This is a genomic window from Arthrobacter sp. UCD-GKA (genome assembly GCF_001863355.1).
In the GTDB taxonomy this organism is placed as follows: domain Bacteria; phylum Actinomycetota; class Actinomycetes; order Actinomycetales; family Micrococcaceae; genus Paeniglutamicibacter.
In genome coordinates this window covers 1-56220 of the sequence record NZ_MOLR01000004.1, presented here as the reverse complement: position 1 = coordinate 56220, position 56220 = coordinate 1, and the positions used below count along the sequence as shown (strand labels likewise).

The window sequence follows — 56220 nt, the reverse complement described above, 5'->3', positions numbered from 1 at the left end:
GTTGTCGTCCGGAGCGATGAAGCCGAAGCCCTTTTCGGCGTTGAACCACTTAACGGTACCTGTTGCCATGATGGGTGTGTCCTTTCGAGACTGTCCTGAAATGGGACGTAGGGGAGTGAAATCCACTATGGAATTCACTTGCAGCTACGTGATTCAACGCGGTTCAGAAAGGTACTCGCCCCGGCAACGGGGTATTTGCACTGCTTTACTGCGAGAAAAACTAGAACTACAAGCTCAACGGTACGCTACTTGGCGCCCAGTTACTACCATCGGGGTACTTTCGAGGCAAAGTTAGCCCGAAATACCCCGTTTGTTTACCTTGCGGAGGACTGGTGATACCGGGTGACAACGATATCCACCAGCTCTTTCGGAGGGCGTTGTGTGGAATTCAAAGGGGGACCGCTCAGCACGTCGGTGGCGCATTTGGCCGCCAATCGGGCGAAGCATCCCGGTGCCAGCCGGCAGATGGCCACCACCGTGCGCCGCCCCGGACTGTGTGATCGGGCATAGGCGAGCGCATCGTCCAGGAGGGGATCCTCCGCTGAGACGCAGGCAACAGCCACCTGCACCTGCAAACGGCCCGCAGGCAGCAGCGCCATGGTGCGGCGGTCGTTGACCCCCACCGGATCCGAGGTTCCGGCGCAGGCCATGATCACCGCTTCCCCGGGAACCCAGCCCGCCTGCGGCGGCCTCCGGGGCAGGCCGCCGCAAGGGAAGCATCGGGCCCAAGGGCGCGCACCGTGCGTCTAGGCCTCCGGCTGCTCCTTGACCGAACGCAGCGCGATCGCCACGATCACCGCGGAGGCCAGGGCCAGCACCATGGCGATTGCCGAGGTGTAGACCACGCCCTTGTCGAAGGCGTGCGCGGCGGATTCCAGCAGCCTGCCGGCCGCAGGCTCGCCCAGGGACCTGGCCACCTCGTGCGCGCCGCCCAGGGTCTGCCGGGCCGTCTCGGCCGCGTCCTCGCCCAGCCGCCCGGGGACCTGGATGTTGTTGCGGTACGCGGCATTGAGGATCGAGCCCAGCACTGCCGTGCCGAGCACCGACCCGACCTCGTAGGCGGTTTCGGAGATCGCCGAGGCCGCACCGGCCTGGGCCGGGGGCACCGCGGAAAGCGCCATGTCGTTGGACAGGGTCTCGCTCATGCCCACGCCCGCCCCGAGCACGCCGAAGGCCACCATGAGCATCAGCACCGAGCCGGACTGGCCGGTGAGCATCACGATGCCGTAGGCCAGCGCGTTCAGGCCCAGACCCCACACCATCACGTGCTTCACGGCGAAGCGGCTGGTCAGTCGCACGGCCAGCAGACCGAAGCCAACCGTCAGCGCCAGGCCCGGCAGCATCAGCACCCCGGCCATCATCGGGGTGTAGCCGGCGACCAGCTGCAGGTGCTGGGAGATGAAGTAGATGAAGCCGACCAGCGCAAAGATGCTCAGCAGGTTCACCACCAGGGCCGCGGAGAAGGACGGGTTGGCAAACAGGCGCACATCCAGCATCGGGTTGGCGCGCCCCAGCTGGCGCCGGGTGAAGGTCACCCCGGCGGCGATGCCCACGGCAATGGCCAGGCACGGGAGCACCGGGGATCCGGCGGCGGTCAGTTCCTTGATGCCGTAGACGATCGGCAGCAGGGTCATGATGGCCAGCCCGATCGAGATCGGGTCGATGGCACCGGGGTTCGGGTCGCGGGATTCGGGGACCAGGGCCGGGGCCAGCACCAGCAGCGGCAACAACATCGGCACGGCCAGCAGGAAGACCGACCCCCACCAGTAATGCTCGAGCAGGAAGCCGCCGACAATCGGGCCCAGGGCGGCGCCGCCGGAGAACCCGGCGGCCCAGACGGCGATGGCCTTGCGGCGCTCGAGCGGGTCGGTGAAGATGTTGCGGATCAGCGAGAGCGTGGCGGGCATCAGCATGGCCCCGAAGATGCCCAGCAGCGCGCGGGCGGCAATGAGCTGCTCGGCGCTGGTGGCAAAGGCGGCGGCCGCGGAAACGGCGGCGAATCCGCTGGAGCCGACCAGCAGCAGCCTGCGGCGGCCGAAGCGGTCGCCGAGCGACCCCATGGGAACCAACAGTCCGGCGAGCACCAACGGGTAGATGTCGATGATCCACAGCAACTGGTTTCCGCTGGGGGCCAGCGCCTCCGAGAGTGCGGGAACGGCGAAGCTGAGCACCGTGTTGTCCACCGAGATCAGCAGGACCGGGAACATGAGCACGGCAAGGGCCGCCCAGCGTCGGCGGTGCATGGAACCGGTGTTCGTCTGCGGGGTTTGGCGGCTCAGGCGGGGAGTGCTCATGGGGATCTGTTTCCTGAATGGGTATGTGCGTGCTGACAACAGTAACTGTACCGTCCAGACGGTACAGTTACAATGTGACGATGCCTACGTGAAAGGGATAGGGTTCACTACATGTCTCGACCGCCATTAGCCAAGGAAAAGATCGTCGACGCCTACGCCTCGATGCTCTGCGACGAGGGCGAACGCGCGGCGACCATCGAGGCCACCGCCGCACGCGCCGGCGTCTCCAAGGGCGGGTTGCTGTACCACTTTGCCTCCAAGGAGGCCCTGGCCCAGGCCGTCATCGAGGGGCTGCTCCAGGCACACGCCGATGACCTGGAGCGCATGTCCGCATCCCCGGAGGGCGCTTCGCGCTACTTCGTGCGCACCTCCACCGTCATCGGCAGCGACCTGGACAGGTACTTCCTGGCCGTGCTGCGCCTGGCCCAGTCCGGGCACGAGCCCTCCATCGAGGCGCTGGAACAGGTGCACGCCGGATGGCTCGACCTGATCCACGTCGAGGTGAAGGATAAGTACGTGGCCGAGACCATCATGCTCATCGGCGAGGGGCTGTACTACCAGACCTCCATGCCCGGGCCCTGGTCCAAGGGAACCTTCGCCAAGGACCTGGAGCACCTGCTGATCCAGGTGGAACGACTCAAGAACGGTAACTAAGCCCCATGGCACTGACCCCACCCCGACAAAAGCTGGCCGGCCGGATCGGTGCGTTGCTGGGCATCATCCTGATGGCCCTGTCCCTGCGTGCGGCCGTGGTCTCGGTGCCCCCGCTGCTGGGAAGCATCGGTCCGGAGCTGGGATTCGACTCCTTTTCCACCGGCCTGCTGGCCATGCTGGCCCCCGTTGTCTTTGCCGGGTTCGGGCTGCTGACCCCGCGCCTGATCCGCTGGTGGGGGTTGGAGAAGGTGCTGGTGGGCGCGGTCCTGCTGGCCGTGGCCGGGCAGCTGCTGCGCGCCGCGGTGGGGGACGTGGCAAGCTTCCTGCTGCTCTCGACCATCACCCTGGCCGGGTACGGCATGGGCAACGTGGTGCTTCCGCCGCTGGTGAAGAAGTATTTCCCGGACCGCCTGGCGATCGTCACCTCGGGCTATGTCACGATGCTGGCGGTGGGCACCTGGATGGCCCCGCAATTCTCCGTACCGCTGTCCAACGCCACCGGCAACTGGCGCACCTCCATCGCCGCCTGGGCGCTGCTTTCGGCCGTGGTCCTGGTGCCCTGGGGCATCCAGATCTTCCGGGACCGCAAGACCCCGCGCCCGGACACCCCGCTGGTCAACGGGTTGGTGGCAGCGCCCCCGGCACGGATCAACCCGTGGAAGTCCCCGGTCGCCTGGGGGCTGGCGATCTTCCTGGCCGGAAACTCGGCCCAGACCTACGTCTACTTCACCTGGATGCCGCCCTACCTCTCCGAGCAGGGGCTGGACACCATGGCCGCCGGTTCGATGCTGGCCCTGTTCGCGATCCTGGGCCTTCCGGTGAGCCTGCTGGTGCCCTTGTGGGTGCCGCGCCTGCGCCACCCAATCCTTGCGGTGCTGGTCTTCACGGCCTTCTGGATCACCGGCCACCTGGGCCTGTATCTCTCGCCGACCGAGCACACCGTGCTGTGGGTCGTCTCCGCCGGGCTGGGACAGGGCACCTTCGCCATTGCCCTGCTGATGATGAACCTGCGCTCGCGCAGCACCTACGGCTCCGGCGTGCTGGCCGGCTTCAGCCAGGGGCTGGGATATGCCGGTGCGGCGATCGCCCCGCTGCTCTTTGGCATCGTCAAGGACGCCACCGGCGGCTGGAGCGCCTCGTTCGCGATGCTCGGGGTCTGCCTGATCGTGATGCTCACCGGTGCGGTGATGATCAACGGCCCGCGCAAGATCGAGGACGCCAAGGACGAGCCGGAGCACTACGCCGAGCTCGAGCGCGTCACCTGACCAGCCCGTTCCGCTATTGCAGTTCGATGTCGCGGTGCCAGTGCCCGACGGCCTTGGGCACGTGCCAGCGGAACTTCAGCGAGAGCAGGCGCAGGAGGAAGACGACGGCCGCGACGGCCAGCTCCCACACCCAGCCCCTCACGCCCATGACCCACAGCCCGGCCATGAGTCCGGCACCCAGCATGGCCGGGACCGCATAGATGTCTCGCGGGTCGAAGATCGAGGGGGTCTTGTTGGCAACCACGTCGCGCAGCAACCCGCCGCCCACCGCGGTGGTGACGCCCAGCAGCGTGGCGGCAAAGGGATTCATTCCCGCCTCCAGCGCCTTGATCGTGCCGGAGGTGCAGAACAGGGCCAGGCCGGCGGCATCAAAGACCAGCAGCGGGCGCATGAGCCGTTGCACGCCCGGGGCCACGAAGTAGACCAGCAACGCCGCCAGGGTCGGCGGAATGAAGTAGTACGGGTTCTGGAACGCGGTGGGCACCACGCCCAGGACCAGGTCGCGCACGATGCCGCCGCCGATCCCGGTCAGCCCGGCCAGCAGCAGGGATCCGATGATGTCGAAACCGCGCCGTGCGGCCAGCAGCGACCCGGAGACGCCAAAGAAGAAGACGCCCAGGAGGTCGAAGAGCAGGGGCATGGTCAACGGGTCGTGTCCTCGGGTCTCATGTTCGCGGGCGGTGCGGCACTGGAAGTTCCATTACAACATGGGCGGTGCGGCGGTTTCACCGCCCCAGGGCGCGAAGCGCAACCAGGACCTTGTCGATGGTGTTCATGTTCCGGGTGGTCACCAGCGTGGAGGAAGCGGCCTTGGCGAAGTGCTTGGCCAGGGGCGAGCCCAGGGAATCCCCGCGTGGAACCTCCCAGCAGATGCACGCGCCCAGCTGCGCCACGCGCTCGGAATCCCCGAGGTCCGGGGCGCTGCCCAGGATGGCGGCGGCCTCTTTCTCGCCGGGCGTGAGCACCAGGTAGCGGTGCCGTTGCACACCGTCCTCGGGAGAATCGAAGGGGTAGTGCTCCGTGATCGACTCCAGCTGGTCCCCGTCCTGGACGATCACCCCGATGTCCCGGCCGTAGCGGTCCCGCAGGGCTTGCTCGACGGCGTCCTTCACGCGCGAGGGGGTGGCTTCGGCGGCTCCGACCACCACGTTGCCGCTGGCCAGCAGGGTCTTCACCGGGGCGAAGCCGGACTCCTGCAGCAACGTGGCGAGGTCCTTCATCAGGATCTTGACCCCGCCGACGTTGACCCCGCGCAGGAAGACAGCATAGAAGTTCATGGGGCCAAGTCTGCGCCGAGCGCGCCGGGGTTGTCCATTGCCACCCGGATGCACGAACGGGGCCGCACCCGCGAAAAGCGGATACGGCCCCGTGGGGTTTGGTGCGTTGCACCGAAAGGGAAGTGCTAGCCCTCCCAGAGCGGCGAGACGGCCTTGTACAGCTGTTGGACACCCAGGGAAATGAACAGGGCTGCGGTGATGGCCAGCAGGACGTTGGTGTGGACCTTGTTCGCCCAGACCTTGGGGATCCGCTTGCCGTTGAGCAGGCCCAGCAGGGTCACGGCGAGGAACGGCATGAACAGCGAGCCAAGCACGCCGTAGGCAAGGATCAGGGCGATCGGCTTGTCCAGCAGGAACAGCACCATCGGCGGGAAGGTCAGCCACAGGACGTAGAACTTGAAGTACTTGCCACCCACACGGGTGTCCGGGTGCCCGGATTCCTTGCCGCGGATGTTGCCCCAGAAGTCGGCGAACATCAGCGAGACGCCGTTCCACACCCCGATGATCGAGGAGAAGGACGCGGCCCAGAAACCCACCAGGAACCCGGTGCCGACCACGTTGCCGTACTTCTCGTTCAGCACCGTGGTCAGGTCCAGCAGGCCGGCATCGCCGGCGCTCAGCGAGACGCCTGCGGCGCGCACGACCTCGGCGCCGACGATCAGCATGGCGATCACGAAGATGCCGGTGAGAACGTAGGCCATGGAGTTGTCGATCCGCATGACCTTCATCCACTTGGGCGTGTACCAGCCCTTCTCGCGCAGCCAGTAGCCGTAGGCGGCCAGTGTGATGGTGCCGCCCACGCCGCCGGCGAGCGCCAGGGTGTAGACCACGCCGCCGGAGGGGATCATCGGGATCAGGCCCTTGAACATCTCGGGGATGTTCGGTGCGGCAATCACTGCCAGGCCCACGACGGTGACGAACATGATGCCCACCAGCACCGCGGTGATCTTCTCGAAGAAGGAGTAGCGGCCGAACCAGACCATGGCGAAGCCGGCCAGGCCCATGGCCACGGCGAAGACCTTCAGGTCGACGGCCGGGAACATGGCTGCCAGCGGCATCGCGGCCGAGGACATCGCGGTGGCCCCGTAGACGAAGCCCCAGATCATGATGTAGGGGCCGAAGTACCAGGTGGTCCACTTGCCCAGGGACTTCCAGCCCTCGAAGATGGTCTTGCCGGTGGCCAGGGTGAAGCGCCCGGCGCCCTCGACGAGGATGATCTTCAGTGCGACACCGACGATCACGGCCCAGAGAAGGGCGTAGCCGTAGCGGGATCCTGCCACCAGGGTGGCGACCATGTCGGCGGCGCCGACGCCGGTGGCCGCTACTACCAGGCCGGGGCCGACGATCTTCCATTTGGCGGCCTTGCCGCCGTCGTCGTCGATGCGGTCGGCGTGCAACGCCTTGACCGTCGGGAGGTGTTCTTCTGTTGGCATGGGCCTGTGCTTCCTGATCCTTGTGGTTGCCGTGGGTGCCTGGGATGTCTCCCGCGGGGCGGCACATCCGGCACGATACTTCGCGTCCTGTGGGCCGGCATGCTACCCGTCGGACGTCCTGCGGCGGAAGTCGTCCGCCGGCGGCGCAGGGGGCCGGCCCGATGCCGGAGCGCAACGCTGCGGTTCCATGTGGGCCAAGTCCCGTGCGAGAGTCTTGTCACAGACAAACGTATAGGTGATCGCCCGCACACCGGTGCTTGTCCGCCCATTCCTAACACTTTCTTAGGGAACCGGCCGGTGAGCCGTTTTGGCGTTTCCGCCACCGGGCTGCCTCGCAGCCGCACCGCGGAAGGGTTCAGCCGAGCGTGCGGGAAGGCTAGGATCGCAGCATGACTACGCGTTTGCCCTACGGCTCCTGGCCCTCGCCCATTTCCGCCGCGCAGGTGGCCGCCGGCACCACGCCGGTGGGCGGCGGCGGTTTTGTCGGGGAGGAATTGTGGTGGCTCGAGGGCCGCCCGGCCGAGGGCGGGCGGCTGACCGTCCTGGCCCGGGCCGCCGCATCCGACGCTCCGGCGCGCGAACTCGTGGCCGCCCCCTTCAATGTCCGCAGCCGGGTCAATGAATACGGCGGCGCGTCCTGGGCCGCCATCGGTTCCGGGGACGGGCAGAAGCTGGTGTTCGCGAACTTCCGCGACCAGCGCCTCTACCTCGTCGATGCCCACGGCGGCACCCCGGTTCCCCTGACCCCGGAGTCCTCCGGCGCCGACGGGGATCCGGCCCTGTGCTTCGCCGAGATCATCCAGGGCCCCGCCGGGCACGTGCTGGCCATCTGCGAGGACCACCGCACCGATCTGCGCCGCTACATCGCCGCGATCCCGCTTGATGGCTCCGCCGCACAGGACCCCGGCGCGCTTCTCGAGGTCACGGCGTCCTCGCGCTTTGTCGCGGCCCCGCGGCTGAATCCCTCGGGCACCCGGATCAGCTGGATTTCCTGGGAACACCCGCAGATGCCCTGGGACGGGACCGAACTCCACGTGGCCGACCTGGGGGACCTGGCGGCCGCGAACGACACGGTGCTGGCCGGTTCCACCAGCGAATCGGTGCTGCAGCCCGAATGGCTCGACGATGACCGGCTCGTGTTCATCTCCGACCGCAGCGGCTGGTGGAACCCCTACCTGCACGATGTGCCCTCCTCGACCCAGCGCCCGCTGTGCGAAAGGGAGGAGGAGTTCGCCGGACCGCTGTGGACCGTGGGCCAAACCTGGTACAAGGTCATCGACGCCAACACCCTGCTGGTGACGCACGGCACCCACGGGAGCTCGCTGGCCACGCTGGATGTTGCCAGCGGCAAGCTGCAGCAACTCGTGCTGCCCTTCACCCGCATCTCGCCCACCGGGCTGCGCGGAAGCCTGCTGCTGGCCACCGCCACCTCGCTGGTTCAGGGCGACGGGCTGCGGCTGATCGACCTGGACACGCTGGCGGTACAGAACATCTCCCTGGCCCTGAAGGACCTGCCCGACCCCGAGGCGCTGCCCGGTGCCGAGGCCATTGAATTCACCACGGCCGACGGCTCGCGCGTCTACGCCCACGTGTACGAGCCGAAGCTCGGAATGCTCACCGGGGCCGCGGACGAGCTGCCGCCCTACGTGGCCTTCGTGCACGGCGGGCCCACGTCCCAGGCCTTTGCCCAGCTCTCCTTGTCCATCGCCTACTACACCTCGCGCGGCATCGGGGTGGTGGACGTGAACTACGGGGGATCCACCGGGTTCGGCCGGGCCTACCGCCAGCGGCTGAACGGGCAATGGGGAGTGGTCGATGTCCAGGACACCGTCGCGGTGCTCGAGGGCCTGGCGGCCGCCGGCATGGCCGACCCCAAGCGCCTGGCCATCGAGGGCGGGTCCGCCGGCGGCTGGACCGTGCTGTCTGCGCTGACCACCACCAAGACCTTCTCCGCGGGCATTTCCCGCTACGGGGTCTCGGACCTGGTCGGCCTGGTGCGCGACACCCACGACTTCGAATCCCGCTACATGGATTCGCTGGTCGGCCCCTACCCCGAGGCCGCCGAGCTCTACGCGCAGCGTGCGCCGATCAACCACGTGGCGGACATCAGCTGCCCGGTGCTGTTGCTGCAGGGGGACCAGGACAAGGTGGTGCCCCCGGCCCAGTCCCAGGTGGTCGCCGATGCGCTGGCCGCCAACGGGATCCCGCACGCCTATGTGCTCTACGAAGGTGAGCAGCACGGCTTCCGCCGCGCCGAGACCATCGTCAACGCGCTGGAAACCTCCCTCGGCTTCTATGCCGCGGTGTTCGGCTTCGAATCCGATGTCCCGGTGCTCAAGCTCAGCTAGCGGCCACGCAGCCTTCCGCCCGCACACCCGACCAACGCAAGGACAATCCGTAGAATGACCACCAACGGGAACGTGTCGTTTTGGTATGCCGAAGACGGGCTGCCGGCCCCGCGCCCGGCGCTCGCCGGGGACCTGGAGGTCGATGTCGCGATCGTCGGTGCCGGGTACACCGGGCTGTGGAGCGCCTACTACCTGGCCCGGGCCGACCCGTCGCTGCGCATCGCGGTGCTCGAGTCCCGCTTCGCCGGGTTCGGCGCCTCGGGGCGCAACGGCGGTTGGCTGGCCAACACCATCACCGGCGGACGCGACGGGTACGTCAAAAGCCACGGCCGGGCCTTGGTGGGCGACTTCCAGCGGATGCTCAACGAGACCATCGACGAGGTCATCTCCGTGGCCGCGGCCGAGGGCATCGACGCGCACGTGCACAAGGGCGGGGAACTGCTGGTGGCCCGCAACCGGGCGCAACTTGGCCGGCTCGAGGCCATGGCCGCGGAGCAGCTGAAGTGGCCGGAGGACGATGCGGTGCGGCTCTCGGCCGCCGCGACACGCGAGCGGATCAACGTGGCCGGTGCCCTGGGTTCGATGCACATCCCGCACTGCGCCCGCATCCACCCGGCGAAACTGGTGCGCGGGCTGGCCGCGGCGGTCGAACGCCGCAGCGTCACCATCTACGAGAACACCCTGGTCACCGAGATCAACGCCGGGGCCCACGGGGCACCTGCACACGCGGTGACCGAACGCGGAACCGTGCGTGCCGCGCACATCCTGCGGGCCACCGAGGGGTTCACCGCCAACCTTCCGCAGGCGCACCGCGACTGGCTGCCGATGAATTCCTCGATGATCGTGACCGAGCCGTTGGATGCCGGCGCCTGGGAGGACATCGGCTGGGAGGGGTGCGAGACCCTGGAGGATTTCGCCCACGCGTATGTGTACCTGCAGCGCACGCGGGACGGCCGCATCGCCATCGGCGGTCGCGGGGTGCCCTACCGCTACGGCTCGCGCACCGACATGGACGGGGCCACCGGGCCCAAGACCGTCAAGTCGTTGACCGGGATCCTGCACGAGATGTTCCCGGCAGCGGCGGGGGCCCGGATCGAGCATGCCTGGTCCGGGGTCCTGGGTGTGCCGCGCGACTGGCGGGCGAGCGTGAACTACGACCCGGCCACGGGCCTGGGCTTTGCCGGGGGATACGTCGGCACCGGGGTCACCGCGACCAACCTGGCCGGCCGGACGCTCACGGACCTGGTGCTGGGGCGGGACACCAAGGCCACCGCCATGCCGTGGGTCAACCGCACGGTGCGCCGCTGGGAACCCGAGCCGGTGCGCTGGCTCGCGGTGCAGGGCATGTATGCCATGTACCACCGGGCCGATGCCCAGGAGCGGGGCGGCCGGGCCGCCACCGCCCCGATCGCGCGGTTCGCCGACCTGGTCTCCGGGCGGTAGCCGGACTCAGCCGCCGGAGGCGATGGCCTGCAGCGCGGCCAGATGCCGGGCCCAGGTCTCCCGGCCGGCCTTGGTCAGCGAGAGCCAGGTGCGCGGACGCTTGCCGATGTAGCCCTTGCGGATGCGCACGATGCCGGCGGCCTCCAGGGCGGAGGCCTGGCGGCTGAGCACCGAGTCGCTGACCTGCAGGTGGTCGCGGAGCACCGCGAACTCCGTCTCGTCGGTGGCCGCCAGCGCCGCGGCCATCGAGAAGCGCACCGGGTGCGCGAGGTCCTCGGCCAGCCGGTGGCGGGGGTGCGAGGGGGTCTCCGGCGCGCTCATTTGGAGGCCTCGGTCCAGGCGCCGGCCACGGTGGCGATCGTGATGGCGGCCGCGGTGGCGGCGAAGAACCACAGCTCGCCGGCGAAGAAGTTGAGCCCGACGACGCACCCGATGCCCCACAGCACGGCCCAGATTCCGATGCAGATGCCCCAGCGGGCGGTGAAGCCCTGCTTCGTGGACCTGCCGAAGTACAGCATCACGGCCATGAAGATGCCCAACCAGGCGAGCATCCCGACCATGGGGATCCAGATGAGGGACTCGTCGACCTGGCCGACGAGCCAAAACGCGAGCAGCGACAGCGAAGAGATGGCGCCCATGCCCAGCAGCATCGTGATGTGCGGCCAGCCGGCACCGGAGCGCGAGGCGGCACCGAGCCGGCCCGCCTCGTTGAGCAGGTCCTGTGCCGCTGACGGTGAAAGCTTGTTGTTGTCCATGTCGGTCTCCTTGCGGATGTTGCCGGGGATCTGGCGTTTAACCCATCGTACGCAAGTACTTTCCATATTAGCAAGTACTTTTCACCATGGTTTGTGCGCGTCGGGATGGAGCGCGCGGGGTACAGGCCCTCCCATAGGATGGATCGAGTGTCAGACAGAATCATGCTCGGAGCCGTCGCCATCGTGATTGGCGTCGTCGCGGCGGTGGCCCTCCTCATTCCGTTCATTGCCATCAGCTATCGTCGGCGCGGGCACATCAGCGCGATGTGGCTGCTGGGGTGGATCGCCCTGGCCGTTTACGCCATGTCCCTGTGGACCTATACCCTGATGCCGCTGCCGCAGGACGGCTACCGCTGCGTCGGGATCCAGCTGACGCCGTTCGCCTCGGTGGCCGATGCGCGCGCCTTCCCGCATTCCACACCCGGCCAGATTCTGCGCAACCCCTCGGTCCAGCAGGTCGCGTTCAACATCATGCTTTTCATGCCCCTGGGTTTCCTGCTGCGGACCATGTTCCGGCGCGGGCTGGTTGTCGCCGCATTGGCCGGGGCCGGCATCTCGTTGTTCATCGAGGCCACCCAGCGCACCGGCGTGTGGGGCTTGTTTCCGTGTGCCTACCGCCTGTTCGACGTCGATGACCTGATGGCCAACACCCTCGGGGCAATCGCCGGTTCCGTGGTGGCGGTGCTCTTCGTGCGCCGCCGCGGATCCAGCATCGATCCGTCGCAGCCGCGGGCGGTGACGGCCGGGCGGCGACTGCTGGGAATGCTCTGCGACGTGCTCTTCCTGGCGCTCCTGGGCGGAATGCTCGCCATCGGTTGGCGGGCCTGGCAGATGTATGTCGAGCACATTCCCTTTGAACTGCTCGACCAGGACGTGCAGAGCCTGTTCGCGGTGTGGGTGCCGCTGGCGGTGCAATTGGTGTGGATCCTGGCCAGTGGGCAGAGCATCGGCGAAAGTGCGACACTGCTGCGCGGACACCCGACCCGGATGCCCGCCGTGCTGGCCCGTCCGCTGCGTTTTGTTGCAGGCATCGGCGGGTACGGAATCCTGGCGGCCCTCAGCTTCCCGTTCAGCGGGCTCCTGCTTGCGGTCCTCGTTCTGCTGAGCCTGGTGACGGTGTGGACAAGCCGAAACCATCGCGGATTCGCGGCCATGGTGGCGGGCATGGAACTGGAGGATGCCCGCGTGCGGCACGGGGTGCGGGCCGCAGCCCGCACCTGAAACCACGTTGCGGCTCCGCGCCGATCCCCATGCCCGGATGGCTGCCCGACGTCAAGCGGCAGCTGCGCGGGCATGGGAACCACCCCTATCGAACCGGCCCAGGGGATCTAGTCCAGCACCGCCTCGCGTTCAACGGCTGGCGTTTCGGCGGGTGGCTCGACGACCCGCTTCGGGATCAATGACACCGCGATGGCTGCCACCACGCCGACAATGGCGAAGAAAACAAAGTTGAATTCAAAGCTCAGCCCGGTCGAGGCAATCCACCCACCGATGATCGGTCCGGAGATGGCGCCGATGCGGGCAAAGGACAGCGCCCAGCCTGTGGCTGTGCCGCGCTGTGCCGCGGGGTAGTAGTCGGCGATGTATCCGGTCAGGACCAGTGAGGTCGAAATGGACCCGATGCCGGCGAATGCCACGAAGCACAGGTTCACGAACATGGTGTTGGGGAACATCAGCAACAGGATGCCGCCGGCACCGAGCAGGTAGAAGAGCACCAGGATGGTCTTCTGCCCGTATTTGTCGGCGAGGAAGCCCAGAACCAGGCCGCCGATGGCGGAGGCCAGCGAGAACACGAGCAGGAAGGCCAGGGAAGAGCCCAGGTCGTAGCCCGCCTTGCGCATGATCTGCGGCAGCCACGTGTTCAGGCCATAGACCAGCACCATCCCGCAGAACAGCGAGATCCAGAAGAACACCGTGGAGCGCAGGTACTTGCCCGAGAACATGGCGGCCATGACCTCGCGCCAAGGGATCCTCCGGCCCGGGTTCGCCGGGGCCACCGGCCGGTAGTCGCGCACGTTCAGCTTCTTGGCCAGGGCCTTGGCCTCGGCGATCCTGCCCTTGGCCACCAGGTATTCGAGTGATTCCGGAACGAGCCAGGCGACCACCGGAAGGATCAGGATCGGAAGCGTGCCCACGGCAATCACCCAACGCCAACCTAGCGTTGGCAGCAATGCCATGGCCACCATGGCCGCGGCGACGATGCCCAGCGAATATCCCGAGTACATGATTCCGTAGTTCAGCGACCGCTTCCTGGGTGCCGAGTATTCGATCGTCAGTGCCGCGGCGACCGGGATGATCCCGCCCATGCCCAGGCCGCCCAGGAAGCGGAACAAGCCAAAGATCTCAGGGGTCGGGGCCAGGGCAGCCCCGGCCTGGGTGATGGTGAAGATTGCCATCGATAGCAGGAGCATCCTGCGCCGGCCGATGATGTCGCTGAGGGTTCCGATGAAGAGGGCCCCGAAGAGCATGCCGACCAGCGCATAGGCGCCCAGTCCGCCAAGCTGCAACGGGGTCAGCGACCATTCCTGGTACTCGGCCAACGCCGGCAGGACGGCGCCAAGGACCCCAACGTCGTAGCCCTCCGCCAGGATCGCCAGCCAGCAGGCGAAGAGGACCACCGAGGTGGTGCGTTTGGGGATGTTCCAGTCGGTGCTGGTTTGTGTTGCCGCCATGCTTAGGGCTCCTCATGTGAAGGGGTCAAGTCTTGATGGAGGTGGAACAGCGAATGCTTGTATTATGTCGTTAAAGTGACGTGCGTAACAATGGATGGATGGAGAAAACTTTACGATGATCGGAAAATCGAGTGACAATGGTGGAGTGAAAGCCGCTGCCGTTGCGGATGCGGCAGGGGAATTTCTCGCGTCGGGAGTGGCCGGCAGCGTGTTGGAGCGCCACATCGAATGGATCGACACCGATGCGGCAGGACACCAACACAACTCCGTGGTCATGCGGTTTGTCGAGGCCGCCGAAGCCAGGCTCTTTCGGGAGCTCGGCGTCGTTTCCTACTTCGGAAATGCACCTCGGGTACGACATGAAATCGACTACCGCGCAAAACTCTACTTCGGGCAACGGGTGACCACCGCAGTGGTCATTGAACATGTCGGATCCTCCTCCATGTCCTTTGCCTTCAAGGTCTGGGGACATCCACACGAAGGACGCGATTCCGTGCTCGCGGCCGAAGGCCGCTTTGTAACGGTTTGCGTGCCGGAAGGCGCCGAAAAATCGTCACCCTGGCCGGAGACGGTGCTTGCCGCGCTGAAACAACGATCCACCATCTGAGAAGGGCATGCAGGCGACCACGGTTCGCTGCTAGCCTGACCGGAATCTGCACTCTGGCCACCAACAACATTGGAGACCCATTATGAGCCCCGTCCACAGCTTCCTTTCCTCTCTTGCGGCCGGCACGGTCGAGCTCTTCGACCTGACCGCGCCGCTTTCGGCGCAGACGCCCACGTTGGTGCTGCCCGAGCCGTTCGCCAACCTGATCGATTTCAGCATCGAGGAGGTCTCCGGGTACAACGAGCCCGGCCCGTTCTGGAAGCACCACAATATCCACACCGGCGAACACATCGGCACCCACATCGACGCGCCGATCCACTGGGTCTCCGGGCGCGAGGGCAAGGATGTCTCCCAGCTCGATCCCGAACGCCTCGTCGGCCCCGCGGTGGTCCTGGATTTCAGCGAGCAATCAGCCGCGGACCCCGACTTCCTGATCGACGTCGAGCACCTGGTTGCCTGGCAGGAGGAACACGGGCCCTTCCCGGCCAATTCGTGGTTGCTTTTCCGCACCGGCTGGGATCGTTTTGACCATGACAAGCAGGCATTCCTGAACCTGGATGAGCACGGCTCCCACACCCCGGGCTTCACCGCGGAGTGTGCCAAGTGGATCGCCGAGGAGCTGGACATCTCCGGCGTCGGTGTGGAAACCGTGGGCATCGATGCCGGGAACGCCGGGGCGCTGAACCCGCCGTTCCCGATGCACCACTTCCTGCTGGGTGCCGACAAATACGGCATCACCTCGCTGAAAAACCTTGACAAGCTGCCCACGCACGGAGCCTTGGTCGTGGTGGCCCCGCTGCCGATCGTCGGTGGCACCGGCGCCCCGACGCGCGTGCTGGCCATGGTCGGAAGGAACCGACCATGAACGTTGCACAACTCGTCGGCAAGACCCTGGCCGAGCTCGGCGTCGGCCACTGCTTCGGGGTGGTGGGCTCGGGCAACTTCATGATCACCAACACCCTGGTCGAGCACGGGGTTCCCTTCACCGCCGCCCGGCACGAGGGCGGGGCCGCCACCATGGCCGATGCCTACTCCCGGGCCAGCGGGCAGGTGGCCCTGCTCTCGGTGCACCAGGGCTGCGGGCTGACCAACGCGGCAACCGGGATCGGGGAGGCGGCCAAGTCCCGCACCCCGATGATCGTGCTGGCCGCCGAGGCGGCGCCGTCGGCGGTCTACTCGAACTTCGCCATGGACCAGGACGGCTTCGCCGCCTCGGTCTACGCCATCCCGGAACGGGTCCACAGCGCAGCCAGCGCGGTGGCGGACACGGTGCGTGCCTACCGGCGAGCGGTGAACGACCGCCGCACGGTCGTGTTGAACCTGCCGCTGAACGTCCAGGCGCAAGAAGCCCCGGCCGAGCAGACCCAAGCGACAGCTACCGTGGCCCCGGCAGAACCAATCCGGCCTTCGCGCGCCTCGGTGGAGGCCCTCGCGGAGCTGATCGGCAAGGCCACGCGCCCGGTGTTCGTCGCCGGCCGCGGAGGGCGCGGCGCCAGGGACGAGATCCTGGACCTGGCCCGGCACACGGGTGCCTTGGTGGCGACCTCCGCGGTGGCCAAGGGCCTGTTCAACGAGGACGAATTCAACCTCGGCATCTCCGGCGGGTTCTCCTCGCCGCTGGCGGCCGAGCTGATCACCGACGCGGACCTCATCATCGGCTTCGGCTGCGCGCTGAACATGTGGACCATGCGCCACGGGCACCTGATCGGCACCGGCACCAGGGTCGTCCAGGTCGATGTGGAGGAACAGGCGCTGGGTGCCAACCGGCCCATCGACCTGGGCATCGTGGGGGACTCGGCGCAGTGCGCCGCCGACGTGCTCGAAGAACTTCTTGGCCGAAGCGCCGAAGCCCGCGAGGGCTACCGCACCGCCGCGGTCGCCGCGCGCATCAAGGAATCCATCGACTGGAACCAGGTCGACTTCGATGACCTCTCGGATGCTCGGCTGATCGACCCGCGCGCGCTGACCAAGCGGCTCGACGAGCTCCTGCCGGCCGAACGCATCGTCAGCGTGGATTCCGGGAACTTCATGGGCTACCCCAGCCAGTACCTCTCGGTGCCCGACGAATTTGGCTTCTGCTTCACCCAGGCGTTCCAGTCCATCGGGCTGGGCCTGTACACGGCCATCGGTGCGGGTCTGGCGCAGCCCGGACGCATGCCGGTGCTGGGTACCGGCGACGGCGGTTTCCACATGGCGATCGCCGAGCTGGACACCGCGGTGCGGCTGGGCATGCCGCTGGTTTGCATCGTGTACAACGACGCGGCCTACGGCGCCGAGGTGCACCACTTTGGGACCGGGAACCCGGAAGCGGACATGGGCATCGTGCAATTCCCGGACACCGACTTCGCCGCCATCGGCCGCGGATTCGGCGCCGACGGGATCACTGTGCGCACGCTCGCGGACCTGGACGCGGTGCAGACCTGGCTGGATTCAAGCCCGGGCAGGCCGCTGGTCATCGACGCGAAGATCGCCTCGGACTCGGGTGCCTGGTGGCTCGCGGAGGCCTTCAAGGGGCACTGAGGCACTCGCCCGGAATCACCGGCGCGGAGTGCCGGGTGGGAAACGTCCCCCGCCGGCACTCCGCGCATCTCTGCGTCTTCTGCGTGGCGCCGCTCCGGATCTTGGCGGGAATGCACAGAGGGAGCGGCTCGACCCGCTTCACGCGAATCGAGCCACTCCCTCCCTGCTTCCGATGCTAGACGCTGGGCACCAGGTTCTTGGCTGCCGTGGCCTTGGCCGGGGTCCAACGCAGGTGGACCTTCTCGCCGAGCTCGTCCTCTTTCAGCAGCGACAGGCGCGGGCGGACGGCGTCGGTGCGGGCGCTGGGCGGCTTGCGGCGCCCGGCCTTGAACGGCAGCGGCCAGGTGGCGCCGTCTCCGACGTAGTCCTGCTCGGCGGCCGCCTGCAGCGTCCAGGCCGGGTTGTACAGGTGCGTGCGGCCCAGGGCGACCAGGTCGGCACGTCCCGCCAGCAGGATCGAGTTCACGTCGTCGTAGGAGGAGATCGCACCGACCGCGATGACCGCGACGCCGGCAGCGGCGGCGACCTGGTTCCGGATCTTGTCCGCGAACGGCGTCTGGTAGCTGCGCCCGAACGCCGGGCGCTCGTTGCGCACGATCTGCCCGGAGGACACGTCGATGGACTTGACCCCGTGGTCGATGAACGCGGCGGCGATGGCCAACGCATCGTCCTCGGTGTTCCCGCCCTCGGTCCAGTCGGTGGCGGAGATGCGCACGCCGATCGGCTTGTGGGCCGGCCACGCCGCGCGCACCGCATCGAGCACCTCCAGCGGGTAGCGCAGGCGGTTTTCCAGCGATCCGCCGTACTCGTCGCTGCGCTGGTTGGACAGCGGGGAGAGGAAGGAGGAGAGCAGGTAGCCGTGGGCGGCGTGCAGCTCCAGCAGGTCGAAGCCCGCCGCATCGGCGCGGCGGGCCGCGGCGACAAACTCGTCGCGGACCGTATCCATCGCGGCGCGGTCCATTTCCACCGGCACGTGGCAGCTTTCGCCGTAGGGGATCGCGCTGGGGGCCAGCACCTCCCAGTTTCCCGATTCCAGCGGCTCGTCGATGCCCTCCCACATGAGCCTGGTGGAACCCTTGCGGCCGGAGTGGCCGATCTGCGCGCCGATCTTGGCGTTGGAATTGGAATGTACGTATTCGGTGATGCGCTTCCAGGCGATTGCCTGTTCGTCGTTGTACAGGCCGGTGCAACCGGGGGTGATGCGCCCGTTCTCCGAGACGCAGACCATCTCGGTCATCACCAGTCCGGCCCCGCCCATGGCCTTGGACCCCAGGTGGACCAGGTGGAAGTCGCCCGGCACGCCGTCGACCGCGGAGTACATGTCCATGGGGGAGACCACCACGCGGTTCACCAATTCCAGCTCGCCGATCTTGTAGGGCTGGAACATGGCCGGGGCGGATTCCGCGGAGCCGGACAGTCGGGCGAAGTCGGCGTCGACCTTGGCCGCGAACTCGGTGTCGCGCAGCTTCAGGTTTTCATAGGTGATGCGGCGGGAGCGGGTGAGCAGGTTGAAGCAGAACTGCACCGGGTCCTGGTCCTTGTACTGCCCGATGTTCTCGAACCATTCCAGCGAGGCCTGGGCGGCACGCTGGGTCGAGGCCACCACCGGGCGGCGCTCGGTCTCGTAGGCTTCCAAAGCCGCATCGACGGAGGGGTGTTCGTGCAGGCAGGCGGCCAGGGCCAGGGAGTCCTCCATGGCCAACTTGGTGCCCGAGCCGATGGAGAAGTGCGCGGTGTGCGCGGCGTCACCCAGCAGCACGATATTCCCGTGGCGCCAGTTCTCGTTGCGCACGGTGGTGAAGTTGATCCACTTCGAGTTGTTGGTCAGCACGTTGTAGCCGGCCAGTTCCTCGGCGAAGATCTCCTTCACCTTGGCCACGGCCTTCTCGTCGCTCACCCCGGGGGCGAAGACCTCGTCCTGCGTCTCGTCGAAGCCGGCGGCCCGCCAGACGTCCTCGTGCATTTCCACGATGAAGGTCGAGCCCTCGTCCGAGTACGGGTAGCCGTGGATCTGCATGGTCCCGGCGTCGGTCTCCTTGACGAAGAACTTGAAGGCCTCAAAGACCTGGTCGGTGCCCAGCCACATGTACTTGGAGGTGCGTGCATCCAGGGACGGCTTGAACGAGCCCGCGTAGCGGGTGCGGATCGCGGAGTTCAACCCGTCCGCGGCCAGCACCAGGTCGTAGTTTGCCGACAGCTCTTCCACATCCGGGGCGATGGTGGAGAAGCGCACGTCGACGCCGAGTTCAATGGCGCGGCGCTGCAGCAGTTGCAGCAGTTCCTTGCGGCTCATGGCGGCAAAGCCTTGGCCGCCCACGGTGTGCATCTGCCCGCGGAAGTGGATGTCGATGTCGCTCCAGCGGGCGAAGCGCCGGGACATGTAATCGGCGATGACGGTGTCGGCGTTGCCGATGCCGCCGAGGGTCTCGTCTGAGAAGACCACGCCGAAGCCGAAGGTGTCCGAGGCCGCGTTGCGCTCCCAGACGGTGACCTCGTGGGCCGGGTCGAGCTGCTTCATCAGGGCCGCGAAGTACAGGCCGCCGGGGCCGCCGCCAACAACTGCAATTTTCATGTCTGGGTCCTTATCTGGGGTCGGCAGGGCTGCGGCGGCCGGGGCTGATTCCGGTTCCGTGCGGTGCCGACGGGGGGAAAACTATGGGAAGTGTGGCTAGTGGGCCGGGGATTGGGCCAATGCCTCGCGCAGCTTGAAGTGCTGGAGCTTGCCGCTGGGGTTCCGCGGCAGCTCGTCGACGAAGCGGACCTCGCGCGGGTACTTGTAGGGTGCGATGACGGTCTTGACGAAGTCCTGGATCTCCTTGGCCTTCTCGGCCGAAGCGGTGACCCCGTCCACGAGCACCACGAAGGCACAGACCACCGAGCCGCGGTGTTCGTCGGGGCGTGCGACGACGGCGGTTTCCAAAACGTCGGGGTGCTGGATGATGGCTTCCTCGACCTCGGGCCCGCCGATGTTGTAGCCGGAGGAAATGATCATGTTGTCGCTGCGTGCCTGGTAGGTGAAGTAGCCGTCGGCGTCGCGCACGAAGGTGTCACCGGTGACGTTCCAGCCATTGGAGACGTAGGCGTGCTGGCGCTCGTCATCGAGGTACCGGCAGCCGGTGGGGCCGATGACCGCGAGCCGGCCGACCTCGTCGGGCCCAAGCTCGTTGCCGTCAAGGTCAAGAATGGTTGCGCGGTAGCCGGGGACCGCGGTTCCGGTGGTGCCGGGGCGGATGTCCGCCCCGGCGGCCGAGATGAACACGTGCAGCAGCTCGGTCGAGCCGATTCCGTCGATCAAGTCCAGGCCGGTGGCGTCCTTGACGGCTTCCCAGGTGGCCGCCGGGAGGTGCTCGCCGGCCGAGACGGCGATGCGCAGCGGGCGAAGCAGCTCCGCCTTGCCCTCCTTGAGGATGGCGCGGTAGGCGGTGGGTGCCGTGAAGAGGATCGTGGCACCGGCGTCATGGGAGAACTGCGCCAGCTCCACCGGGGTGGTGCGCTCGGTGAGCAGGGTGCTGGCGCCAAAGCGCAGCGGGAAGACGACCAGTCCGCCCAGCCCAAAGGTGAAGGCCAGCGGAGGGGAGCCGGCGAAGACATCGGAGGCGGTCGGCCGCAGGATGTGCCGGGCGAAGGTGTCCGCGTTGGCCAGGATGTCGCGGTGGAAGTGCATGGTGATCTTCGGGACCCCGGTGGTCCCGGAGGTTGGGCCGAGCAGGGCCACGTCGTCGGCCGCGGTGTCGACGTTGGTGAACTCGCCGGACCTGGCGCCGGCGAGCGCCACCAGATCCGCCGGGTCCTGGGAACCGACTGCCACGACCGGGTAGGAGGAACCAGCAGCGTCGCGGGCGTCATCCAGGAAGCGGTGGTCGCACAGCATCAGGGCGGGCTTGGTCAGCTGGGCCAGCTTGGCGATTTCCGGGGCGCGCAGGGCCGGCATGGTGGTGACTACGACGGCGCCGGCCTTCAGGACCCCGAGCCAGCAGGCCACGAGCCAGGCGTTGTTGGGGGCCCGGAGCATGACCCGGTTTCCGGGGACGATCCCGAAGTCCTCGACCAGCACCTGGGCGACCTGGTTGGAGCGGGTGAGCAGCTCCCCGTAGCTTTGCACCGTTCCGTCGGGGGCCAGCAGGGCCGGGGAACCGGCCCCGAACTTTGCCACGGCGTCGTCGATCAGCACCGTCGCGGCGTTGAGCCTTTCGGGGTACTGCAGCTCGGGCAGCGTGAATTCCAGGGTTGGCCACAACTCGTGCGGCGGCAGGTGGTCGCGCGTGAAGGTGTCTTGATGGGCCGAAAGCGATAATTCCATGAACTTGCCGTCTCTTTCCAGGAGTCGATTTTCAAGATTGCAATGGTGCTTGTGGTGCCTTAGCCGAGCGGTCCGCGGATCATGCCCTCCTGGGCGACGGTGGCCAGCAACTGGCCGCCGCGGGTGTAGAAGCGGCCCAGCGCCAAGCCGCGGTTGTTTTGGCTGGAGATGGCTTCCTGGACGTAGAGCACCCAGTCATCCACGCGACCGCTGCGGTGGAACCACATGGAGTGGTCAAGGCTCGCGGTGACGAGTCCTTCGGTGCTCCAGGACAGGTTCTGGGTCCGCAACAGCGGCTCCAGGATGGTGTAGTCGCACACGTAGGCGAGGGCCGCGCGCTGGGTGATCTGGTCATCGGGGAGTTCGGTGAACGCCTTGACCCAGACCGCCTGGTGGGCCGAGGGCTTCCCGTCGACCTCGAGGTACAGGGCCCCGGGAACGTGGCGCATGTCGAAAGACCGGCCGGTGGACCAGTACTCGGCGGCAGGGCCCTCGGCAGAGGCCAGGACGCTGGCCGCGCTGGCCAGGGTTTCGGGATCCAGGTCCAGGAATTCGGCCGGTGCCGCGGAGGACTGTTCGGGACCGGACTCAGGCACGTGGAAGGATCCCAGGGCGGTGTAGACGGCCTTGCCGTTTTGGAAGCCGCGCACCTGGCGGGTGGAGTAGCCGCGGCCATCGCGCATCAGCTCGACCTCGTAGCGGACCGGAACGTGCATGTCCACGGGGCGCAGGAAGTATGAATGCATCGAGTGCAGTTCCCTGTCCCCGTCCACCGAGCGCATCATGGCCGAGGCGCCCTGGGCCACCATGTCCCCGCCGTAGGCCTTGGGCCACGGAACATATTGGGGGATGGCGGTGAAAGCCGTGTCAAAGACCTCGGCCTCGCAGGCGGTCAAATCGATGGCGTCAAGGAAGATTTGTGAGCTCATGCCCGGCGGTATCCTTCCAGGGTTTCGTCGGCGACTTCTTCGAGGTTCACCACGATGTTTTCCGGGGTGCGGGCGGTGAGCCAGACGAGGTCCTCGGTGATCGACATGTTGGCCTCGACATGCGGCATGAACGGCGGGACAAAGACCCAGTCGCCGGCGGTCATGTCCAGGAACTGCTCGTAGTTCTCGCCGAAGTAGATCCGTCCGTGGCCGCGCAGCACGTAGCCGCCGGTTTCGGCCTCGCCGTGGTGGTGGGGGAGGGACCGGTATCCGGGGGTGTTGGAGACCTGCCCGAACCAGAGCTTGGTGGCCGGGGTGTGCTGAATGCTGACCCCGGAGACGCGGATGCAGTCGCCGGATTGCGCGGTGTTGGTGTCTTCGGCGCCCTTGCGGGTGACCACGGGGACGACGACTCCGTCGGAGTTGGCGTAGACGGTGTTCTCACCCTCGGTGCGGTAGATGGTGGGGGTCGGGTTGTTCATGGGCTTGGCTCCTTGGTCTGTGGCTGGATGCGTGGATGGGGTGGTTAGAGGGAAGCGTTGATTCGCAGGTTGATGCGGTTGGACAGGGTTCCGATTCCGGGGATCTCGGTGACCAGCTCGTCCCCGTCCTTCAAGAAGCGCGGCGGGACCATGCCCATGCCGACCCCGCCGGGGGTTCCGGTGAGGACGACGTCGCCAGGGCGCAGCACGGTGAAGGTGGAGATGTAGGAAAGGAGCTTGGCGGCGGAGAAGACCAGCGTTTTGGTGTTCCCGCGCTGGACCTCTTCGCCATTGAGTGTGCAGATGACCTCGAGGCCGGCCTCCGGATCCAGCGCATCGGCGGTGACCAGCACGGGTCCCAGCGGCGTGGTGCGGTCAAAGGCCTTGCCCTGGAACCACTGCAGGGTGCGGCGCTGCCAGTCGCGCATGGAAATGTCGTTGGCCACGGTGTAGCCGGCGATGGCGCCTGCCGCCTCGTCCTCGGAGGCGTCCTTCAGGGTGGAGCCGACCACCACGGCCAGCTCGGCTTCCCAGTCCAGGTCCACCGATTCGTCGGCGACGATCGGTGCTTCGGGGTCGGTGAGGGTGTCGGCGAACTTGGCGAAGAGCGTGGGGAATGCGGGGAGCTCGCGTCCCATTTCCAGGATGTGCTCGGAGTAGTTCAGGCCGCAGCAAATGACCTTCGCCGGGCTCGGCACCGGATTCAACACTTCGACCTCGGCTGCGGGCAGGACATCCGGACCGCAATGGCCGGAAGCGGCATCCTTGAGGATCGCCTTCCACTCGGGAAGGGCCAGCAGCTCGCTGAGATTGCGTGCCGGCAGCGGCTGGTAGCCGCCTGCCACCACGAGGGCGGCGGTGGTGCGCCCACCATGTCGAACCGTTGCGAGTTTCATTCTGTTGGCTCCTTCGCCATCCATCAAATCTACTGTGTCGACTTTTTGACCGCCGTCACGTATCCTCAATGTAACACGCATCACTAGTCCGGCGCCAGAGCGGAAGACCCGCAACCGCGGCAGAAACCCACAGGAGAGCATGATGACCGAAACCACCCTCATCCAGAACCTCACCATCAACCCCGATTCACTGGGCAAGCCCTCCGGGTTCGCGCACGGCGTGCTCGCGGGAACGACCGTGTACCTGGGCGGGCAGACCGCACTGGACAAGGACATGAAGATCGTTCCGGGCAACATCGTGGACCAGTTCAAGCAGGCGTTCTCCAACGTCCTGGCAACACTCGTCGAGGCCGGCGGAAAGCCCGAGGATCTGGTGTCGGTGACCATCTACCTCACAGACGTTGACGACTACCTGGCCAACGGCCGCGAGATCGGCCGGCTGTGGCGCGAAATGGCAGGCAGCAAGTACCCGGCACTCGCCGGCATCGGGGTCAGCCGCTTGTGGCAGCCCGAGGCGCTCATCGAGATCCAGGGCATTGCGGTGATCCAGGACCGCGCCTAGTTATCCGAGCCGGCAAGAAGGGCAAGAAACCAAGGAAGCCGTGTCGTGCTACCGCATACCCCGCAAGGGAGGGCGGTTGCACGGCACGGCTTCCTGTTGATGTGGGGGAGCGGCTATCCGGTGACGGCGTGGCCGTCGATGGCTCGGTCGGCATGGCGCTGTGCGCGCGGGGCCAGCAAGGTGTGGAGCTGCTGGAAGAGGTGCTCGGCCTCCAGTGCGTTCCAGTTCCGGGGCAGGAACTCGGTGGGCAGCCCCGGGTCGAGGTAGGGCAGGCGTCGCCACTGGGTGACCAGGACCAGGTAGTCGGCAAAGGCCCGGGTGTCGGAGTCTGGATCTGCGTTGAACCCGTCGCGCTGGTCCCATGACTCAAGCAGCCCCCGGTTTTGCTCGAGGAAGTCCGAGTACAGTGCATCAAGCGCCGGCAGGTCCCACCAAGCATCGATGTTCTTGTGCAGGTCGGCGCCGCCGACGTGGTCGGCCATGAAGAACTCGAGGTATTCGTTCAGCCCGCGGGTGTCGAAATAGGCCAACACCGCGTCGCGCAGATGGCCCGGGGCGATCCACAGCCCCGGGGTCACCGAACCGAAGCCCATGCGCACCAGCGAAGAACGGATCTTGTGCCGGATGTTGCGCTGCGACTCGGGAACGGTGAAGGTTGCCAGGAGCCACTGCTCGCCGATCTTGGCCCGCCGGGGGTGGAAGATGCGTTCGTCGCCCTCGATGAAAGTTTCGATGACCGAGGGTGCCAATGCGTACCCGTTGCGGCCGTTGACCTGCACGCTGTCGATGACGCCGCGTTTTTTCAGGCGCGAGATTGAGGATCTGGTTCCAGTGGACTCGACCCCGATGTCACGCATCAAGTCGATGATGGTGGCCACGGCCAGGGCGCCGCCGTGCTGGCGTGCGTACAGGCCAAACAGCGAGACGATGAGCTGGTGGTGCCGCGGGACCGGGGTCTCTCTGGGGCCCTTGTTGTCGCCTACGAGTGTGGTCATGCGCTCACCTTATCGAACCACTCGAGGTAGCCTGTCCGAAGGGGCCCGGTTTTTTGTCGTGTCGTTCTCGTGACGCTGGGAAAAACTACAGATGAGCCGCCCCCCTTTTGTCCCGCCACCCAACGATAGAGGTTCCTCAGTTCCATGCGCCCACAGGTTTTGATTTGCTCGTATCTCCAGGAGGAGCTGGTTGGCCGGCTGATCGATGCCACTCCCGAGGTCGATGTCATCTACCGGCCCGAGTTGCTGCCCGTCCCACAGTTCGGGGCGGACCATTGGGGCAAGCCCCGTGAGCTCACCGGGGGACAACTGGCGGAGTGGCAGGGCCATCTGGGCAATGCGACCATCATGTTTGATTTCGACTGGTGGCAGCCGCGTGATTGGCGGGAACACAGCCCACGGCTTGAATGGATCCAGGCCTCGCAGGCCGGGGTGGGCGCGCGGGCCGAGGCGATGGGGCACATTGATAACAAGGTTCGCATCACCACCGCTGCCGGCGTGCACGCCAAGCCACTGGCGGAATTTGCCCTGGCCGGGCTGCTGCATTTCATCCGCGAAATCCCACGCCTCGAATCCCAGAGAAAGGCACACCGTTGGACAAACGGTGCATCGAAGACCCTGTACGGACTGCGCGCATTGATCATCGGGGCGGGCAGCATCGGGAGCGAAGTTGCCAGGACCTTGAGCTTCATGGGAGTCAGCTGTGACGGGACTACCCGAGCGGGCAGACTGCTGGACAGTCCGTTTGAACGATCCGTCAGCCTGCAGGAATGTCGGCTGGGGGAGTACGACATCGTGGTCCTTGCCTGCCCGCTGACCGATGAAACCGCGGGGCTCATGGACCAGCGGCGACTGTCCGAAATGAAGCAGGGGGCATTTCTCGTAAATCTGGCGCGCGGCCCGGTCATAGACCAGAAGGCCCTTATCGATGCGCTCGCCGGAGGACATCTTGGTGGGGCCGTTCTTGACGTGGCAAATCCGGAGCCGCTACCCGACGGGCACCCCTTGTGGGACGCCCCGAACCTGATTCTCTCCCCTCATACCGCCGCAAACGTGGACGCGGAGAATTCACGTTTGGTGGAACTCTTCACGAAAAACCTGCGCCGCTACTTGGACGGCGAAGCGCTGATCAATGCCTATGACCCGTTCCTGGGGTATTAGTTCAGACCAAAAAATTCAGGCACGGGGTGTTGCATGGCGCATGCGACCGACACCCAGCGGCACAGTCGTGCGCGACTCTTCCAGGAGCCCGGCTTGAACGGCCAAGACCGCGAGCTGGACACGGTTGCTGACGCCCAGCGGTTCCATGATTTTTGCCAGTTGCGCCTTGACCGTGCCTTCACTGACATGCAGCAATGAGGCGATTTGGACGTTGGTAAGGCCTTCTGACAGTGCTTGCAGTATGCGTCGATCGCGAGGTCCGGCCTGACGCAACAGTTGCGATTTCAAGTCATACTTGCTCGCGGAGTGGGGCGGGAACTGGTCCGCATCCGCGGGCTTGGAGAAGATCATGTTTCCCGAGTGGATCATCCGAAGTGCGGCACCCAGGTCGGTTGAAATCGAATTCTTGGCCAGGTAGCTACAGGCACCCGCCGAATGGGCCCTGGCCATGGTCTCGATATCGTGGGTCGCCGAAAGCATCACTACCTTCGTCTCCGGGGCCGCCGACACGATTCGCCGGGTTGCTTCCATGCTGCATATGTTGCTGAGACTGGTTTCCATGAGCACCAAGTCAGGCCTCTTCTCGAGTGCCGCGTCAACGGCGTCGTTGCCGGTGCCGGTAACTTGTTCAAGTTGGACATCCGGGCTTGAGGCCAAGAGGCTCTCCAGACCAAGCCGAAGAAAGTAATCGCCATCAGCAAGATGGACTCGAATTTGGGGCTGCATCGGGGGCTCCTTTAACTTCTGCGAATGCTCGTGAAAGCGCAATAATTCATGCACAGCAACAACGATCAAAGCCCCAAAACTCTATTTCTCGATGTAATTAGATCTCATCGTAGCCAATGTAAATAGCCGATTGGCGATCCCGAGGTCCGAAAGCGTGCACATTACGGTATGAGGTGCCGAACTGTAGCCAAGCGGCCACTTCGTCATGGTGAAGCAGCGCCACCCGTTGGATTTAAGCCTCCTGCTCGATAGCCGTAGGTTCGGCGGAATCTGTCCGTAAAGGGCAATGAAGCATCCGATCGCTTTCCTAAGGTCAATCTCGGGTCACGTTTATTTTTTGGCCCATGATCATTCCACTTTCGCCATGGAGGATGCATTGACAAGGGATATTTCACCACCGGGGAATGGGAAGCGACGCTTCCCAATTGCTCGCAGACTTTTGGCTGGCGCTGTAGCGTCCAGCCTCTTTATCGTTCCGACGACGTCGGCATTTGCCGCGCCCACGGATTCCTCGGAAGCCGAAGGCCGTGTTCTTAGTGGCGGTGGGGCAATCAACCTCAATGGGATTGCGGCCCTAGCCCCGGCATATAGTGCGGATCCCTCGGTACCTGGAGCTAAGAACAGCACGCTGGACCTTTCGGTTCTCAGCGCACTTGGTATTGATTTGGGTGGTGGCATACAGCTCTTCGGTCCCAATGGTGTCGTTGGTGTTGGTGCTCTCGGCCAGTTCGCCGAGTCCACCGCCGGAAACGCATATGCGGCATCCGGCGCAGTAACCGACACCGGTGCAATTTCAGTGGGCGGCAACGGGCAGCAAGACAACGCCTACGTCGACGCAACCGCACTGCTTAACAATGCGGGACTCGGCGGCATTACGGACGGTCTTATTTCCGCGCTTCGCGTCGAGCTTGGTGCAATATCGGCGACAGCATCCAAAGCCGGCGTAATCGAAGCCGAAGGCGAATACCAAGTCGCCGATGGCAATCTGCTCCTAACGAGCCCAGTGGTTGGGGGACTTTCAACGACGTTGACGACAACTCTCGACACACTCAGCGACGACGTCAATGCAATTACGGGCGCTAATGGCGCTTTGAACACGTTGCTCGGAGGCGTCGCGAATGACCTAGTGGGTCCCCTGACTAGCGGACTAGGTGCGGTATCTGGAGGACTCGTTGACGTCAGCAACGTGAAGCTTGCTGCTACGATTGATGCCGATTTGAAGACGGCACTTTCCGCCGTTTTGGAAGAGCCATTGACCAATGCCGAAGAGTCCGTCGTCATTGATCTGAGCACCGGCGAAATCGTTATTGATATCGCTAGGCTCGTGAAGGAAGAGCAAGGCAAGAGCCCGGATGGCTCCTTGAATGACTTGGATCCAAACACCGTCCTTCTATCAAAGCCGGTGTTGGACGCAGCTATTGCCGGAGTCACCGACTTGCTCGATACGCTGCCGGCCACGCTGGTGACTGTTGTGACAGACACTCTGAATTCCACCGAGCTAAATATCGATCTCACCGCGGCTGCAGGCCTCCAGCTGCCATTGGTTCCACGGGTGGACCTTGTGGACATTGACGTCAAGATAAATGGAACTGTTGGTGCTTTCCTCGATGGAGACACTTCGGCGCTTAACATCGATACCTCGGGAACGAGAGCACTCGGGGCCATCCAGATTGGGACGCTCTTGAACCCGATTCTCAGCGTCGTCACAGGCACTCTGATCCCAGCGATAGGCGTGCCACTGCAGACTGCAATCACCGGGGTAGGAATCACTTCGACCGTGTTCGAGCCAGTTCTTAACGTGGCCACCACGGCGCTTTCTCCGCTAATGGAGACTGTGGCGAAGATCGTTTCCATCACAGTGAACGTCCAAGAACGCGACGGATCGTTCACCACGGTCGGTGCGGAGAACGTGGGTTCGTTTACGGAACGGGCAGTAGCAATTTCGCTTTTGCCGGTTCTGTCTACCCCATTGGCTGAGGTTAACCTGGCTTCAGCCACAGTACGTGCCAATGTGGTCCCTGCGACGGTTGTGGTGAATCCGACCTCGGTCGAGGCCGGTAACTCGACCGAGGTGACCGGTGAGAACTGGACCCCGGGCGAGGTAGTTACTGTTCAGCTTGTTGACGCCGAGGGCGCCAACGTGGGCGATCCGGTGACGGCGACTCCTGGCGCTGACGGTTTGTTGACTGTTGAGCTGCCGGTGGGTGCCGGGACTCCTGCTGCCGGTTACACGGTGAAGGCGTCGAACGGGACCCAGTCTGCCGAGACCGCGCTGACGGTGACCGAAGCTGCTGCATCTGAGGCTGATACCGAAGCTGCTATCGATGCGGACGCCGCGACGGACGCTGCTACGGATGCGGACGCTGCGACCGATGCTGACGCCGCGACGGACGCTGCTACGGATGCTGACGCTGCGACGGATGCTGCTACGGATGCTGACGCTGCGACGGACGCTGCGACGGATGCTGCTACGGATGCTGACACTGCGACGGATGCTGCTACGGATGCTGACGCTGCGACGGACGCTGCGACGGATGCTGCTACGGATGCTGACGCTGCGACGGATGCTGACGCTGCTACCGATGCTGCTGCGGATGCTGCTGCGGATGCGGACGCTGCGACCGATGCTGACGCCGCGACGGACGCTGCTACGGATGCTGACGCTGCTACCGATGCTGCTACGGATGCTGCTACGGATGCTGACGCTGCGACGGATGCTGCTACGGATGCTGACGCTGCGACGGACGCTGCGACGGATGCTGCTACGGATGCTGACACTGCGACGGATGCTGCTACGGATGCTGACGCTGCGACGGACGCTGCGACGGATGCTGCTACGGATGCTGACGCTGCGACGGATGCTGACGCTGCTGCGGATGCTGCTGCGGATGCTGCGACGGACGCCGCGACGGACGCTGCGACGGACGCTGCGACGGACGCCGCGACGGACGCTGCGACGGATGCTGCTACGGATGCTGACGCTGCTACCGATGCTGCTGCGGATGCTGCGACCGATGCGGATGCTGCGACGGACGCCGCGACGGACGCTGCGACCGATGCTGACGCTGCTCCCGACGCTGGAGACGAAGACGGCGACGGCCAGGAATCGACTGTGACTGTCGATCCGAAATCGGTTGAGGCCGGAAACTCGACGACGGTGACCGGTGAGAACTGGACTCCGAACGAAGAAGTTACGGTTCAGCTCAAGGATGCTGAAGGCAACAACGTGGGTGATCCGGTAACGGTGACTCCAAATGCCGAAGGTAAGTTCACAGTTGAGCTCCCGGTGGGCGCCAACACTCCTGCCGGCGGTTACGTTGTAGAAGCAACTAACAGCACACAGACCGGTCAAGCTGACCTGACCGTGACGGAAGCCAGTGCTGCTGATGCAGACGCCGCAACCGATTCTGCTGCTGATGCAGACGCCGCAACCGATTCTGCTGCTGATGCAGACGCCGGCTCTGCTGCCGACGCCGATGGATCCAAGTCTGATTCGGGCAAGACCCCGAATGGCGACCTGGCCAACACGGGCTCGAGTGCACTGATCCTGGGTGGCTCAGCATTGCTGCTGCTGCTGGCTGGTGCCGGTGCCTTCCTGTTCTCGCGTAAGCGCTCCATGCGCTAACGCTTGAATTTACGGTGAATGGGCTGGCCGGGACCTTTTGGTCCCGGCTTGCCCTTTCGCCCGATCCAGGGCAACCGGTTGTTGGAGTTCCAACGGCCAGCTGAGCCCAGGCTTGTGGTTTGAAAATCGATCGCGGCCGTTGCCTTTACGGAGATTTGATGAAACGTCCTCTGAACAAACCCCGGATCATGGGGATGCTGTCGGCCCTGGCCGTGGTCACCTATGTATTTGTGAGCCTCGTGCTGGTCTCGCCCAATACGCCTGTGCGCGCTGCGGTATTCTCGGTCGCTTCACCGTATTACACGCAGAAGTGGAACGTCTTTGCTCCCAGCATCATGAAAGTCAATACGGATTTCTCCTTCCAAGCTCAGTGGCGGGATGCCAACGGATCGCTGGTCAAATCGGAATGGGTCAACATCACCGATATCGAGCAAGGCAACTCCCTGGGCAATTGGGCTACATCCAGGATCCATAAACAGTCGTTGAACGCCATGGGTGCCTATCAAGGTAGATACAACAAGCTGACCGCGGCTCAGAAGAAGATCGCCCGGGATACCTTCATTGAACGATCAGGCAACGGCTTTCAGCCGATCGGGAACTCCGAGTTGATTCAAAAACTGGTCGACGCCGGCAATAACCGCAGCTCCGTCATCAGTTTCCTGCGGTTTGATGCTGAACAGCAATTCAAACTTTCAGATCTGGTGTTCGGATGGCGTCAATCGAACGTCACGATCGATGGTGCGGTCGTCAACGAATACGCAGGGGTCATCGAGCGGAATGGCGGAAAGCAATGACCGTGAAGAAGTACTTGGCCACGAGCATCAACTCCGCCGCACAAGGATCGTCGACGTCATCGGATTCGTCGTGGGCGTCACGGCAGATCGATCGATTTGTAGCATGGGCTACCGGGGCTTACCGTGCCACCCGCAGCTTCTCCCTGCTGAGAATCATCTACGCCGTCGGCATGTTGCTGTTTCTCATTCCCAGCTATGGGGACCGCGCCTACCTCTGGGGCTTTGCCTCGACGTGGCTCGAACCGGAAATCAAGCGCCGGGGCTACCCATTCTTTATTGAAAAAATGTTCCCCAAAGACAATACTTTCGTCTTTGACCTGTCCTACTGGAGCCTGATCGTTCTGGTCCTGTTGTTTCTTGTAGGGTACAAGACACGGTTCGTCACCCCGGTGATGCTGCTGTTCTGGATTGGTTTGCAGTCGAACAGCATGCTGGTGACCAACGGTGGCGACACCATTTTCCGCATCACCCTTTCATTCTTGATTTTTGCGAATCTGAGCAAGCATTGGTCGGTCGATGCCTGGCTGCAGAAGCGGCGTGGCCACCGAAAGTCCTATACACAGAAGCACTTCCCGGTTCCCCTGTGGCTGGGGGCGGGCCTCCACAACACCGCCTTGATGCTGTGCTGCTACCAAATCATGCTGGTCTATGTGAACTCGGGCATCTTCAAGCTGATGGGCAAGGAATGGCTCGAGGGCAGTGCCTTGTACTACTCCCTGAACCTGGATGCCTTCCAGGTTGTTCCGCTTCTGAGCGAGCTTGCCTGGCAGATCACGCCGGCCGTGTTGGTGGCAACGTGGGTATCCATCTACTTCCAGCTGCTCTTCCCGGTGCTGCTGCTGTGGAAGTACACCCGCTATCTTTCCCTCGTCCTGCTCCTGGGCATGCACGTCGGGATCGGATTCTTCATGGGGCTTTGGTCGTTCTCCTTGGCGATGATCGCCCTGGACATGCTCTTTGTGCGCGACAGTTCCTGGGAAAAGGCCGGAAATTGGGTCCGTCGCACCAACACCAAGGCCAAACAGATTCTCCGGTCCGAGATTGGCCTGCCCCCTGTGCCAAGGAGCATTCCGCCCAGGCCGGAACAGTTCGCCAACGCGGGCAGCAGCAGCACGGCTTCCGAGTGAACCCAGGGAATTCATCGCCCGTGGTTCTGCAGATTCGTGGGGAATTCGACCGGTGTTGGCAATCGGTAAAGATTGATGCCCGACTTCATTGAGCAATATTGGGCCCGGTTGGAGCAATGATCCTGGAACTTCCCTGCCACCGGTTCTCCGTTGGGAGGCGTGTCCCGGCGAAAAGTATCGTCTGCTGGACATTGCCGTGCTAGGACCGAATTCGATTTTCAAGCCTGGCCGGGCCTTGGCGATCCCCAGATCCCGCCCGCGTCGGAATTGTGGCTACTTGACCCGACGCGTCCGTCCGAATGCCAGATACGCGATGGGCCCGAGGAAATTGATGAACGAGGCCGCGGCCCACGCGCCCTTTGCCCCACGGACCTCGGCCGCCGGACGTTTGACGAGATCGCGCAAGGCAACGAACTGGAGTGCCAACTGCGTGATGCCCAGGATGGCGACGCGCCAGCGTGATACGACAGAAAGTTCGTTCCAGGACTTGTTCCGGCTCATGGTTCTCCTCTGTTGCGACAACGGCTGTGACAGCTTCACTACCGCGTTATTGGCTATCCATTCCCATCGTAGTCGCCGTCTAATGGAACTGGTCCCGGAGTCTTTCCATCTCACGCCGATCTTTCTTCGTGGGCCGGCCTGCGCCCCTGTCCCTCACGGGAACCTGGGGGATGACTTCCTTGGGTCGGACAGGCGTGTGGTCGATGTAGCAACGGGTAGCGATGTCCGCTCCCACCCTTTTGGCGATCACAGCGGTCACTTCCAGGGTGCGGTCGAATCCCGATTGCCTGACCCTGATGGTGTCACCGGGTACAACGATCTGGGCGGCCTTGGCGGGCTTGTCGTTCAACCGCACATGACCGGCACGGCACGCGGTGGTTGCCGCGGAACGGGTCTTGTAGATCCGGATCGACCATAGCCAGGCGTCGATTCTGACAGCCTTTGTTTCCTGCTTCATGCCGCCAGTCTAGTCAGCGCGGGGACTTCGCCGCGGTTGTTGCAACACACCTGTGCCGGCTCAGGCAAGTGCGTTGTCGCAGGCGGTGACGAGCCTGGCCTGGACATCGGCGGGAACCTTGTCGCCTGAGGCCGCCACATCATCGAGTGCACTGACGATTTCCTGGGGCAGGCCACCCTCGCGGACCGCGTCCACCATGGACGAGACGACCTTGAGGTCGGAGGCGTTGATGCTGCCGTCCTTGATCGGTGCACACACCTTCTTGATGAGCTCCTTCTTTGCCCCATCGGCCAGCTGGGTTGCTGCCGAGGACGCCGCGGAGGAAGCGGTGTCGGCGATGGTCGCGCAACCGCTCACGGAGAGCAGCAGGACGGCAGCGGAAAGGAGCAAGGCATTTTTGGAACGTGAAAATCTCATGCGTTCCATCGTAGTGGCTCGAAGGTGGGAGAACGCCGGGAACTCCGAGGCCTCCCACCTGCGGGCACGGGCGATCAGCCCGAAACCGGTACGTTCTCCAGACGTGCAGGCCTGGACAGGCCCAGGGTTTCGCGCAGGGTCCTGCCCGGGTATGACGTGCGGAAAAGGCCACGTGCCTGCAAGATCGGCACCACGAGTGCCACGAAGTCATCTAGCCCCGCCGGGAAGCTGGGGCACATGAGATTGAAGCCGTCGCAGGCACCTGTGGTGAACCACTCCTCGATTTCGTCGGCGACCTCGGTGGGCGTGCCGATCATGGTGGCATGGCCGCCGCCGGCCGCCAGGAATCCCAGCAACTCGCGAAGCGTGGGCTGCTTCGTTTCGATGATGCGTTGCACCGTGAGGTAGCGGCCCTGCGGTCCGGAGAACCCTTCGGCCGGCGGCAGCCCAGGCACCGGCCCATCCAAAGGATGCGAGGTGTAGTCCTGGCCCGTGAACATGTTCAGTTGGGTGATGGCCGAGTCGAGATCCAGGTAGGAATCCAAAGCGGCCTTCTTTTCCCGGGCTTCCTCCCGGCTCGCCCCGATGTAGGTGACCAGCCCGGGAAGGATAGGCACCGAATTCCCGGCCCGCCCCACAAGTTCCAACCGCCTCCGCATGTCCGCGGCATATTCCAGGGCCGATTCCCGGTCCCAGGAAACCGAGTAGATCGCTTCGGCGTACCGGGCGGCAAAGGAACGCCCGGCCTCCGAGGATCCGGCCTGGAAAAGCACCGGACGCCCCTGCGGGCACCGCGGGACGGTCAGCGGGCCGGCAACCGTGAAATGGTTGCCGCGGTGGTTGATCGGGCGGATCTGGGAGGGATCGAGGTATTGGCCGGCCTCACGGTCGACCACCAGTGCCGAATCCGACCACGAATCCCACAGTCCCTGCACCGCGTCCATGAACTCCTCGGCACGTTCGTAGCGTTGTGCGTGCCCCGGCAAGGCATCCATCCCGTGGTTGCGGGCCTCGGCGTCGAACATGGAGGTCACCACGTTGATGCCCGAGCGGCCCGCACTGATGTGGTCGAGGGACGCCAGCAGCCGGGCGACATGGAACGGGGTGTAGAAGCTCGCAGAGATCGTGGTGACCAGACCAATATGCTCGGTGGCCCGCGCCATGGCGCTCAGCGCGGTCACCGGTTCGAGGAACCAGGGGATTCCCGCCGCGTACTCGTGGTTGACGCTTTGCCCGTCGGCAAAGAACACCGCATCCAGGCAACCACGTTCGGCCAGCCGGGCCAGTTCCTCGTAGTAGGCGATGTCGCCGACGCGGTCGGCGCTGGAGTCGGGGTGGCGCCACCCCATGGTGTGGTGGCCGGCACCGTAGATGAAGGCGTTCAGGTGCAGTTGGCGTGTCGAATCCATGGTTTTGCCCTCCTCCTAATTCATCACCAGGCCGCCGTCGACCACCAGGTTCTGCCCGGTCACCGCCCGCGACCAGGGCGAGGCAAAGAGCAGGGCGGCATCGGCGAACTCCGCCGGGGAGGTGACCCGGCGCAGGGGAGTGGAACCGGCAATCAGGTCAAAGACCTCCTCCGGGGTGGCCGCCGAGGCATCGGTGGTGCGCAGCAGGCCTCCGGAGATCATGTTGACGCGGATGTTCTCGGGGCCCAGGTCCGACGCGAACGTGCGGGTCAGCGACAGCAGTGCCGCCTTGGCCGCGGTGTAGTCGTGGTACGGGACCACGGGGTTCTGGAAGAGGTTCGTTCCGATGTTGACGATGTTGCCGAAGCCTGCGGATTTCATGCCCGGCAAGGTCGCCTGGATGGTGTTCAATGCTCCGCCGATGATGCCGGTGAATTGCGCCCCGAATTCCGTGTACCCGATCCCGTCCGCCTTGGAGCGGGCATCGCCGTTGAAGGAAAAGTCCGGCAGGGCATTGTTGATCACCGTGGTGATAGGGGCGCCAAAGTGTTCCTGCGCAGTGGCGACCAGCTCGGCGACCTGTTCGGGTTCCGAGACGTCGGCTCGTATCGCAATCGCGCGATCCTCCCCGAACTCTGCGGCCAGTTCCTGGGCCCCGGCCTCACTGGAGCGGTAGTTCAGCACGAGCCGTGCGCCCTCGCGGGCGAAGGCGCGGGCCAGGTCGGTGCCCAGGCCGCGGCCGGCACCGGTGACAAGTACGATTTGGTCCTTGATGAGCATTCTCTTGCACCTTTCGTTGGAGCGAAAGGATGCCATGGAACTGCCACGAGGTACCCAAAAGCGGGGCGCCACCATGCGTCATGCCGGACCGGCATCCCTTCGCTCGGATTATCGAGATCAGGTTCAACGGGTCTATCTCTCAGCCGCCAGGCGGCACCCCGTGTCGAGTCCTACGGCCAACCTAGCACCGCCCCAAGCCAATCCCCAATCAGCGACGCCGTGCCGGTCGTACTGCTGGTGTTCGCCCCGGTCATGAAGCCGAATGCATGCGCCCGCCCTGGATGATCGTGCGCGGCCGGGACTCGTCATAGAGCACCGAGGCATCCTCGAAGGGATTTCCGTCCAGCAGCAGCGCATCCCCGGCCATGCCCGGGGCCAGGCGTCCAAGTGTCGGTTCCTGCAGCAGCGCGGCGTTCACGCTCGTGGCCGAGCGCAGCGTCTCAAAGACCCCCACGGCCTCGATCTGCAGGGCCAAGCCGTTGAGCTGCTCATCCGCAAGGTCTCCCATCAGGTCCGAGCCGAAGCCCACCGGGATGCCGGCGGCCAGCGCAAGCTTGATGGCCTCGCCGCCGGCGGTGAGGACCTCCAGGTTCTTGGCCTTGGAGACCTCCGACAGGCCGACCTCGTCCCCGCGGCGGTCCATGGCCGCGTAGGCGGCCAGCGTGGGCACCAGATAGGCACCGTGCTCGGCCATCAACGCTGCGGTGCGCGCATCGAGCAGGTTGCCGTGCTCGATCGAACGCACGCCGTTGCGCACCGAGTGGGCAATGGCCGCTGGCGAGTAGGCGTGGGCCGCGACGTAGGAACCCCGGCGGGTTGCCTCGGCGACCACCACGGCGATTTCCTCGTCCGAGTACTGCGGGATGGCCAGCGGGTCTGTCAGCGAGACCACGCCGCCGCTGGCCATCATCTTGATGGCGTGGGCGCCGGTGCGCAGGCGTTCGCGCACGGCCACGCGCAGCGGCTCGATCCCGTCGACGACCTCGCACATGTGGCCGTGGCCGAAGCAGACATCCACGTCCGCCTCGCGCGGGTCGCCGTGCCCGCCGGTCTGGCTCAGCGCCGGGCCGGTGTAGAAGTAGCGCGGGGAGTCCAGCAACCCGGCTTTGATGGCGCTGGACAGGCCGATGTCCCCGCCTGCGACGTCACGCACGGTGGTGAAGCCGCGGGACAGGGCCTCGCCCAGGCGCTTGGCCCCGGCCAGGGCCGCGAAGGAGAGCGGGCCGCGCTCGTTGCGGAATCCGTCAAGGGAGATTGCATAGGCGTGGAAGTGGGCATCGATGAGCCCGGGGACCAGGACCTTGCCGGCGGCGTCGAGCAGCTCACCTTCTTCCTGGGCGCCGATGGCCGTGATAAGTCCATCCTTGAAGGTCACGTTGCCGCGGACGAGCTCAGGATTTTCGCCGTCAAAGACCAGCGCATCGGTGACGGTCAGGACAGATGCGGGGCTCATGCCTTGGCCCCTGCCTGTGCTGCCATCCAGGCTTCGATGCCGTTGGCATCGATCGGCAGCGGGTCCGAAAGGTTCTCGTGGCCGGTGGCGGTGACCAACAGGTCGTCCTCCAGGCGCACGCCCATGCCGCGCAGTTCCGGCGGGACCATTTCGTCGTGCTGGTGGAAATAGAGGCCGGGTTCCACGGTGAGCACCATGTTTTCCTGTAGCACCGCACCTTGGTATTCCTCGTAGGAAGCGGAGGAGCAGTCGTGCACGTCCAGGCCCAGGTGGTGGCCCACCCCGCAGACCAGCCAGCGGCGGTGGTGCTGGCCGGCAGGGGAGAGCGCCTCGTCGACGGAAACCGGGAGCATGTCCCAGTCGCTCAGGCCGTTGGCGATGACCTCCATGATGGAGGTGTGGAAGGCGGTGAAGTCCTTGCCGGGGGTGATCTGGGCCAGGCCGGCGCGGTGCGCCTTTTCCACCAGGTCGTGGACCTCGCGCTGGGCGGTGGTGAAGCGGCCGTTGGCCGGGAAGGTGCGGGTGACATCCGCGGTGTAGAAGCTGTTCTCCTCCACTCCCATGTCCAGCAGCAGCATCTCGGATTCGACGACCGGTCCGTCGCAGCGAACCCAGTGAAGCGTCGGTGCATGGTGGGCGGAACCCACGATGGTGGCATAGCCCGGGCCGTGTCCGTGGTGGCGGGCGACCCGGTCGAAGGTGCCCTGCAACCAGCGTTCCCCGCCGCCGGCGATGGCGGTGGGGATCTGGTTGATGACCTGGGAGAAGCCCTCGATGGTGTGGGTGACGGAGTTGCGCAGCTCGGTGATCTCCCATGCGTCCTTCAGCAGCCGCAGCTCGGCCAGTGTGCGGCGAAGCACCGCCGACGGCTTCAGGGAATGCGTCGCCACCATGGAGGATCCAAGGTTGCCGGCGGCCTCGGCGCCGGAAAGCCGGGCCAGCGCCTCGTCCAGCGCACCGAGCGGGGAGGTTGGAAGGCCCAGGGCCGCTTCCCAGTGGGTGGGACCGTGGGCGGCACCGACCCAGAGTTCGCCGTGCGCGGCGCTGGTGAAGAACGCAGGGTCCCCTGGCAGTGCCGGGGCCGGGACGAAGAGTCGGTAATCGTGGCCGCCGGCTCGCGGGGTGCCCACCAGCACCGCGCCCTCGGCATGGCAGTTGGTCAGCCACAGGAAGTCCGAGTGCGGCCGGTAGTCGTAGAAGCAGTCGTTGCTGCGCACCGGTGCCCATCCCGCAGCGACCACGAAGGCCACCCCGGGCAGCGCGGCCGAAAGCCTGGTGCGGTGGTCCGCTGCGGCGGCCGCGGCATCGGGTGTGGCGGCGGGGGTGCGTTCGGGCTCGGCCCATCCCTGGGACATCCATTGCGTGAAGGCCGGCACCTCGGCCAGCCTTGGCAGTTTCGGATCGGCCTTGGTGGGTGCGGGCATGGAGGCTGTTTTTTGCTCGGAAGTGTTCACGACTGCTCTGGCTTTCGGTTCAAGGGTGCCGATGGTGAAAGGTGGTGTTGGTCTCGACGCACACCCCCATGTCATCCAGCATCACATACCAGTGGAGGTTGGTGGGCCCCGGCACCTTGTCGTCTTGGAGACGAGGTGCCGGGGCGCCTTTGGGAAACATCCACGGCACGCGGCGACGGCGCTGGGGCCAGCCCGCATGGATGCGGCAAACTGGAGGGGTGAGCCAGAGCCGAATAATCCAGACCATTGCCGCAGAACTTTCCACAGCCGGGGCACCCGTTGCCCCATGGCAAGTCAGGGCCGCCATCGAGCTCCTCGATGGCGGATCCACCGTTCCCTTCATTGCCAGGTACCGCAAGGAAGCCACCGGGACCCTTGATGATGCGCAATTGCGCATGCTGGAGGAACGACTGCGTTACCTGCGCGAACTCGAGGAACGGCGGGCCGCAATCCTCAAGGCCATCGCGGAAGCCGGCAAGCTCACCGAGGAGCTGGAATCCGCGATCGGGGCCGCAACGACCAAGGCGGAACTCGAAGACCTCTACCTGCCCTACAAGTCCAAGCGGCGCACCAAGGCCCAGATCGCCCGCGAGGCCGGCCTTGAACCGCTAGCCGATTCGCTCATCAAGGATCCGTCCCAGGATCCGGAGACGCTGGGGGCAACGTTCCTGAACCCGGAGCACGAGATCAACGCCGCCACCGAGGCGCTCGCCGGTGCCCGCGCCATCCTCACCGAGCGGGCCTCCCAGGATGCGGTGCTGGTCTCCGACCTGCGGGAGCGCTTGTGGTCCCGGGGCAAGATCGCCTCGAAGACCGCGGCAGGTGCCCCGGCTGCGGACGCGGCCAAGTTCTCCGACTACGAGGATTTCGTCCAGCCCGTGGCCACCCAGCCCTCGCACCGGATCCTGGCGCTGCTGCGCGGGGAACGCGAGGGCGTGCTGGACCTGGAACTTGCCGAGGCGGACCCGCGCGACGACGCGGCGCTGGCCGAGGCGCGCGCTTCCTACGAGGCTGCGGTCGCCAAGTCCCTGGGCATCACCGCGGCAGCCGATGCACCGGCCGGAAAATGGCTGGCCCAAACCGTGCGGCTGGCCTGGCGCGGCCGGCTGCTGGCCCGACTCGAATCCGACCTGCGCACCCGGCTTTTCGAGGCCGCGGAGGAAGCATCCGTGAAGGTCTTCGCCGCGAACCTGCGCGACGTGCTGCTCGCGGCCCCGGCCGGAAACCGCGCGGTGCTGGGCCTGGACCCGGGGCTGCGCACCGGGGTGAAGGTCGCCGTCGTGGATGCCACCGGGAAGGTCGTGGACATCGCCACGATCTATCCGCATGCCCCGGCGAACAAGTGGAACCAAGCCGTTGACACGCTGGTGGCCCTGGCCGCCAAGCACGGCACCGAGCTCATCGCCGTGGGCAACGGCACCGCCAGCCGGGAAACCGACAAGCTGGCCGGCGAGGTCATCGCCAAGCTGACCAACAAGCCCGCCAAGGTCATCGTCTCCGAGGCGGGCGCCTCGGTGTATTCGGCCTCCGCGCTGGCCAGTGCGGAACTGCCGGAGCTGGACGTGTCAATCCGCGGGGCGGTCTCGATTGCCCGACGCCTGCAGGATCCGCTGGCCGAACTGGTGAAGATCGAACCCAAGTCCATCGGCGTGGGCCAGTACCAGCACGATTTGACCCCGGCGAAGCTCGACCGCTCACTGGATGCGGTGGTCGAGGACTGCGTGAACGCGGTGGGCGTGGACGTGAACACCGCTTCCCCGGCGCTGCTGGCCCGGGTCGCCGGCGTCGGCTCCCTGCTGAGCCGCAACATCGTCGAGCACCGCAACGCCAACGGCCCCTTCGCCACCCGCAAGTCCCTGCTGAAGGTCCCGCGCCTGGGCGCCAAGGCGTTCGAACAGTGCGCCGGATTCCTGCGCATCACCGGCGGCAAGCAGCCGCTGGATGCCTCGGCCGTTCACCCCGAGGCCTACGGCCTGGCCGAGACACTGCTGGCCGCGGCCACCGCCAAGAACCAGTCGGTGGACTCGTTGGATGCCAGGGAATTTGTCACCGAGCAATTCGGCTTGCCCACCGTCAAGGACGTCATTTCCGAACTGGTGCGCCCGGCCCGGGACCCGCGCCCCGACTTCAAGACCGCGAACCTCAAGGAGGGGGTGGAAAAGATCGGAGACCTGCAGGTCGGCATGATCCTGGAAGGCACCGTTTCCAACGTGGCCGCCTTCGGCGCCTTCGTCGACGTGGGCGTCCACCAAGACGGGCTGGTGCACGTCTCGGCCATGAGCAACAAGTTCATTTCCGATCCGCGCGAGGTCGTCACCTCCGGGCAGGTCGTGAAGGTCAAGGTGCTCGAGGTGGATCCGGCGCGCAAGCGCATCTCCCTGACCCTGCGCCTGGACGACGAGCCCGGTGCCAAGGCCGAGAAGCCCGAGCGCGGGCCCCGCGGTCCGCGCAGCGCCGAATCCCGTACCCCGCACGGGGCCCAGGGTGCTCCGCGCGGAAACAAGCCGGCGGCTTCCCGCGAGGCCAAGCCTGCGGGAGGCAACACGGCCATGGCCGAGGCCCTGCGCCGCGCCGGGCTGAGCGGCTAGGGACCGCCAACCGCACCAGCCCCGCGCTGGATGCCCTCCATATAGCGGACCGCCGGCGACTGCCTATCGACGGTCCAAGGACACCGGGTTTCGCCCACATGGCGTAGCGTTGAGTGCAAAAGTCGGCGAGGCACAGGGAGCGAGCCACACCCATGGACGGGGAGAGGATGACCGATTTGATCATGACGGTGTTCATGGTGCTGCTCATGGCGGCACTGGCCTGGATGATGAGGGCCGCTGCCACGGGGCAGATCAAGCGCAACGCATGGGTGGGAATCCGCACCCCCGCCCTGATGCACTGCGAGGAATGCTGGCTGCTGGGACACCACGCCGCCGCCCAGAAGGGCATCATCGGCTGCTGGCTTGCCGCGGCGGTCATGGCGGCCGGCGGCGTCGCCGCGCTGCTGGCCCCGGGCGCGGACTACCTCCAGCCCGCTTCACTGATGATCGGGGTGCTCGTGATGGTCGGCGGCCTGCTGCTGGGCCTGCGCGATGCGAACACCATGCTCGCCAAGATGCACGGCGGCGATCGGGCTGCCCGCCCGTGAGCGAAAACCAGATTGCGGTCCTGCTCTGTGCTGCACTGGCGGTGGCCTTCGCATGGGCCGTGCGCGCCATCAACGGCACGGTCGAGGGCGGGAAACGCGGCATCAACCCGACCTTGGGCATCCGCACCAGCGCCACCATGCACTGCGAGGAATGCTGGGACGCGGGCCACCGTGCCGCGGGGGCCCCGCTGCGCAGGATGCGGCTTCCCGTGGTCTTGCTTGGCCTCGCTGCGCTGCCCGCAGCATTGCTGGAATCGGTGATCGGTCCGGCACCGGCCTGGATCGCGGTGATTGCCGGATGGGCTTGGGCCATGGCCGCGGTCTTCGTCGCGCTGAAGGCGGCCAATGCCGCGGCGCGCGAATTGCACCCGGCAGGTTCGCCGTCCAGGACCCGCAGACCAAGGTGAGCATCACCTTGGTAACCCCTTTCGTTGGCCCGAGGCATGCCATATTTACCGTGAGGTAAGTACGGCCATACTTCGGTGACAAGGCACAAAAGAATCGGTAGCGTGTGTGCCATGGAACTTAACGGAAAGCTTGCAGACGCATTCAACGACCAAATCACCCTGGAACTTGCGGCCTCGACCGTCTACCGCCAGCTGGCGATTGAAATGGACGTACTGAGCCTGCCCGGCGTTGCCGGCTGGTTCCGTGCCCAGGCCGCGGAGGAACTTGTGCACGCGGAAAAGTTCATCACGCACATGACCGACCGCGGCGCACACCCGGCCATCGGCGACATCTCGGCACCCGCCGTGAGCGTCTCCACCGTGGACGGTGCCTTCCAGGCCTCGCTGGACCACGAGAAGAAGGTCTCCGAGTCCATCCGCGACCTCTACCGCCTGGCGCACAACGAGGGCGACATCGACTCGGTGCCGCTGCTGAACTGGTTCATCGAGGAGCAGGTCGAAGAGGAAGCCACCGTTGGCGAGATCCTTGACCGCGTGAAGATGATCAACAACGACGGCAACGGACTGCTGCGCCTCGACAGCGAACTGGCCGCCCGCCAGATTTGACCCCCACGGGACCCCTCGCGCCGCGGCGCCGGGTGCCCCGAAGCTTCGTTGTGACCAAGGCCCCCGGACCTAGACTGGGGGCCTTGGCCGTCTGTGCAATAACATGGGGTGTAGGCATGTCCAAGTGCCCGCATCCCGGCACGAGGTTGTTGCCAACGGTCCGGGTGGGATATCGCTCCGTGCAATGATTTGCCGCCGCGCATGCCAGTCTCCGGTCAACCGCTTTCCCAGTGAGGTCATCCAAACGTGTTCCACGTGTCCGTGCATGCCTCGCCATGGCCGTCCCCGGTGCCGCAACACCGTCGCGCGGTGATGACGGAATGAAGAAATTCGACTTTGCACGCACGGATCCTGCACCGGTGCCGGTGGAGGTTCCCGGACCGACCCACCGCACGACAGCCGAACTCAAGCTGCGCAAGGGTGCCGGCCGGCACTATGCCACCCAGTACCTGATCGCGGAAAACACCCCCGTGTACCTGCTGCGCATCAGCGGCCTGTGGGCCAGCGTGCAGCACGGCCAGACCTTCGGTTGGCTCCCGACCCAATGCCTCGAGCGACTCGAGGCACCCAGGCAACGCCCGCAGGTCCCGGTGCGCCCGGTCGCCAGCCAGGTGGCTGCCACGGCCGGCGGGGCCGACAGTGCCCCGGAAGTCCCCGACGAGGAATTCGTTCCCACGCACCGCAGCACGGCGGACCTGAACCTGCGCAAGGGCTCGGGAACCAACTACCCGGTGCTGCGCGTGCTGGCTGCAAACCTCCAGGTCCGCAAGCTGGAGGAGCTGGGCACATGGGCCAAGGTTTCCACCGGCAAGGACATCGGCTGGGTTCCCAGCGCCTACCTTGCCCGCATCAATGTGCGTCGCCCGGCTACGGGCATCCAGCCCATGGCACCGACCGAGTACACCACCACGGTGCGCCTGAATGTCCGCAAGGACGCCGGGGATCATTTCCCGGTCATGCGCATCATGCAGGCGGGGACCCTGGTGCGGGTCAACGGGAAGTTGGGTCCGTGGTGCAGGATCATGCTGGACCAGGACGCCGGGTGGGTGCCGGCCAGTCAACTGCAATTGCGCTACCTGGCCTCGACGACACCCGTCACGATCGCGGAGACCACCCTGTACCAGGGAGCATCCGCCAACTACCGCGCCGTGGCGCAGCTCGGGGCCGGCCAACAGGTCGAGGTCCTGGCCAGCCGGGGACAATGGACCAAGGTCCGTGCCGGACGGCTTGAAGGCTGGGTCCACAGTACCCACTTGGGCTGACACGCGAAATCATGATTGCCGTTTTCCCCCATGGGGGACGGATTTTGCATAAGGTAGTGACTTGGGGGGCGATGTTTGGGTGATGCTCCCGACCACTCGCACATCTCGTTGCTCCCCTGAGGGGCGACACGCCCCTTAGAGGAAGACCACTGACAATGGCCCTACCGAAATCCCTTCGCGCGCTTTTCTCGGGGGTGTTGGCGGCGGGACTGGTGTTTACGGCTCTGCCCGCCACCTCGCAGATGCGCACCGAGGTTCCAAAGACCAGTCCTGTGCGCGCCGGGGGATTCTCCCTTCCGCTCGTCCCGGAAACCTACCGGATGACCTCGCCCATGGGGCCGAGATGCATGCCGGTGGTGGGCGGATCGACCCACCACCTGGGCCAGGACATGGGCACCAAGGACAACTCCCCGATCTATGCGGTGGCCGACGGCACCGTGCGCAAGATCGTCCGGGGCACCGGGTCGACCTCGGGCCAGGTGATTGTCACCCACCGGTTCGACGGGACGACCTACGAGTCGGCCTACATGCACATGTGGCCCAACGACGTCCTGGTCCGGGAGGGCCAAAAGGTCAAGTCCGGGCAGAAGATCGCGCTGGTGGGCTCCTCGGGTCCCTCGACGGGCCCGCACCTGCACCTGGAGATCTGGAAAGACCGCTTCTACTCCAAGGACGGAAACGTGCGCAATCCTGCGGCGTTCCTCAAAGCCCGCGGGCTAGACCTCGGTTCCCACGCCACCGCCAGCTACTCCGAGTCGCAGAAGACCTGCACGTATTTCGCGCGCGGCAAGGCGGATCTTTTTGCCTCGGCCTCCGACACCTCGAAGGTCCTGGCCAGGCCGTCACGCAGCGCCAAGGTCACCAGCCAGCCCGGAGCCATCAACGGGTTGCTCAACGGGTCTTACATCAAGGTCAAGTACGGCTCCACGACCGGCTGGATGAACCGTTTTGCCGTCACGCCCAACCCGATGGCCGCGGCGCCCGAGTGGGCACTGACGCCCACCGGCACCGTCACCAACGGCGTCCGGGTGCCCTTCGCCAAGTACACCAACCCCAGCGGCCTGAACATGCGTTCCGGGGCCGCCACCTGGTATGCGAAGCTCCTGATGATTCCGGCCGGCGCCACCTTCGAGGCCTATGAGAGCTCCGCCGGCTGGTTGCGGGTGAAGTACAAGGGAACCGAGGGCTGGGTCTCGGCGGGCCTGACGCGCAAGGTCGCCACCGTCAACCAAGCGGCGCTGCCCGCGACGCACGAGATCCTGCGCAACCTGAAGTTGCGTTCCGGAGCCGGAACGACCTACAAGGAAACCCAGGCACTGGGCCGCGGCTCCAAGGTTGCCCTGCGGCAGGTACGGGGCACCTGGTCCCACGTCCAGGCCGGGAAGAACTCGGGCTGGATCAGCTCGGCGGACCTGAAGAAGATCGGTTCCATCACGCCCCAGGCGTCGAAGCCGCCGGTCGCCAAGCCCACGCCGACCAAGCCGACCCATGAGGCCACCGCCAACCTGAACATGCGCAGCGGACCCGGCACCAACACCAGGATCGTCAAGGTCTTGCGCGACGGCACAGACGTCATCGAACTCACGCGCCAAGGCACCTGGAGCCAAGTCAAGGCCGGGAGCTCCACCGGCTGGGTCAGCAACCGCTACCTGCGAGTGGTCAAGGCCGGTGCGGCCCCGGCCAAACCCAAGCCGTCGGCGAAGCCGAAGCCCCCCGTAATCCAGTCGGTGAAGAAGACCACCTACGTCACCAAATCGAAGGTCGTGGCGCGCAAGTCGGCGGATGCGAAGTCGGCTTCGGTGGTGGGCATTGCGGCGAAGAAACAGGTTGTCGTGGATGCCAAGAGCGGGTCGTGGTTGCGCGTTCGCTACGCGGCGAAGACCGGCTGGGTTCCGGCGAACCAGCTCGCCCTCTACAAGGCCCCGGCCAAGCCGAAGCCCCCGGCAATACAGTCGGTAAAGAAGACCACGTACCAAACCAAGTCGAAGGTCGTGGCCCGCAAGTCGGCGGATGCGAAGTCGGCATCGGTGGTGGGCATTGCGGCGAAGAAACAGGTTGTCGTGGATGCCAAAAGCGGGTCCTGGTTGCGCGTGCGCTACGCGGGGAAGACCGGGTGGGTTCCGGCGAAGCAACTTGCCGTGTACAAGGCTCCGGCCAAGGTGAAGACGACCACCGCCCGGCTTAACCTGCGCACCGGAACGAGCACGTCGACACGATCCTTGCTCGTGATTCCCAAGGGCAAGAAGGTCACGGTCAAGGCCACGCGCAGCAGCTGGACGCAAACCAGCTATGCGGGGAAGACCGGCTGGGTCAGCTCGAAGTACCTGCGCTAACTACATTGCATTTCGGGGCGGCGCCCCGACGTGAAACGGGCCGTGGAACCAACCAAAAGGTTGGTTCCACGGCCCGTAATATCTTGGGAAGCTCGCGGTCAGGAACGCTTGGGGCGCAGATCCGGGGACGGGGATCCGGTCTCGCGTTCGGCATCGACATCCTGGGCCCGCTCGGCCGCACCGACCTCGGCATGGGCCAGGACCTGCTCCTCGGTGGGCTCCTGCGCGGCTTCGTCCTTCTTGGAATCGGCACCGGGATCCAATCCCGGAAGATCACGGCCGGACCAGATCTTCACGATTGCCCAGGCAACGGCCGTGAGCGGAACGGCCAATACCGCACCCACCAATCCACCGAGCACCGTGCCGGCGGCCAGCGACAGCAAGATCACCAGCGCGTGCAGGTTCAGGGCGTGGGCCATGACCACGGGCTGCAGGAAGTTTCCTTCCAGCTGGTTCACCACGATCACCGCACCCAGGACAATCAGGGCAACCACCGGGCCATTGGTCACCAGGGCAATCAAGGTCGCCAGGATCCCGGCAAAGGTGGCACCCACCAACGGGATGAAGGAGCTCATGAACACCACGACGCCCAGCGGGATGGCCAGCGGGACCCGCAACACGAGCAAGACCACGGTGATGCCAATCGCATCCACCGCCGCCACGGTGGCGGTGCCGCGCATGTAACCGCCGAGGGTTTCAACGGTGCGTCCACCAGTGGAAAGCCAGCGGTGCATCTGGTGGTCCGGCATCCAGGAGAGGAAGAAAGCCCAGATCTTGTCGCCGTCCTTCAAGAAGAAAAACAGGATCACCAGCAGCAAGGCCAAGCCGGTGAAGAAGTTGCCCGCGGCGGAAAGCCCGTTCAGTGCCCCGGCACCAAATTGGGAGCTGGTCAGGAAACCGGTGACCTGGCTGACTGCCTGGTCGATTTGCTCGTTGGATATGCTCCAGGGCAGCTGATTCAGCATTTCCTGGAGCTTGTTGAAGCCCTCCACACCCTTGTCCACCAGCGTGGACCATTCGGCAAGCACCGAATAGACCAGCGCGGTCCCGATGCCGCCGAGCACCAGCAACGAACCCAGGAACACCGACCATGCCGCCAGCATGGCCGACATGACCTTGCGCAGCAGGCGCACCAGCGGCCACAACGCGCAGGAAAGGATCAAGGCGATCAGGATCGGCAGCGCGATCACGCTCAGGCGCAGGAGACTGAAGACCACGGCCGAGGCCAACACCAGTACCACCAGCAACTGGACCGACCGCGTGGCCACGCGCCCCAAGGGATCGATCCACATCCCGGACACGCTGTGGGCGGGTGGAGCCACGACGGCCGCCGCAATGGGGGCTTCCTCGGGCGGGATCGGGCGCGGCTTTCTCTTGAAACGTAGTTTCGCTGACATCCAGTGACTCCTCGCAATTGGCAACGGCTTTACTCCAGACACGGAACGTGCTGAGCAAGCGCCGGAAAAACCTCTTAGCAAAAAGGTTAGTCTAATAATGCACTAGTGGGCTTCGACCGCCCCTTGTTAGGTATGTCGCGTGAAAGTGGATGGTGGGGGAGCTATGCAGGGCAAAGACACACGGGATGGCCGATGGCCTCCCAACAGGGTTTCTACGGCATTGTTCATGGGAGCAGCGCTTGTGCTGGCCACCCTGAGCCCGGCCCAGGCACAGCAGGCTCCGTCGGCATCCGTGCAGGGTTCGGTCGCGCAGGTTGCCGCGGCCCACCTTGTTTCGCAGCACACGGGCAAGATCGGTGCGGCCGCCGTGAAGAGCGTCCAAGCGACGGCAAACCTGAACCTGCGTTCGAAGCCCTCCACCTCGGGCAAGAAGCTGGCGCTCATTCCCAAGGGCACCAAGCTGAGCGTGGGTTCGACGAAGCCGGGGTGGAGCCAGGTCCGGTACGCCGGGAAAACGGGTTGGGCCTCGAGTGCCTATTTGCGTGCGGTGCCCAAGAATACCTCCAAGGCCATCAAGCGCGGGGACCTTGGCAAGAGCACCGTCGCGCTGAAACTGCGGCGGCAAGCGAATACCACCTCGAAGGCCTTGGCCACGGTGCCCAAGGCCGGCATCTACACGGTCGAGAAGGTCTCGGCGGGATTCAGCCAGATCACCAGCCGGGGAAAAACCGGATGGGTGCAAAGCAAATACCTGAAGGTTGTTGCGAAGAAGCCCGGTCGTGAGATCTACATCGACAAGAAATACACCTCCAACCGTGCCGGCCTGACCGACCGTTATTGGACCAAGGTCTCCGGAAGCGACCTCCATGAGAGCGTGAAGGGCAAGATCCGCATCGGTGACATCCCACGCAACTCGGTGGTGTACCGCGACAAGAAGATGGAAAAAACCGCAGGCTCGGTCAAGGGGTGGATCTTCGTCCGAACACAGGGGATGAGTGGCTGGATGAAGACCAGCCAACTGGCCCGCAAATCCACGGCGACCACCAAGCCCGGAAAATATTCGGCCAAGACGGTGCTGGGACAGAAAAACGGCAAGATCCCGGAACGGATGCTCGTGGCCATCGGATGGGACAAGGAAAAGACCCTCATCGCCGCTCCCGCGCTGAAGGACCTGAACCGGCTCAACACCGCCTTCAAGAAGAAGTTCGGCCACAATCTCGACATCGACCTGGCCTACCGGACCCGCGCGACCCAGGATGCCTACTGGGTCGAACTCGGACCCTATGTCGCGGCGCGCCCCGGGACCTCCAACCACGGTTGGGGCACCGCCATCGACGTGCCCGAGACCTACAACTATTCCTTCCGCGGTAAATACCACAAGTGGTTGAAGGCCAACTCCAAGAAGTTCAACTGGGTGCACCGCAAGATCCTTGAAGAGGGCTCGCCCTATGCCGAAGCCTGGCACTTCGACTACGTAGGGAAGTGAGTGAAGACGAAGCAGATGTCCGCACTCGGCTTGCTGGGGGCGGTCCTGCTGCAGTCCTCCTGCGCTTCCTCCTCGACGGTGGCGCCCGGGCCGGAGGGCAATTGGGGATCCGATGGGCCCGGGCAGCCGAGCCTGGTGCTCGAAGCCGGCGGGAAACTGCACGGCACCGACGGCTGCAACCGCTTGCTGGGCAGCTACGAGGCATCCGGCACGGACATCACCTTCGGCCCCTTGGGAGGAACCAGGATGTTCTGCGAGGGAGTCGACACCTGGCTTTCGCATGCCGCCGGTGCCACGCTCGGGGCCGACACGCTTGAAATCATGGACGCGCAGGGCCAGCGGATCGGCACGCTGGAACGCATGCCTTAACGGGCGTGCTGCAGAAAAAGCGAGGCTTCGTGCGAACCCCTATCCGGGGATCGCACGAAGCCTCGCTTCATGTCACGGTGGTGCGTGTGGTTAGTCGGCCACGTAGAAGAGGCGCTTGTTGACAAACTCCTCCATGCCCAGCGGGCCCAGCTCACGGCCGAAACCGGAGCGCTTCACGCCGCCGAAGGGCATTTCCGCTCCTTCGGCGCTCGGGGCATTCACGTTGGCCATGCCGACCTGAAGGCCAGCGGCAACCTTCGCGGCACGGGCCGGATCGGTGGAGAACACCGCGCCGCCCAAGCCGTACTGGGTGTCGTTGGCCAATTCCAGGGCCTCCTCGTCGGAGGACACCTTGTAGACAATCGCCACCGGGCCGAAGAGCTCCTCGTAGTAGGCACGCATGCCCTTGGTGATCCCGGAGAGGATCGTCGGAGCCAGGTAGGCACCCGGGCCCTCGTGCAGCACGCCGCCGGCGTGCAGCGTTGCACCCTTGTCGATGGCGTCCTGGACCTGTGCGGCCACGCCCTCGGCGGCGCCACGGGTGGAGAGCGGACCGAAGGTGCCTTCCTCCTCCTTGGCCGGGTCGCCCGGAACCAGGTCGACGGCAAGCTTGGTCAGTTCGCCGACGAAGTCATCGAAGATGTCCTCCATGACGATCATGCGCTTGTTGGAGTTGCAGGCCTGGCCGGTGTTTTCCATGCGGGTGGCCCACGCGGTGGCCGCGTCCCCGGCGATGTCCGCCGAGTCGAGGATGACGTACGGGTCCGAACCGCCCAGTTCCAGCACTGCCTTCTTCAGGTTGCGTCCGGCCTGCTCGCCGATGATCGCGCCGGCGCGCTCGGAACCGGTCAGCGAGACGCCCTGGATGCGCGGATCCTCGATGATGGTGGAGATCTGCTCGTGCGAGGCGAAGACGTTGTTGTAGACGCCTGCCGGGACCCCTGCATCGTCCATGATCTGCGCGATGGCCAGGGCCGAACGCGGGCAGGTTTCGGCGTGCTTGAGCACGATGGTGTTGCCGAGCATCAGGTTCGGGGCCACGAAGCGGGCGACCTGGTAGTACGGGTAGTTCCACGGCATGATGCCCAGCAGCGGGCCGACGGGCAGGCGCTGGATGATGGCCTTGCCGCCGCCGATGGTCTTGATCTCCGTGTCCGCGGCCAGCGTCGGGCCCTCGGTGGCGAAGTACTCGAAGATGTCCTTGCAGAACTCGGCCTCGCCCTTGGACTCGGACAGGGGCTTGCCCATTTCCCGGGTGATGATCGCGGCAAGCTCGTCGGCGCGTTCGGCGAAGAGCTCGCCGACGCGGGAGACGATCTTGGCGCGTTCGTTGATGTCGACGTCCTTCCACCCCTGGTAGCCGGCTTCGGCCGCGGCAATGGCGTCCTGGACCTCGGCGTCCGTCGCGGTGGCGAATTCCTCGAGAACTTCGCCGGTGGCGGGGTTGAGGACTCGATATCCGGTGGCGGTTGGCGTCGTCTGGGCGTTGGCGGTCACGGCCATGCTCCTTCTGGTAGTCACTGGGCGGCGAAAATCTGCGTTGCGCGCCACGTACGGTTACATCATGTCGCGAAAACTGCGATTTGTGAAGCCGGTCACGCGGGATCAGTGGTGATATCCGCCGTCAGCGAATTGTCCATCTGCGGTATTAGTTGTTAACGACGAGAAACCCTGCGGAATTCGTCTCCGCAGGGTTTCGGGTCGGGGCGCTTCGGCTACTTAGCTCGTGGCCGCCGCGCGCCAGTGGTCGATTCCGGCATCGCCGGCGGCGATCCTGTCGATCAGTTCCAGCTCCGCGGGGCTGAATGCGGTGTTGCCCAGGGCTCCGAGGTTCTCATCCAGCTGCGCGGTCGAGGACGCCCCGAGCAGCACCGAGGTCACCCCGCCCTCGCGCAGCAGCCAGGCGATGGCCAGCTGGGCCAGGGACTGGCCGCGCGTCTCGGCGACCTTGGACAGGTCGCGGGCCTTGGACAGGTTCTCCTCGGTCAGGTGCCCGGCCAGCGAGTTCCGTCCGCCGGACGGGATGGCCGATTCGTCCTTGAGGTACTTGCCGGTCAGCAGACCCTGGGCCAACGGGGTGAAGGCGATCGAGCCCATGCCGTGTTCCTTGAGGGTGTCCAGCAGCCCGTCTTCCACCCAGCGGTTGAGCATCGAGTAGGAGGGCTGGTGAATGACCAGCGGGGTGCCCATGGCCTTGGCGGCCTGCGCGGCCTGCGCAGTGCGTTCGGGGGAGTAAGAGGAAATGCCCACGTAGAGGGCCTTGCCCTGGCGGACCAGGGTGTCCAGCGCGCCGATGGTCTCCTCGATCGGGGTGTCTGGGTCCGGGCGGTGCGAGTAGAAGATGTCCACGTAGTCAAGGCCCATGCGGGAGAGGGACTCGTCGGCCGAGGCCATGATGTACTTGCGCGAACCCAGGTTGCCGTAGGGGCCCGGCCACATGTCCCAGCCGGCCTTCGACGAGATGATCAGCTCGTTGCGGTAGGCCTTGAAATCGCCGCGCATCATGCGGCCGAAGTTTTCCTCGGCGGAACCGTAGGGCGGGCCGTAGTTGTTGGCCAGGTCGAAGTGCGTGATGCCGTGGTCGAAGGCATGGCGCAACACCTCGCGCTGGGTGTCGAAGGGGCGGTTGTCGCCAAAGTTCCACCACAGGCCCAGGGAAATCGGGGGAAGGACCAAGCCGGAGTTGCCGACGCGCCGGTAGCCGGTGGCCTCGTAGCGATCCGCGGCGGCCACATAGGGTGCGTGGGTTTCGGGGACGGGGGCATAGCGGAGTTCTTCGGCCATGGTGGTGGTGTTCTCCTGAAATTGGTGGGACGGAAAATCTCATGACGCTTTCTGGGCGTCATTCGCATCCATTCTTGTCCCCCGAGGCGCCGATAGTCCACGACGGCGGGCGCGGCACGCTGGGGAGAAGCGAAATCCGCTGCTTTGTGACCCGGGGAGAGGCCCACCTTCGGTGCCGGCGTTCTTAAAGTGAAGAACCGGTCGTGACGGCTAAGGAGGTGAAACTCCGCCGCGACCGGTTCTTCTGATCACTCGCACCTTGAGAAGGTAGCTTCAGCCTAAGAGGCCAAGCTGAGTGTGGGCTGAGGATTGGTTGTCAGTCAGCCGAGAGTCAGTAATTCGACGGGGGGTCGGAGGCGGGGAAGGACTCGTCTTCCCATTCCTCGACCAGCGCCTCGTCGTGGGCGCTGGCAACATGTTCCGGCTCTGCGGCAGCTTCTTCTGCCGTGACATCTTCTTCGTCGCCGATTGGTTTTTCACTCATCACGCGTGCTCCTTGGTCCGTAGATCATGTCGCCCGATTCACCGGCGCGACCGGTATCTTCAGTTTGGTCCGAAGTTCCGACGTTGTCGAGGGGATGCGCCATGCCTCGTCTCGGCGCCGCGCGCCGGGCACCGCCGGGCTTAAATGGTTGAGCACCGGTCGGAAGGCCAGGGGGGAATCTGCCGTGTATCCGACCGGTGCTCTCATCACTCGCACCTTCATGAGGTAGTTATTACTCTAGGATTCCAATCTATGCACAGGCTGTACGGGGCCCGGCAACCACGTGTGAACTCAGGCCCGGAGCACCAGCGCATCGCCCTGCCCGCCACCGCCGCACAGCGAGACGACCCCGGTGCCGCCGCCGCGCCGCGCCAGCTCCATCGCCATGTGCAACACCAGTCGCGCGCCGGAGGCACCCACCGGGTGGCCCAGCGCGATGGCCCCGCCCTCGGTGTTGACCCTGGCCGGATCCACGCCGAGGTCCTTGGCCGATTGCAGCACCACCGAGGCGAAGGCCTCGTTGATCTCGATTGCGTCAAGGTCCCCGGCCTTCAGCCCCTCCTTCTCCAAGGCCGCGAGGATCGAGGTGCTGGGCTGGGAATGCAGTTGCCCGTCCGGCCCCGCGGTTTGTCCGTGAGCCCCGATCTCGCACAGCCAGGACAGCCCCGCACTGCGGGCCGCCCCCTTGGACGCCACGACCAACGCGGCTGCCCCGTCGGAGAGCGGCGAGGAAGAACCCGCCGTGATGGTTGCCCCCGGCTCCTGGGAAAATGCCGGTCCCAATGCGGCCAGTTTCTCCACCGTGGTCTCGGGGCGGATGCCCTCGTCGGTGGAGACAACCAGATCCTCCCCGCGGCGCTGGGGGATGGAGATGGGGGCGATCTCCGCATCAAGGTGCGCCCGGGCGGCGGCCGCGCGCTGGTGCGAGGCCGCGGCGTACGCGTCCTGCTCCGCCCTGCCGATCCCCAGCTTGGCGTTGCCGCGTTCGGTGGTCGAGCCCATGAGCTCGCCGGTGAGCGGGTCGGCCAGGGCATCGTGGTTCAGCGAGTCCTCCAGGCCGCGGTCCCCGATAGCCAGCCCCGTGCGCATGCCGCGGACCAAGTGGGGTGCGTTGGACATGGACTCCTGGCCGGCGGCGACGATGAAGTCGGCTTCCCCGGCCCGGATCATCCGGGCGGCGTCGATGACCGCCGTCAGCCCGGAGAGGCAGAGCTTGTTGATGGTCACCGTGGGCACGTCCCAGCCGATCCCGGCCTTCAAGGAGGCCTGGCGGGCCGGGCCCTGCCCGGTGCCGGCCAGGATCACCTGGCCCATGATGACGTGGTTGATGTCGCTGGCCGGCACCCCGCTGCGTTCCAGGGCCGCCTTGATGGCGTGGGCGCCGAGCTCTGTGGCCGGCAGCGAGGAGATGGCCCCGCGGAACCTCCCAAAGGGCGTGCGCGCCCCGTCAATGATCACGGGAGTCAGATCGTCATTCATTGCTGCATCCTTAGCGCTTGGGAAAATGCCGGTTCGGTGCCATAGGCTCATTCACATGCCCCATGCAGTGAACCCGATTGATGCCCAGACTATCTACTTCGACGCCAGCGACACAGGGGCCCCACCGGTCCTGCTGCTGCACGGTTCGGCTCTCTCCCGTTCCATCTGGCGCGGCCTGGGCTACGTGAGGGCCCTGGAGTCGGAGTTCGACACGATCCGCATGGACCTGCGCGGGCATGGGCGCTCGGGCAAGCCGCACGATCCGGCCGCCTACAACATGGACCTGGTCCTGGCGGACGTCAAGGCGGTGCTGGCGGCCACCGGCCACAAGTCGATCCACATCGTGGGATATTCCTTCGGCTCGCGCGTGGGCCTCTCGCTGGCCACCAAGCACCCGTCGATGGTGCGCTCGCTGACGATGCTCGGCGGAACCCACGCCATCGAGGCCCAACACATCAGCACGCTCTTCTTCGACGGCTATCTCGAGGCGCTCAAGACGGGCGACATGGACGCCTTCATCGCCGGCATGGAAGCCGACGGCGGGAGGCTCGACCCCGCAACACGCCTGGCCTTCGCGTCCAACGACGCGCTGGCGCTGGCGGCGTACTTCGAATCGACCGAGGCAGGAAGCGCGGTGAGCGAGCTGTTGCTGGCGCAGCTGGACACCCCGACGCTGCTGATGACCGGAACCCGGGACAGGCCGCGCATCGAGCACTCGCGCACCATGGCCTCGGTGATGCCCAACGCCCGGCTGGTTGAGCTGGAGGGCCGCACCCACGGAGGCACGCTCTTCCCGCCGCAACCCATCCTGGAGCAGTTGCTGCCGTTCCTGCGGACCAACACCTAGCCCGGCCTTTTCATGAAGCGGGGCGTCATTAAGTGCCTTTAACGTCGAAAAGGTGAGCTGATCTGGGAAAATAGAGGTACCACACCTTTTTATCCACCAGAACAGGGCTCACCTTTTCGATGCTTAACGATACCCGTGTTTTCCCGTCCCTCCCGGCAGCCCCGACCGGCCAGTCGCTGGTTTCCCACGCCGGCCTGAACGTGCTCACCTCCTTCCTGGACGCGACCGGCTTCGGCGCCCTGTGCGAAGAGCAACTGGCCGGGTTCGTTCCCGAGACGGCCACCCACCGCCCGG

50 protein-coding genes, 1 pseudogene and 1 riboswitch (1 of these 52 only partly in view) are annotated in these 56220 nt (G+C 65.4%); of the genes and pseudogenes, 23 read left to right on the top strand and 28 right to left on the bottom strand.

Translation table 11 applies throughout. The features are described from left to right. From cspE to BLJ79_RS06550, 3 genes are all read right to left on the bottom strand, one after another. Nucleotides 1-69, bottom strand: partial view of a transcription antiterminator/RNA stability regulator CspE gene (gene cspE / locus BLJ79_RS06560; protein ID WP_007271190.1) — the 5' portion only. 135 nt of this gene lie to the left of the window's left edge; the window shows 69 of its 204 coding nt (coding positions 1-69); its start codon is at nt 67-69; its stop codon lies beyond the left edge, outside the window. Between the two features lie 245 nt (nt 70-314). Beyond that, nucleotides 315-650, bottom strand: coding sequence for a sirohydrochlorin chelatase family protein (locus BLJ79_RS06555; protein WP_139194755.1), 336 nt, complete (start codon nt 648-650; stop codon nt 315-317). A gap of 96 nt (nt 651-746) precedes the next feature. Continuing rightward, entirely contained in the window at nt 747-2294 is a 1548-nt protein-coding gene (locus BLJ79_RS06550) for an MFS transporter (protein ID WP_083411055.1), read from the bottom strand. Between the two features lie 111 nt (nt 2295-2405). On the opposite strand from BLJ79_RS06550, the gene BLJ79_RS06545 reads away from it, so the two are divergent. After that, nucleotides 2406-2948: a TetR/AcrR family transcriptional regulator gene (locus BLJ79_RS06545; protein ID WP_071213921.1), complete on the top strand. Its 543-nt coding sequence runs from the start codon at nt 2406-2408 to the stop codon at nt 2946-2948. A gap of 5 nt (nt 2949-2953) precedes the next feature. Next, entirely contained in the window at nt 2954-4213 is a 1260-nt protein-coding gene (locus tag BLJ79_RS06540; RefSeq protein ID WP_071213919.1) for an MFS transporter, read from the top strand. Nucleotides 4214-4226: 13 nt separating this feature from the next. Here the strand turns inward: BLJ79_RS06540 and BLJ79_RS06535 are convergent, their stop codons facing one another. The 3 genes from BLJ79_RS06535 to BLJ79_RS06525 all read right to left on the bottom strand — a co-directional run bounded on the left by BLJ79_RS06535 (nt 4227) and on the right by BLJ79_RS06525 (nt 6923). Next, the gene (locus BLJ79_RS06535; protein WP_071214470.1) at nt 4227-4853 is read right to left on the bottom strand and encodes a trimeric intracellular cation channel family protein; all 627 of its coding nucleotides are present in this window, start codon (nt 4851-4853) and stop codon (nt 4227-4229) included. 85 nt (nt 4854-4938) lie between these two features. Continuing rightward, nucleotides 4939-5490 carry a DUF1697 domain-containing protein gene (locus tag BLJ79_RS06530; protein ID WP_071213918.1) on the bottom strand — a complete coding sequence of 184 codons (552 nt, stop codon included), beginning with the start codon at nt 5488-5490 and terminating at the stop codon, nt 4939-4941. 125 nt (nt 5491-5615) lie between these two features. Continuing rightward, nucleotides 5616-6923, bottom strand: coding sequence for an Nramp family divalent metal transporter (locus BLJ79_RS06525; protein ID WP_139194754.1), 1308 nt, complete (start codon nt 6921-6923; stop codon nt 5616-5618). Between the two features lie 389 nt (nt 6924-7312). On the opposite strand from BLJ79_RS06525, the gene BLJ79_RS06520 reads away from it, so the two are divergent. Both BLJ79_RS06520 and BLJ79_RS06515 read left to right on the top strand, forming a co-directional pair. Further along, complete coding sequence (locus BLJ79_RS06520; protein WP_071213916.1) at nt 7313-9271, top strand: S9 family peptidase; 1959 nt, start codon at nt 7313-7315, stop codon at nt 9269-9271. Between the two features lie 54 nt (nt 9272-9325). Further along, nucleotides 9326-10714, top strand: a complete 1389-nt coding sequence (locus BLJ79_RS06515; protein ID WP_071213915.1) for an NAD(P)/FAD-dependent oxidoreductase — start codon at nt 9326-9328, stop codon at nt 10712-10714. Between the two features lie 6 nt (nt 10715-10720). On the opposite strand, the gene BLJ79_RS06510 is transcribed toward BLJ79_RS06515, so the two are convergent. Further along, nucleotides 10721-11035: a winged helix-turn-helix domain-containing protein gene (locus tag BLJ79_RS06510; protein WP_071213913.1), complete on the bottom strand. Its 315-nt coding sequence runs from the start codon at nt 11033-11035 to the stop codon at nt 10721-10723. After that, the gene (locus BLJ79_RS06505; protein ID WP_071213911.1) at nt 11032-11469 is read right to left on the bottom strand and encodes a hypothetical protein; all 438 of its coding nucleotides are present in this window, start codon (nt 11467-11469) and stop codon (nt 11032-11034) included. The genes BLJ79_RS06510 and BLJ79_RS06505 overlap by 4 nt, the downstream gene beginning before the upstream one ends. 147 nt (nt 11470-11616) lie before the next feature. Between BLJ79_RS06505 and BLJ79_RS06500 the strand changes: the two genes are divergently transcribed. After that, complete coding sequence (locus tag BLJ79_RS06500; protein WP_071213910.1) at nt 11617-12690, top strand: VanZ family protein; 1074 nt, start codon at nt 11617-11619, stop codon at nt 12688-12690. A 107-nt stretch (nt 12691-12797) separates the two neighbouring features. On the opposite strand, the gene BLJ79_RS06495 is transcribed toward BLJ79_RS06500, so the two are convergent. Continuing rightward, entirely contained in the window at nt 12798-14141 is a 1344-nt protein-coding gene (locus BLJ79_RS06495; RefSeq protein ID WP_071213908.1) for an MFS transporter, read from the bottom strand. Nucleotides 14142-14235: 94 nt separating this feature from the next. On the opposite strand from BLJ79_RS06495, the gene BLJ79_RS06490 reads away from it, so the two are divergent. The 3 genes from BLJ79_RS06490 to BLJ79_RS06480 all read left to right on the top strand — a co-directional run bounded on the left by BLJ79_RS06490 (nt 14236) and on the right by BLJ79_RS06480 (nt 17268). Then, nucleotides 14236-14748: an acyl-CoA thioesterase gene (locus BLJ79_RS06490; RefSeq protein WP_286135294.1), complete on the top strand. Its 513-nt coding sequence runs from the start codon at nt 14236-14238 to the stop codon at nt 14746-14748. An 82-nt stretch (nt 14749-14830) separates the two neighbouring features. Beyond that, entirely contained in the window at nt 14831-15613 is a 783-nt protein-coding gene (locus BLJ79_RS06485) for a cyclase family protein (RefSeq protein ID WP_071213907.1), read from the top strand. Beyond that, on the top strand, nt 15610-17268 hold the full coding sequence (locus tag BLJ79_RS06480) for a thiamine pyrophosphate-binding protein (RefSeq protein WP_071213905.1): 1659 nt from the start codon (nt 15610-15612) through the stop codon (nt 17266-17268). The genes BLJ79_RS06485 and BLJ79_RS06480 overlap by 4 nt, the downstream gene beginning before the upstream one ends. Before the next feature lie 175 nt (nt 17269-17443). On the opposite strand, the gene BLJ79_RS06475 is transcribed toward BLJ79_RS06480, so the two are convergent. The 5 genes from BLJ79_RS06475 to BLJ79_RS06455 form a co-directional block, all read right to left on the bottom strand. Then, nucleotides 17444-19840, bottom strand: a complete 2397-nt coding sequence (locus BLJ79_RS06475) for a bifunctional salicylyl-CoA 5-hydroxylase/oxidoreductase (protein WP_071213904.1) — start codon at nt 19838-19840, stop codon at nt 17444-17446. Between the two features lie 96 nt (nt 19841-19936). Continuing rightward, nucleotides 19937-21568 (bottom strand): AMP-binding protein, encoded by a 1632-nt coding sequence (locus tag BLJ79_RS06470; RefSeq protein WP_071213903.1) that lies wholly within the window; start codon nt 21566-21568, stop codon nt 19937-19939. Nucleotides 21569-21627: 59 nt separating this feature from the next. Continuing rightward, nucleotides 21628-22497, bottom strand: a complete 870-nt coding sequence (locus BLJ79_RS06465) for an acyl-CoA thioesterase (protein ID WP_071213902.1) — start codon at nt 22495-22497, stop codon at nt 21628-21630. Continuing rightward, nucleotides 22494-22979 (bottom strand): cupin domain-containing protein, encoded by a 486-nt coding sequence (locus BLJ79_RS06460; protein WP_071213901.1) that lies wholly within the window; start codon nt 22977-22979, stop codon nt 22494-22496. The genes BLJ79_RS06465 and BLJ79_RS06460 overlap by 4 nt, the downstream gene beginning before the upstream one ends. Nucleotides 22980-23023: 44 nt before the next feature. Next, nucleotides 23024-23875, bottom strand: a complete 852-nt coding sequence (locus tag BLJ79_RS06455; protein ID WP_071213900.1) for a fumarylacetoacetate hydrolase family protein — start codon at nt 23873-23875, stop codon at nt 23024-23026. Nucleotides 23876-24017: 142 nt separating this feature from the next. On the opposite strand from BLJ79_RS06455, the gene BLJ79_RS06450 reads away from it, so the two are divergent. Continuing rightward, nucleotides 24018-24437: a RidA family protein gene (locus BLJ79_RS06450; RefSeq protein WP_175475409.1), complete on the top strand. Its 420-nt coding sequence runs from the start codon at nt 24018-24020 to the stop codon at nt 24435-24437. A gap of 113 nt (nt 24438-24550) precedes the next feature. Here BLJ79_RS06450 and BLJ79_RS06445 read toward each other — a convergent pair whose 3' ends face one another. Next, nucleotides 24551-25432: a PaaX family transcriptional regulator gene (locus tag BLJ79_RS06445; protein ID WP_071213898.1), complete on the bottom strand. Its 882-nt coding sequence runs from the start codon at nt 25430-25432 to the stop codon at nt 24551-24553. Between the two features lie 144 nt (nt 25433-25576). On the opposite strand from BLJ79_RS06445, the gene BLJ79_RS06440 reads away from it, so the two are divergent. Continuing rightward, nucleotides 25577-26593, top strand: a complete 1017-nt coding sequence (locus tag BLJ79_RS06440) for a D-2-hydroxyacid dehydrogenase (RefSeq protein WP_071213896.1) — start codon at nt 25577-25579, stop codon at nt 26591-26593. 15 nt (nt 26594-26608) lie between these two features. Here the strand turns inward: BLJ79_RS06440 and BLJ79_RS06435 are convergent, their stop codons facing one another. Continuing rightward, complete coding sequence (locus BLJ79_RS06435; RefSeq protein ID WP_071213894.1) at nt 26609-27319, bottom strand: response regulator transcription factor; 711 nt, start codon at nt 27317-27319, stop codon at nt 26609-26611. A 286-nt stretch (nt 27320-27605) separates the two neighbouring features. Here BLJ79_RS06435 and BLJ79_RS06430 point away from each other — a divergent pair, with 286 nt between their 5' ends. The 3 genes from BLJ79_RS06430 (at nt 27606) to BLJ79_RS06420 (ending at nt 32865) form a co-directional block, all read left to right on the top strand. Then, on the top strand, nt 27606-30944 hold the full coding sequence (locus BLJ79_RS06430) for a choice-of-anchor G family protein (RefSeq protein ID WP_139194753.1): 3339 nt from the start codon (nt 27606-27608) through the stop codon (nt 30942-30944). A gap of 119 nt (nt 30945-31063) precedes the next feature. Next, complete coding sequence (locus BLJ79_RS06425) at nt 31064-31738, top strand: DUF5819 family protein (RefSeq protein ID WP_139194752.1); 675 nt, start codon at nt 31064-31066, stop codon at nt 31736-31738. Further along, a complete protein-coding gene (locus tag BLJ79_RS06420) occupies nt 31735-32865 on the top strand; it encodes an HTTM domain-containing protein (RefSeq protein WP_071213890.1) in 1131 nt (376 codons plus the stop codon). The genes BLJ79_RS06425 and BLJ79_RS06420 overlap by 4 nt, the downstream gene beginning before the upstream one ends. Before the next feature lie 273 nt (nt 32866-33138). Here the strand turns inward: BLJ79_RS06420 and BLJ79_RS06415 are convergent, their stop codons facing one another. The 7 genes from BLJ79_RS06415 to BLJ79_RS06385 form a co-directional block, all read right to left on the bottom strand. Next, nucleotides 33139-33366, bottom strand: a complete 228-nt coding sequence (locus BLJ79_RS06415; RefSeq protein ID WP_071213889.1) for a PLDc N-terminal domain-containing protein — start codon at nt 33364-33366, stop codon at nt 33139-33141. Between the two features lie 79 nt (nt 33367-33445). Continuing rightward, nucleotides 33446-33823: an RNA-binding S4 domain-containing protein gene (locus BLJ79_RS06410; protein WP_071213888.1), complete on the bottom strand. Its 378-nt coding sequence runs from the start codon at nt 33821-33823 to the stop codon at nt 33446-33448. 60 nt (nt 33824-33883) lie between these two features. Then, entirely contained in the window at nt 33884-34240 is a 357-nt protein-coding gene (locus BLJ79_RS06405; RefSeq protein WP_286135293.1) for a hypothetical protein, read from the bottom strand. Nucleotides 34241-34314: 74 nt separating this feature from the next. Continuing rightward, on the bottom strand, nt 34315-35649 hold the full coding sequence (locus BLJ79_RS06400) for an LLM class flavin-dependent oxidoreductase (RefSeq protein WP_071213886.1): 1335 nt from the start codon (nt 35647-35649) through the stop codon (nt 34315-34317). A 15-nt stretch (nt 35650-35664) separates the two neighbouring features. After that, entirely contained in the window at nt 35665-36429 is a 765-nt protein-coding gene (locus tag BLJ79_RS06395) for a 3-oxoacyl-ACP reductase (RefSeq protein WP_071213885.1), read from the bottom strand. A 77-nt stretch (nt 36430-36506) separates the two neighbouring features. Then, nucleotides 36507-36600, bottom strand: a riboswitch (TPP riboswitch). Nucleotides 36601-36679: 79 nt separating this feature from the next. Continuing rightward, nucleotides 36680-37882, bottom strand: a complete 1203-nt coding sequence (locus BLJ79_RS06390) for a metal-dependent hydrolase family protein (RefSeq protein WP_071213884.1) — start codon at nt 37880-37882, stop codon at nt 36680-36682. Beyond that, the gene (locus BLJ79_RS06385; RefSeq protein WP_071214467.1) at nt 37879-39306 is read right to left on the bottom strand and encodes an aminopeptidase P family protein; all 1428 of its coding nucleotides are present in this window, start codon (nt 39304-39306) and stop codon (nt 37879-37881) included. The genes BLJ79_RS06390 and BLJ79_RS06385 overlap by 4 nt, the downstream gene beginning before the upstream one ends. Before the next feature lie 230 nt (nt 39307-39536). On the opposite strand from BLJ79_RS06385, the gene BLJ79_RS06380 reads away from it, so the two are divergent. The 6 genes from BLJ79_RS06380 to BLJ79_RS06355 all read left to right on the top strand — a co-directional run bounded on the left by BLJ79_RS06380 (nt 39537) and on the right by BLJ79_RS06355 (nt 47080). After that, nucleotides 39537-41924 carry a Tex family protein gene (locus tag BLJ79_RS06380; RefSeq protein ID WP_071213883.1) on the top strand — a complete coding sequence of 796 codons (2388 nt, stop codon included), beginning with the start codon at nt 39537-39539 and terminating at the stop codon, nt 41922-41924. 167 nt (nt 41925-42091) lie between these two features. Then, nucleotides 42092-42472 carry an SdpI family protein gene (locus BLJ79_RS06375; protein ID WP_071213882.1) on the top strand — a complete coding sequence of 127 codons (381 nt, stop codon included), beginning with the start codon at nt 42092-42094 and terminating at the stop codon, nt 42470-42472. Further along, nucleotides 42469-42879, top strand: a complete 411-nt coding sequence (locus BLJ79_RS06370) for an SdpI family protein (protein WP_071213881.1) — start codon at nt 42469-42471, stop codon at nt 42877-42879. Before BLJ79_RS06375 ends, BLJ79_RS06370 begins: the two co-directional genes overlap by 4 nt. Nucleotides 42880-42990: 111 nt before the next feature. After that, nucleotides 42991-43485, top strand: coding sequence for a ferritin (locus BLJ79_RS06365; protein ID WP_071213880.1), 495 nt, complete (start codon nt 42991-42993; stop codon nt 43483-43485). Nucleotides 43486-43805: 320 nt separating this feature from the next. After that, the gene (locus BLJ79_RS06360; RefSeq protein ID WP_071213879.1) at nt 43806-44747 is read left to right on the top strand and encodes an SH3 domain-containing protein; all 942 of its coding nucleotides are present in this window, start codon (nt 43806-43808) and stop codon (nt 44745-44747) included. Nucleotides 44748-44902: 155 nt separating this feature from the next. Continuing rightward, on the top strand, nt 44903-47080 hold the full coding sequence (locus tag BLJ79_RS06355) for an SH3 domain-containing protein (RefSeq protein WP_071213878.1): 2178 nt from the start codon (nt 44903-44905) through the stop codon (nt 47078-47080). A 98-nt stretch (nt 47081-47178) separates the two neighbouring features. Here BLJ79_RS06355 and BLJ79_RS06350 read toward each other — a convergent pair whose 3' ends face one another. Further along, a complete protein-coding gene (locus tag BLJ79_RS06350; protein ID WP_071213877.1) occupies nt 47179-48477 on the bottom strand; it encodes an AI-2E family transporter in 1299 nt (432 codons plus the stop codon). Nucleotides 48478-48703: 226 nt separating this feature from the next. On the opposite strand from BLJ79_RS06350, the gene BLJ79_RS06345 reads away from it, so the two are divergent. Both BLJ79_RS06345 and BLJ79_RS06340 read left to right on the top strand, forming a co-directional pair. Further along, nucleotides 48704-49963 carry an SH3 domain-containing protein gene (locus BLJ79_RS06345; protein WP_071213876.1) on the top strand — a complete coding sequence of 420 codons (1260 nt, stop codon included), beginning with the start codon at nt 48704-48706 and terminating at the stop codon, nt 49961-49963. After that, the gene (locus BLJ79_RS06340; RefSeq protein WP_286135290.1) at nt 49964-50332 is read left to right on the top strand and encodes an META domain-containing protein; all 369 of its coding nucleotides are present in this window, start codon (nt 49964-49966) and stop codon (nt 50330-50332) included. A 90-nt stretch (nt 50333-50422) separates the two neighbouring features. Here the strand turns inward: BLJ79_RS06340 and BLJ79_RS06335 are convergent, their stop codons facing one another. The 4 genes from BLJ79_RS06335 to BLJ79_RS06325 form a co-directional block, all read right to left on the bottom strand. After that, complete coding sequence (locus BLJ79_RS06335; RefSeq protein WP_071213875.1) at nt 50423-51835, bottom strand: NAD-dependent succinate-semialdehyde dehydrogenase; 1413 nt, start codon at nt 51833-51835, stop codon at nt 50423-50425. Nucleotides 51836-52051: 216 nt separating this feature from the next. Further along, entirely contained in the window at nt 52052-53116 is a 1065-nt protein-coding gene (locus BLJ79_RS06330; RefSeq protein ID WP_071213874.1) for an aldo/keto reductase, read from the bottom strand. Between the two features lie 331 nt (nt 53117-53447). Then, nucleotides 53448-53600: a hypothetical protein gene (locus BLJ79_RS23305; protein ID WP_175475408.1), complete on the bottom strand. Its 153-nt coding sequence runs from the start codon at nt 53598-53600 to the stop codon at nt 53448-53450. Nucleotides 53601-53891: 291 nt separating this feature from the next. Then, on the bottom strand, nt 53892-55079 hold the full coding sequence (locus tag BLJ79_RS06325) for an acetyl-CoA C-acyltransferase (protein WP_071213873.1): 1188 nt from the start codon (nt 55077-55079) through the stop codon (nt 53892-53894). A 55-nt stretch (nt 55080-55134) separates the two neighbouring features. On the opposite strand from BLJ79_RS06325, the gene BLJ79_RS06320 reads away from it, so the two are divergent. Next, nucleotides 55135-55926, top strand: coding sequence for an alpha/beta fold hydrolase (locus BLJ79_RS06320; RefSeq protein WP_071213872.1), 792 nt, complete (start codon nt 55135-55137; stop codon nt 55924-55926). A gap of 119 nt (nt 55927-56045) precedes the next feature. Beyond that, nucleotides 56046-56220 (top strand): annotated as a pseudogene (locus BLJ79_RS23690) (IS1380 family transposase); the annotation flags it as partial.

Coding starts and splice junctions, on each gene's coding strand:
- BLJ79_RS06555 (WP_139194755.1), bottom strand. CDS start 650: ATGGCCTGCGCCGGAACCTCGGATCCGGTGGGGGTCAACGACCGCCGC.
- BLJ79_RS06550 (WP_083411055.1), bottom strand. CDS start 2,294: ATGAGCACTCCCCGCCTGAGCCGCCAAACCCCGCAGACGAACACCGGT.
- BLJ79_RS06545 (WP_071213921.1), top strand. CDS start 2,406: ATGTCTCGACCGCCATTAGCCAAGGAAAAGATCGTCGACGCCTACGCC.
- BLJ79_RS06540 (WP_071213919.1), top strand. CDS start 2,954: ATGGCACTGACCCCACCCCGACAAAAGCTGGCCGGCCGGATCGGTGCG.
- BLJ79_RS06535 (WP_071214470.1), bottom strand. CDS start 4,853: ATGCCCCTGCTCTTCGACCTCCTGGGCGTCTTCTTCTTTGGCGTCTCC.
- BLJ79_RS06530 (WP_071213918.1), bottom strand. CDS start 5,490: ATGAACTTCTATGCTGTCTTCCTGCGCGGGGTCAACGTCGGCGGGGTC.
- BLJ79_RS06525 (WP_139194754.1), bottom strand. CDS start 6,923: ATGCCAACAGAAGAACACCTCCCGACGGTCAAGGCGTTGCACGCCGAC.
- BLJ79_RS06520 (WP_071213916.1), top strand. CDS start 7,313: ATGACTACGCGTTTGCCCTACGGCTCCTGGCCCTCGCCCATTTCCGCC.
- BLJ79_RS06515 (WP_071213915.1), top strand. CDS start 9,326: ATGACCACCAACGGGAACGTGTCGTTTTGGTATGCCGAAGACGGGCTG.
- BLJ79_RS06510 (WP_071213913.1), bottom strand. CDS start 11,035: ATGAGCGCGCCGGAGACCCCCTCGCACCCCCGCCACCGGCTGGCCGAG.
- BLJ79_RS06505 (WP_071213911.1), bottom strand. CDS start 11,469: ATGGACAACAACAAGCTTTCACCGTCAGCGGCACAGGACCTGCTCAAC.
- BLJ79_RS06495 (WP_071213908.1), bottom strand. CDS start 14,141: ATGGCGGCAACACAAACCAGCACCGACTGGAACATCCCCAAACGCACC.
- BLJ79_RS06490 (WP_286135294.1), top strand. CDS start 14,236: ATGGATGGAGAAAACTTTACGATGATCGGAAAATCGAGTGACAATGGT.
- BLJ79_RS06485 (WP_071213907.1), top strand. CDS start 14,831: ATGAGCCCCGTCCACAGCTTCCTTTCCTCTCTTGCGGCCGGCACGGTC.
- BLJ79_RS06480 (WP_071213905.1), top strand. CDS start 15,610: ATGAACGTTGCACAACTCGTCGGCAAGACCCTGGCCGAGCTCGGCGTC.
- BLJ79_RS06475 (WP_071213904.1), bottom strand. CDS start 19,840: ATGAAAATTGCAGTTGTTGGCGGCGGCCCCGGCGGCCTGTACTTCGCG.
- BLJ79_RS06470 (WP_071213903.1), bottom strand. CDS start 21,568: ATGGAATTATCGCTTTCGGCCCATCAAGACACCTTCACGCGCGACCAC.
- BLJ79_RS06465 (WP_071213902.1), bottom strand. CDS start 22,497: ATGAGCTCACAAATCTTCCTTGACGCCATCGATTTGACCGCCTGCGAG.
- BLJ79_RS06460 (WP_071213901.1), bottom strand. CDS start 22,979: ATGAACAACCCGACCCCCACCATCTACCGCACCGAGGGTGAGAACACC.
- BLJ79_RS06455 (WP_071213900.1), bottom strand. CDS start 23,875: ATGAAACTCGCAACGGTTCGACATGGTGGGCGCACCACCGCCGCCCTC.
- BLJ79_RS06450 (WP_175475409.1), top strand. CDS start 24,018: ATGACCGAAACCACCCTCATCCAGAACCTCACCATCAACCCCGATTCA.
- BLJ79_RS06445 (WP_071213898.1), bottom strand. CDS start 25,432: ATGACCACACTCGTAGGCGACAACAAGGGCCCCAGAGAGACCCCGGTC.
- BLJ79_RS06440 (WP_071213896.1), top strand. CDS start 25,577: ATGCGCCCACAGGTTTTGATTTGCTCGTATCTCCAGGAGGAGCTGGTT.
- BLJ79_RS06435 (WP_071213894.1), bottom strand. CDS start 27,319: ATGCAGCCCCAAATTCGAGTCCATCTTGCTGATGGCGATTACTTTCTT.
- BLJ79_RS06430 (WP_139194753.1), top strand. CDS start 27,606: ATGAAGCATCCGATCGCTTTCCTAAGGTCAATCTCGGGTCACGTTTAT.
- BLJ79_RS06420 (WP_071213890.1), top strand. CDS start 31,735: ATGACCGTGAAGAAGTACTTGGCCACGAGCATCAACTCCGCCGCACAA.
- BLJ79_RS06415 (WP_071213889.1), bottom strand. CDS start 33,366: ATGAGCCGGAACAAGTCCTGGAACGAACTTTCTGTCGTATCACGCTGG.
- BLJ79_RS06410 (WP_071213888.1), bottom strand. CDS start 33,823: ATGAAGCAGGAAACAAAGGCTGTCAGAATCGACGCCTGGCTATGGTCG.
- BLJ79_RS06405 (WP_286135293.1), bottom strand. CDS start 34,240: ATGAGATTTTCACGTTCCAAAAATGCCTTGCTCCTTTCCGCTGCCGTC.
- BLJ79_RS06400 (WP_071213886.1), bottom strand. CDS start 35,649: ATGGATTCGACACGCCAACTGCACCTGAACGCCTTCATCTACGGTGCC.
- BLJ79_RS06395 (WP_071213885.1), bottom strand. CDS start 36,429: ATGCTCATCAAGGACCAAATCGTACTTGTCACCGGTGCCGGCCGCGGC.
- BLJ79_RS06390 (WP_071213884.1), bottom strand. CDS start 37,882: ATGAGCCCCGCATCTGTCCTGACCGTCACCGATGCGCTGGTCTTTGAC.
- BLJ79_RS06385 (WP_071214467.1), bottom strand. CDS start 39,306: ATGCCCGCACCCACCAAGGCCGATCCGAAACTGCCAAGGCTGGCCGAG.
- BLJ79_RS06380 (WP_071213883.1), top strand. CDS start 39,537: ATGCGGCAAACTGGAGGGGTGAGCCAGAGCCGAATAATCCAGACCATT.
- BLJ79_RS06375 (WP_071213882.1), top strand. CDS start 42,092: ATGACCGATTTGATCATGACGGTGTTCATGGTGCTGCTCATGGCGGCA.
- BLJ79_RS06365 (WP_071213880.1), top strand. CDS start 42,991: ATGGAACTTAACGGAAAGCTTGCAGACGCATTCAACGACCAAATCACC.
- BLJ79_RS06360 (WP_071213879.1), top strand. CDS start 43,806: ATGAAGAAATTCGACTTTGCACGCACGGATCCTGCACCGGTGCCGGTG.
- BLJ79_RS06355 (WP_071213878.1), top strand. CDS start 44,903: ATGGCCCTACCGAAATCCCTTCGCGCGCTTTTCTCGGGGGTGTTGGCG.
- BLJ79_RS06350 (WP_071213877.1), bottom strand. CDS start 48,477: ATGTCAGCGAAACTACGTTTCAAGAGAAAGCCGCGCCCGATCCCGCCC.
- BLJ79_RS06345 (WP_071213876.1), top strand. CDS start 48,704: ATGGGAGCAGCGCTTGTGCTGGCCACCCTGAGCCCGGCCCAGGCACAG.
- BLJ79_RS06335 (WP_071213875.1), bottom strand. CDS start 51,835: ATGGCCGTGACCGCCAACGCCCAGACGACGCCAACCGCCACCGGATAT.
- BLJ79_RS06330 (WP_071213874.1), bottom strand. CDS start 53,116: ATGGCCGAAGAACTCCGCTATGCCCCCGTCCCCGAAACCCACGCACCC.
- BLJ79_RS23305 (WP_175475408.1), bottom strand. CDS start 53,600: ATGAGTGAAAAACCAATCGGCGACGAAGAAGATGTCACGGCAGAAGAA.
- BLJ79_RS06325 (WP_071213873.1), bottom strand. CDS start 55,079: ATGAATGACGATCTGACTCCCGTGATCATTGACGGGGCGCGCACGCCC.
- BLJ79_RS06320 (WP_071213872.1), top strand. CDS start 55,135: ATGCCCCATGCAGTGAACCCGATTGATGCCCAGACTATCTACTTCGAC.